Raw genomic sequence first — 57,671 nt, forward strand, 5'->3', positions numbered from 1 at the left:
TNTTNTTGGTTTATATGGACATTGTTACGGATGTTTAATTTCTTATGTCTGGTGTAAATCGAACTTTATATTCTCTAGGTGGTGTTCCTCCCATTAAATGCTTTACAAAATAATCCCATCGCCTGCGCATTATGTAACTAGCATCTTTTCCATATCCATGCCTTGCGTTTGGAATTAAAAGAAAGTCAAAATCTTTATTGGCCTTTATCAATGCATCTACCACCAAATAAGTATTGTAAGGTGGTACATTATCGTCCATCCCTCCATGGATTAACCATAATTTTCCTTTTAAATTCTTTGCATATTCCTGATTTGCTTGTACTTGGTAATTAGATACTCCATTGTTATCGTATGTTTCTAAACCAATATAACGTTCTCCCCAATCATCTTCGTAATTTCTATTGTCATGATTTCCTGATTCAGAAATTGCTACCTTAAAAAAATCTGGATAATGAAACATAGCTGCTGTACTTGCATAACCACCGCCTGAATGGCCCCAAATTCCTACTCGATCTAAATCCATAAACGGATATTGTTTCTGTAATTGCTGCAAACCGTATACCTGATCGGGCAGGGTATTCTCTCCCATATTTCCGTAGCATGCATCATGAAAAGATTTGGATCGTCCTGGGTTACAACTTCCTTCTAATTGTACTACAGCAAACCCTAATTCTGCCAACGCTTGGCAATCTCTCGTTCCTATTCTAAAATCCCAAGAAGAAACGCTTCCTCCTTGCGGTCCTGGGTAAATGTAAACTACAACAGGTAATTTTGTATTGGTATTTTTAGAAAACTGGCTCGGCAAAAATAACAAACCATACAAATCCCAATTTCCATTAGCCGATTTTACAGTAAAAGGATTAGGAGCCACCCAACCAGAAGCTTTTAATCTTGTAATATCTGTCTTTTCTAGTATTGTAAGTAAACTTCCTTCTAGATTTTTTACTTGATGAACAGGAGGTTCTGTTACTTGAGAATATGAGTCTATAAAAAACTTTTTATTAGGAGAAAATCGAATGCTATGATTTCCATATTCTGGCGTTAACATTGTTAAATCACTTCCGTCAAAACGGACTTTATACAAGTAGGTATAGTAAGGATTGCCTTTTTGTTTATGATGGCTAGCTGTAAAATAAATAATTCTTTTAGTTTTATCTACTTTTAAGACTTGTTTTACAACAAACTTACCCGATGTAATTTGATTTTTTAATTTTCCTGTAGTCGCATCATGCAAGTACAAATGCCCCCAATCACTTTTTTGAGAGTACCAAATAAACTCTTTAGTAGCATCTAAATACTTCCAATTTACGGCTCCTCTACCCGATTCGTATTGCGTTGGAACTACTTCTTTGTACAATTCTTTAACGTTTCCTGTTTTTGCATCAGCTATTCTTAAATAAGCTTTTTTATGATCTCTTGTTGTAGACACAAACACTAAAGATTTACTGTCTGTACTCCACTCTACGTCATCAAAACCTCCTTCGCAAGAAATATCATCACACAAAGTCCCCCTTCTTGCATCTGGAGCTAACTCTAGGAACACTACATCTGGTTGTTTTTTTAGATGAACAACAACTCTTTCAATTCTAATAATGTCTTTATCACTGGGTAACGGATATTTCCACGCTTCTAATTCTGGAGCCCCAACTTGAGTTTTAACCAAATACATATCACTTACATGTCTCTGATCTTGTTTAAACGTAGCTATTTTTTTTGAATCTGGAGACCAACTAAGAATAGGACGATCTGTATGCTTCCACCCAGCATTGTCTGTAGCGTATCCATAATTTTTTATTCCGTCTGTAGTTAGTTGAGTTTCTTTTTGTGTTGCCAACTCTCTTATCCATAAGTTCCAATCTTTAACAAAAGCAACATACTTTTCATTGGGTGATAGAATTTCTGTATAGCTATCTCCTTTACTTTTGGTGTCAATCTGTCCCTTTGTAACCAAATCTTGTTGGTTTTTAGTAACTAAAAACTGATTGGTTTCAGGATTGTACAATTTAAATTCTTTGTTAGATTTTGTTAAGTTTCTATACCAAATTCTACCATCAGGCAACCATTGTGGATAAATATCATTATCTAACAATTTACTGGTATTAGGGTACAACATACTCACAGCTCTGTCATAATCCTCAGATGTTATTTGTTTTTTTTCTTGTGCTTGTGTACAAAAAACAAGCATTAAAACACTTATAAAAATACATCTCGCTCTTTTATTAAAGGAGTTAGCCATTCTTTTATTTTATCTTTTTATTCTTTGTAATCTTAGCAAAACTACGGTATTTATTAAGCATTTTTTTTGCTTTTTATCATTTCTAAAACAATGATTAAACCATTGTAAAGCACCATTAAAAGGTTAGTATTTCTTTGTAGTTTCCTTTTTCAAACCAAACCGCAGGCAATCCTCCTCTTAAAAAAATAGTATCTCCTTGTACGCGCAACCAACTCCCCTCTCTTAATCCTAAGACAGGAATGTTTTCTATTGCTTGAAACTCTTTAATTCTAGTAGCTCTGGTTTCTCCTTTATGCGTACTATTTTTGTCCGGAGCAATGTAATGTGCATTAAAGTTAAAAGGTACCCAGCCTAATGTTTTGTAACTAGGAGGTAAAACAATAGGCATATCGTTGGTTGTTTGCATGGTTAGGCCTGCTATGTTGGTTCCTGCACTAGTTCCTAAATAAGGAACACCGCTTTCTACTTTAAATGTTAAAATATCCCAAAGATCCTGTTCATACATTTTACTCACTAACAAAAAAGTATTCCCTCCTCCTATAAAAATTCCTTGTGCATTGGCTATTGCTTTTTTACGATCATCAAACTCGTGAATTCCTTTGACTTTAATTCGCAATGCATCAAATGCTTTTTGTACCTGAATAGTATAATTATCATAAGAAATCCCTCCTGGTTGAGCATAAGGGACAAATAAAACTTCGGTTACATTTTTGTATAGTTTTTCTAAGGTTGGTAATAAATATTCTAAATATCCTGTTCCGTATACAGAACCTGAACTTGCTAATACTAAATTTTTCATCATGCTAAATTTCTATTTTTCAAGTTAAAAAATTGACTTGTTTTTTTCTAAATAATTGAACAAAAAAAACACCTTTACCAAAGGCAAAAGTGTTTTTTTTATCTATTCTTAAATTTATTCAATCAACAATTCGTCTAACTCCCAAGTTCCGCTAGAAGCTTCTACAACTGGTTGTAATCCTACTTGCATAATGCGTTCTTTAATAGCTTTAAAAGCTGATAATTCTAACTCGTACGTTTTAAACTCTTGATCATTTGCACTTATTGGTATTTCTAACCACTGCTGATCGGTCCACGATACAGGAGTTGTATCTGTCCAAAAGTTGCCTTTTTTATCTCGACTATAAATTGCAATTTTTAAAGTGGTGGCCGAAGTATTGTTTTTTAGTTTGATGCGAATTGTAGTACACAAATCTGAAGCTGTATACAACCAAGGAGCACTGGTTATTAAGGCGTTTTTTGCATGAATGTTTCCATAAATTTTTCCATTAGTAAATTGTACATCGGTACCTTTTAGGCCTTTCCACCCCATGGTACTGTTGATAAATTTAAAAGGTCTACCTGGGGCAGGATACATACGGTCTGACTTAGGAATCAGAATACTTGCATCATCGTTAAAATATACAGGTTTTAGACTAGCCCCTCTGTAAAACGCACTAATATCGTGGTTTTCTTGCAACACGTACTTTTGTCCATGCCAATCAAAAAAACTAGTGTGTCCTCCACTTAAAAAAGCTCCTTTAAACTCATAAGGACCGTACAAGTTTTTGGCCATTGCATAGCGACTACCAAATACCAAATAATACCAATCATTTCTTTTAAACAAGGTAGGTTTGTCTTCAGACAAAAACTTTTTTCCATCTTTAAAAATCTGTATCGCTTTGGGTTTGCTGCTTAACGATTTCATGTCTTTAGCCAAAGTAGCCATGTAATAGGTACCCGATCCAAAACAAATAGTATAAACGTTGTTTTCTATATAGATTTCAGGATCGTACGGATGCTCTGGCACAATGTCTTTGGGCAATAAAGGCTTGCCTAACAAGTCTTTGTAAGGACCTGTAATTTGATTAGCTACCATCACACCTGTATCAATATTTCGGTTAGAAAAAAACCAATAATACTTACCATCTCTTTCGGTAATATCACCTGCCCAACAATTAGGTTGATTGCCAATGTAGGTATCGCTAGGCAAAATATTACGATGAAAATTCCATGTTTTTAAATCGGTTGAAGACCAAATCTCCCATCGATCCATACGAAAAGATCCTTTGCCATCCCAAGATTCATCATGACCACAAATAGCAAACACCGTATCGTTCTGTACCCATACATGCGGATCTGCCATTCCATGTTCTGGAATAATTACATCTACAGAAATGGCATCTGGGTTTGTGAATTGATTTTGCTCAATTGCTTCTTTAGAATTTTGTGCTACCATCCCAAAGGACAATAGAGAACTAATGACACTAACTTTAAGGTTCATTTTTTTATTTTTTTTTTGATTTTAATCCTTTAACTATAAGTATCGCATCGGCTTGATTACGATAAGGTCTCCAATCCCAAAAACCATATTTATGCTCAAAAATTACTGGTTTTTCTGATGTATAAACTCCTGTTTGCGTGTTAAACCATTGCCAGGTGGCTTGGCTATAGTCAAATTCTTTATCTAACTGTCTTTTTACATCGGCATGATGTACCTCTTTGGGAACATACAACAAAACTTGCCCTTCTTTATAATTAGTTAAGTTGTAAGATCGGGTGTTATACCCCATCACAGGTTCAAAATTTTCAAATTTGTAAGTCTTAAAAAAATCACTTAAGTATTTAAAGTAATCAAAATGAGGTTTCACAAAGCTATCGTCTTGTTCAAAAGGATTGTGAATTATAGCAGTCCAAGCAGTTCCTTGCCAATAATAGGTAGTGTAAGTTCCACCAAACAAACACAAGTAGTTACGTCTTAGACAAGCTTCTGCATTGGAATATCCTCCCGGAAACACTTCGTAAGGCGAGGCTTCGTAACCACCATGCTCTATGTTAAATATTGGTTTATTTGGAAATGCTTTGTAGGCTTTTTGCATATCGTCGTGAATTTGAAATCTCCAATTTTGAATTGAAATAAAATCGACTTCCTCTTGATGATTTTTACAAAAACCAAAATCATGTACAGACAACAAGCGTTGATAACTGTCTAACTCCCTCGTTTTTTTTATGCAAGCTTCTAGATGAGCTATGATATTTATATTCTGCTCTCGTGCAATTTTATTGGCCGCTTCTTTAGATACATCCCAAATAATATTAGGAAAAGCCTGATATCTTTTAATTACATGTTCGTAATACATCTTGTCTGCTTCTGAACCTGCCTTGGGCCAAGCAACTCGCTTATTCCATACATAAATCATTAAATGAGATACCAGCTCACGATCGTGCATAGCAGAAATTACGCGATCAAAATGTTTAAAAAATTCTACATTCAGCGTGCTGTAATCTGGTTTTAAGTTAGATCCCTTAAAAGGAAAGATATCTTCTCTTGCTCCATAATTATGTTGTGGATTTTCCTGCAGACGTTCGTCGGTTACCCAATCTAAATCTAACCCATAGGCATACACGTTCATTACAACTTGATTGAAACCATTTTTTGCTATCAAGTCTAGCAAATGATTTGTTTTTTTTAATTCTTTTTGAGCATAATCTAAAGCAAAAAGCCAATCGCACTCAAAAGCCAAATTAAAATAGGCACTCCCGTCTTGGTAATAAAAATGCCTTGGATCTTTTGGATTTGTAACAATACCTCCATGTCTGTTTGTTTTGGTATTCTTAACTACATCAATTGTACCTTTGTGACCACTTACTCCTTCTAGATCTCCCAAAATTTGATAGTGTTGTTGTCCAACATCCGAGCTAGAATAACGAAACACCCACTGCTTAGCCCCGTTATAAAACAAAGGGATTTTTTTGGTTTTCTTTTTGTGAGTTACCAAAGCAAAAATATCTTTTAAAAAAGGTTTGTCTACTACGTGTTTGGCCGTAAAAACAACATCGTTTACTTCCCATTGCTGCGTTGTAAAATTTGTTGTTTGTGTAGACTGTTTCCAGACCTTTATTTGAGTAAATCCCTGAGGTGCTAACAATAAAAAGAGTACTGTAAAAAATTTTATTAATAAGTTCATATAGTATTTTGGGTTTGATATTATAAAGATTTGATATAGGTATAATAAACGCCATACTGCTTATCTCCTTCTATAAAATCATTGGTCAGCAAAGTTTTTCCTGGCTCTAGATATACTTTAAAATCCACCGATTCATCGTTTGGTTCAATTGCTTTTTCAAACATTTGATTTGCAATACTAATGCGTACATGGGTGGGTTGAATTGTTTTGTATTCAAACATTTTTTTAGGGTTTTCAGAAGGTATGCCCTGTATTCTACCTGTACATTCTTTGGGCCAACGACGACAAGAAATCTGGTACCAGCCTGCTTTTTCTACTCTAATTGTGTGTTTGTTATTAGTGTTTTTCATTCCCGCTGCTACTTGTTCTGGTTTCCAAATTCCCCCATCTTCTCCTATTGCATGTTGTATGGTCAATTTTATTTCTTTTTGTTCTTGGCTTCCTATAGTATTATAAGGCAATTCTTGATAAGCCTTATTTTTTTTGTTTGGTAGATGAACTTCTGGTTTTGACTCAAAAGTTCCGCTACCAACTCAGGATGCATTTTGGCTACGTTTTTTCTTTGCTTGGGATCTGTTTTAACATTATACAACTGATGACCATCTATCAAACGCCAATCTCCTTTTAATATACAGGTTTGCGCAACATCTGCTGGAGGTCTCCAATCTTGATTGTGATGAATATAAGCTGTTTTGCGTTCCCATTTTTTATTTTCTCCTGTTAAGGCAGACGAAAAGTCTTCTCCATCCAAAGGCATATTTTCAGGAATCTTTAAGTCACATAAATTAGCTAGAGTAGGAATCAAATCAACATGAGCTGCCAAAGCATTTACATCTCTTCCTCCTTCAATTTTTCCATTGGGCCAACGTATAAAAAACGGCACACGGTGTCCTCCTTCTAACTTGCTCCCTTTAATTCCCCTGTATCCTTTATTGTACCCCAGTTTTCCATCATGGGTATAACCATAACGGGTTCCGTTGTCACTCATGTAAATCAAAATGGTGTTTTCTAGCAAATATTTATCTCCTAAAAATTGATAAAACTTTCCAAAATTCTCATCAATGTTAGCAATCATTCCATACAAATTGGCTTTTGGAATTTGTTTGCCCTCTAAATGCTTGTATGGAGCTGCATATTTTTCGGCTACAATCAACGGATCGTGAGGTGCATTGGTGGGCAAGTACACAAAAAATGGTTTTTCTTTATTTTGGTCAATAAATTTCATAGTCTCATCAAACCAAACGTCTGTACAATAGCCGTCAAATTGCTTTGGTTTATTATTAACATAATACACATCGTTAAAGTAACTATTTCCCCAATAGTCTGATAATTCTCCTACCCCTCCTGCTAAGTGATGAATGGCTGTTTCAAAACCACTGTCGGTTGGACGTGTTGGATAATTGTCTCCCAAATGCCATTTACCAAACATAGCGGTCTTATAGCCGTTTTGTTGAAAAACATCGGCCATGGTTTGTGCATCTCCACTAAGAGCATCTCTCCCCTTAAAGGTAGCCCAAGCACCATTGTTTATGGGATATTGTCCCGTCATAATTGCAGCTCTTGTCGGTGTGCAAAGTGGGGTAACGTGAAAGTCCGTCATACGCACCGCTTTGGTGTAAAAAGCATCTATATTAGGTGTTTTTAACCAAGGATTTCCGTGACACCCTAAATCTCCAATTCCCTGATCGTCGGTTAAAATTAAAATAACATTTGGTTGTTTGTTTTGTGCTGTATACGATAAACTTGTTAACAAACAACTCAGAAAGATCCATTGTAAATGATTAAACTTCATACTAAACTGTTTTAAAACACTATGTTGATTTTTTTGTTGTTTTTGGTAGTTGCTTCCAAGTTATACAAACTGGTTTGATGAGCTCCCTCTCCAATTTCAACAGTGTAATGGCCTGGATGTAGTACTTTCGGTTGATACTGATTTCCTCGTATTCGCAAAGAAGAAATAACCTCTTTGGTATATTGGTTTTTCACCGTTACTACCTGATTTTCTTTTGCAATGCTAAGTATAGGTAGCTCATATCCTTGGGCAATTCTAAAGTTATCCGTTTGTTCAAAAGTTACAGGCCAACCATGATAAGGTTTTGCATCGGGAGCAAACATATCTACATTTCTCGGCCAACACTCATAAGTTATTTGTCTCTTATTTTTGTGAAAGCGGATGATACCGTATCCTGATGCTCTTCCATTTAACAAATTTTCCTTTTCTGTGTTGTCTTTATGTGTGGGATTGGCAATGGCCAACACCGTCATTTTATTATGAAAAGCATCCAAATACTCACCTGTATAATCTGGCATTCCCTTAACATGGTTTTTTCCAGGAACATCGGGTTTCCACCAACGCATCCAAAAATTTGAAGCAGCAGGAACTGCAAAAGAATAGCCAGCATTGTTCCAATCTTCTATTCCATGGTGCAAAACAGAGCCCAAATGTTGATCTCCAGCAATCATACATGAAAAACTTTTTCTAATAACAGACAAAGCTTTGTTCCTACCTGCTTGGGGCCAGCCATTGGAATCTACACTATAACGTTGCTTTTTTGCCAAAGTGGGCGAATGGGTTGTAACATTGGCAAAAATGGTTTGGGATAAAACTGCTTTCATTTCTGCATCTTTCCAATCGGTAGTCCAAGCCTCTAAAAAATCCAGTTGTCGCTCTCCCAACAAAGTAGCTCCGGCTACATCCATAGCATGTGTATCTGTATAACGTTGTTTGGACAAAACACTTTTAGGTCCCGATTTGAATTTTCGATCTTCTAGAATAGCAAAACTCATCCCTCCCCATTTGTAATCGGTATAATAAACACCAATGCCTTGTGCAATAGGAGTAGGATCGTAAGGATCGGGCAAATGACTGGTTTGTGCTCTTTCTACTTCTTTAATATAATTTACTGGCATATAATAGCCTCCATAATTTCCGTCTCTATTTTTGGTTGGAATTCCTCCGTTGCCCCAAAGATTTCCTTGCCCAACATCATGGTCATCTGGTATAACTATGGTTGGGGTGTTTCTTATAATTTCTCCAAAAACTTCTCCGAATTTAAGCCAATATCCATAGTGATCGCTGTGATCGTAAGATTGATCACCTGAAAAAAACAACACATCAGGTTGTAATTTTTTTAAATTGTTGATGATATCATCCGCAGGTCCTTGTCCACCATGACGTTTGTAAATAGACCAACACGAAAAAGCAGCCATCAGTATCTCATCTTTATCCTTGGGATTTTTTCTTACAATACCTTTATAAAATTTGTTTTTTTTATACACCACACGGTATTCTTTTTCTTTTGTATCGTCCCAATTTTCGATTCTAAAATGTGCTGTATATCCTGGATATTGTATGCGACTTTGCTGTACTGTTTCCCATTGTCCGTTATTTTTTATTTGTAGAGTTGCTTCAAAAGGATCGTAGCTTCTAACAGGATAAAATTGAGCGGTTAATTTTAATGTTTGCTCGTGTACGGTATACAGAGCAAAACAAATTTTGTTTTTTTCAAGCTCTTTATCAATCTCAGTTGGACTTTGTGCATGTCCTAAAGAGAAAAATATTAAACTTAAAATAAGTACATACATCATGCAAAAATTTACTTTGTAGCGGACAACTTTTTGTAAAAAATTCATATTTACCTTTATTTTATATTACAATTAAGACTCTTATTTAATACTTTTCATTTAAAACGATTTTAAATTTACAAGTTTGTTTTTACTAACGAACATCGTCAAACCATTTGTGGCACAATTAATTGATTTTTGACGTCGTTTGGTGCTAAAACTTCAAAAAAATCAATTCCATTGATCAACTAGATTTTAACTGAACCATACAAAAAACCTCTTTCACACTACATGAAAGAGGTTTATTTGTTTTTGATATTTTATATCTATAATTCTTTAATTGTTATGTTTTTATATTGAGCTACTCCTCCTTTTTTCCATCTTCCTCCTGGATGAATCTGCAAACCAATCATTCCTTTTCCTTGGGTTATTTTTTGTACTTTTTTTTGATTCCATTTTTCGCCAGCTCCTTTCCATTCTCCATCTTTATACATTAACTGCCTTCCTTGATAGGTCGTTCCATCCAACTCCATAATTTTCACTCCATTTATCCAAGTTGTTAGAATAGGTTGGTTGCCTACACAACGAATTTTTATATGGTTCCATGAATCTTGCTTCCACAATTTATTCCATTCTGCAGCTTTTACAGAGTGGTTTAACCTATCTCTTTGCTTACCATCATATATATCTTTAGCAATCACTTTACCGTTTTCTTTATACAGCCTAATAGGTCTAGATATATACCCCCCAGCTCCCTGAGAAAACAAATAACCTATACAACCCTCTTTTAAAAAATCATTTAAAATTTGTAAGCCTCGTCCTTTTTCATCGGTACGTAAGAAAATTCCTGAATCGCACCCCCAATCACTTTTAAAATCTAACTCCAATTCAAAATCGGCATACTCCTTATCGGACAAAATCAAAGCTCCTTTTTTGTTTTTCATTTGCTTACATGTAATTGCTTGTTCTTGTACATAAAAATTATCTTCTAAGGAAACATAGGTCTGTTCAGGAGAATTTTTCATTAAATGCCACCCCTCTAATGTTTTTCCATTAAAAATGTTTTTTTGGGCATAAGAAAAAGAACATATACACAGCAATAGTGCTAAAATTTGTTTTTTTAATGAATCAGTCATGGCCTGTATTTTTATTATTCGGATTGTTTTTAGTAGTTCTGGTAAGGCAAAATAATATTTTCCTATCGGATAACTTGCTTTTAGCTTCTTTTATTCTAAATCTAATTACTGATTTAGAACCATAAATTGGTTATTTAGTATTTTACATTTCATGCATAAGATTGTGTTCCTCTAAAACCACTCCCACCACTCTTTCTTTGTTTTGTAAACTTCACTATTTTTAAACTCAAAAAGTTGTTTGTTTTTATGAAAATATCACCAAAAGCCAAAAGAAACCTTTCTAAAATTATTCCATTTTCGGTAATATGGCTGTTGATGGGTTGGGTGATTATTATTACCGAAGTAGGACTAACACGTAACCAAAATCTAAACCCTGAAACCGATATTTCTTTTACCATACCGGTGCTTATTTTTGCGAACATAGCCAATATTATAGTTGGGTTTATTGTAGGAACTTTAGAAGTAGTTTATTTTGATAAATTATTCAACAACTACTCATTTCACCTTAAGTTTCTTTTCAAATTTGTCATCTACTTTTCTTTATTTCTGTTTGTTATTATTTTCTTTTATCCTGTTGCTTTTTTATTAGAAACAGGAATTTCGATTACTAAAATTTATGTGTGGCAAAAATTAGGACGATTTTTAACAAGCATCTCCTTTTTAACCACCCTGTTTCAGCTTTCTGTTTCGCTTAGCTTAAGCCTTATCTATTCTGCCATTAGTGAAAACCTTGGACATCATGTATTTTTAAACTTATTTACAGGCAAATACCATCAGCCTAAAGTTGAGAAAAGAATTTTTATGTTTTTAGACATGAAATCATCAACCTCCATTGCAGAAATATTAGGACATCTTACTTACTTTAATCTTTTACAAAAGTATTACGACTTTATGTCTGATGCTATCATAAACTCTTACGGAGAGGTTTATCAGTACATAGGTGATGAAATTGTTATTTCTTGGCCTCTTGATAAAGGAATCGAAAACTCTAATTGCCTTCGTTGTTTTTTTAATATCAAAGACACGTTTGAAAAGCAAAATAAACAATTGAAAAAACAATTTGGTCTTAGGGTTGACTTTAAAGCTGCAATGCACGTTGGTGAAGTTGCTATAGGAAAAATAGGTGCTTTAAAAAAAGAAATTGTTTTTTCGGGAGATGTACTAAATACCACAGCAAGAATTCAAAGTCTTTGCTCTCCGTTTAATTCCGATTTATTGATATCTTCCGAATTGTTTGATCTGCTTAACACAAATACTTATTGCATTAAAAGCAAAGGCAAAATATCTTTAAAAGGACGAAATAAAAAAGAAGAAATTCTAGAAATATCCCGTCGTTAAAATTTGTATTTAAGGATGTCCAAACACCTGTTTATGAGAAGTATCAAAACACGATGCAGGCAAACTAGCGGTATTAAACAAACATCCATCTATATAGCTTTTCCACCCATAACGTACGCCTACAGGATTTTGAACCTCATCACTCCAAACCTGTAACACAGAACCTTTGTTGATTATTTTAGCTTGGGCAGAATGGTATTTTCCTTCAGCATCTAAAACCTCAAAATGATTCAATGGTTTTCCCATACTAGTTAAACCAAGAGGTGCATAATCAAAAGTGAGCAACGCTTTTCCATGCTCTACTTTCATAGATTGGTACACTGGTCCTGAATAATCTATCCCCTCTATTCCATAATCTTTTGCTAAAGCCCACAAAGCCAGACGATGTCCTACAGGCAATTTTTGTGGAGGATGAATTCGTGATTGGTATCCGATGTCATTGATAACTGCCATTCCGGTATTATTCAAAGTCATCATGGTTTGTAGCTGTGCTTCTTGTACGCCTACCCAGCCTTTGATATTTTTACCAAACGGAGCAATTTGTACAAAATAAAAAGGAAAATCACCTTGTTGCCATTGGGTACGCCAACTTTTAATCATAGCAGGAAATAAACTTGCATATTGCTTAGGATTCCAACGATTTCCTTCTCCTTGATACCAAATAACCCCTTTGATTGTATAGGGAATTAAAGGATGTACCATACCGTTATACAAAACACTAGCTCTTTTGGTTGTTAAATCTTTCTCAAAATCTTTTTGAAATTCTGGAAACTGCCTAATAACAGTCTCTTTGGGTGTCCAAGCTTGTGCAGGTGTTCCACCTACATTTGTAGAAATCAGCCCGATAGGCACTCCCAAAACCTGATGCAATCTTTGCCCAAAAGCATATCCTACAGCACTAAATTCTGCTGTAGTTTTTGAGTTTGCTTCTTGCCATGTTCCTGTTATGGAATCTACTGGCAAAAAGCTAGGATTTCTTTTTACGGTTAGCAAGCGAATCTGAGTATTCTTACTATTTACAATCGTTTCCAAACTTCCCTCTATATGTTGTCCTGCCCCTCCTTTTAAAGGCATAGCCATGTTGGATTGACCAGAACAAATCCATACTTCGCCTAACAGGATGTTTTTTAGAATTCTGGTAGTCGTCCCATCTATTTTTACAAAAAAAGGACCTCCTGCATGACTTGTTTTTAAAGTAGTTTTCCAACAACCATTGGCTTGAGTTACCGTTATCGCCTCTGCCCCCCAACTACCAGATACTGTTATTTTTGTATTAGGGGTGTCTGTTCCCCAAATACTTACACTTGTATTTCTTTGCAATACCATGTGATCTTGAAAAATACTTGCCAATTTAGTTTGTGCATTGGCAACAAATACAGACAGTAACAAGATTGATATAATGAATAATTTTTTCTTTTTAATAGGTTTCATTTATTGATTGATTGTTTGTTTGTTTTTACAAATTTAGCCACCTCTACCATAGGAGCAACCCATATTTTATTTTTATTGATTGCTAAAAAATCTACTAACTTATCATGTTCAGCCATTTCTACATTTAAAGAACTTCCTCCACCTACACCATGAAACAGAAACACCAAAAGTTTATTTTTACTCATGGCTTGTTTTACCAACTCAATCATTTCTACTCCAGTGTGCCCTTTCATTCCATAAGCATTTATATTTTCAAGTTCTACCTCTTCTACATATTTCATTGCCCTTTTTACTCCTCTAGCTCCTACAAAATTATTTTTAACATAAGGATAAAACAATGTATCGTTTACTTTTGTTTGTCCACAAGGAAACGCAAAAGTTCGTTCAGATTTACCATCTATTTGATGTAGTAAATTATTGGTAATTTTTATTTCATCAACCACCTTTTGCAAACTGTAGTTATTTAAATCTTTCTCTGGTGGTAACTGTACTTTTCTTTTTTGAATATTGGCACAAGGATGCATTAACGTATGATTTCCCAATTCATGTCCTTTTTTTGCAGCATCTTTCCAGTCGATTTTTCTATTTACAAAAGCTTCTGAACTACCAATAATATAAAAAGTTGCTTTTAAATTGTGTTTGTTTAAGCTTGGAATTACATTTTCTAAATGTTCCTTTAAAGAATCATCATAAGTCAACACAACTGCACATTGTTTCCCATTCCAAAAACTATTACTTTGAGCAGTACAACTACTAAAAATATGTAGAATAGCTAAAAAGAGGAATCTCTTAAATGATTTTTTTAAACCATTCATTTTCTTATTTTTCTGACCAACCTTTTTTAGTTCCTTTTTTATAACCAATTGCCCATCCACTTCCTTTTTGTGAAACCCAAAAGACATCCGTTCTATAAGGATCCGGTTTCAAGTCAACAATTCTATCTTGTTGTCCTAAACCTTTATTAATTTTATTCCAAGATTTTCCTCCATCAAAAGATACATATGCCCCTGGATTGAGCTTTTTTTGTTGTGTTTTAGTTTTAGGTGGTAAAGCTGCAACTACGGTAATGATATTAGCATCTACTGGAGAGACTTCGCATTGCCACACATAAGGCAAATCAAAAATTTGTTTCCAAGTAGTTCCATGATCTGTACTTTTCCAAACCCCAGCACCAGTATCTGTTGCGTTCTCGTTTCCACAAGAAATAAACAAATTCTTAGTATTTCTATCCATAAACACATTGTTTACATTTTGTATTTCTGATGGAATGTTTAGCTTTTCCCATTTGTTTCCTTGGTTAGTTGTTTTGTACAAACCTCCCTTATCATCATTAACCGCTGCATACAATGTATTTGGATTGGTTGTATCAAAAATCACCCTACGTACGCTTGCTTTTTCATGAAATCCATTGTTACACAGCTCCCATGTATAGCCTCCGTCTTGAGATCGATAAAATCCAAAATCTCCTTTGGTTAATTTTTTTGCATACGGACCTGCTACTTGCGTAATGGGTTTGCGTGTAGCACAAAAATACATGTTATTAGGTTGTTCTGGGTCTATGATTAATGAATTTTGGAACACCAGTCGCATGTGTTGTGGTACATCGGCATCAAAGATAGTGGCTATATTTTTCCAAGTTTTTCCACCATCGATAGATTTACGAACCATTCCCCTATTCTCTTGTCTGTATGATAAAAAATAAATGATATCCGGGTTTTTAGGATGCACCGCAATGGTTCCTGGTGAATGAGATCCTCCATGATGGATTTGTCCATCAATTTGTTCTACTGCCACAGCCATCTTATCAGGATAATTGCCCAATGGTGCAGTTTGCCACAGACCGTGCTCTCCACTACATAAAAAATACCTATCCTTTTTTCCTGTTTCTAATAATAAAGTTCTTCCGGGCAAGTTGCTTCCTCCTCTTCCTACCCAGTGGTTCGATCCAGGTTGTGTTTCATCATCATCGATTTGTTGCCAAGAAATACCACCATCTTTTGAGGATAGTACTTGTTGATCCAAACAAATATACACGGTACCATTAGCAGAAATTTCTAAAAATCGATTGCCCCAAACATCTTCTTTACGATCCATTTCTGGTTGCATGTGTGCAAAAGTAGCGTTTACATGTGTAGGATTGTTACGAGATTGCCAATAAGCAGTTCCTTTTTTTTGTTTCCAGTAGCCACCTTCTCTTGCTACAGCCATCCATGTTTTGCCTCCATCATCAGACTTCCATACGCCACCTGGCAAAAAGGATTTGTCATGCTTATTGTTATGCGAAAGGTAAATTTCATTTGGATTTTTTGGATTCACCTGAATTCTATGCCAAACATCTAGTACCTTTTTGGGCAACTCTGGATGTAGCTTTTTAATTTGTGCCACTGGCTTTTGAAACCAAAAAGCCAATGATTTCCAATATTTCCCCTCTAGACCTTTGCTATCTATTTTGCTCATATCTACGGCCAAGTTTCCTGTGCAATTTTGCCATGTTTTACCACCGTCGGTACTTTTATACACTCCTCCTTTAGTTATTACAGAGGTTCCAGCAGCTTCAAAAGCAGTTTGTTCTACAGTAAACAATATATATTCTTTGGTTTTAGGATTGAAATAAGCATCCAAATCTCTAGGTCGATTTACAGGTAGTCCTTTAGAACTCAACTTCCAAGTACTCCCTCTATTGTCGCTACGAAACATTCCTTTATTGGTTGCTACTACAAGCTGTTTACCATCAAGGGGATTGACAAAAATTCGCCCAACGTCTAAATCATTTTCTTGGGTGATTACAGATTTCTGCCAACTACGACCTCCATTTCTGCTGATGTAAATACCATTGTCTTTAGGCTTTTTTCCCGACTGACCGTTTTGATGTCTCCATGTTTTTTTTACATTCCAAAAATCTCCAGGACCAACATACCAGTTTTTATCATTGGAAGGATCTACTGCAATGTCTGCATAACGTCCTTTAAACTTGTAGATTTCTTCCCAACTTTTCCCCATATCATTGGTTTTATATAGGATACCACTCCCTGTTATGGCCAATCCAAAATCAGGATTTTGATGAGAGAACATAAACTTTCTCACTCTAGCCAAATCCTTACCATCGCCATCTACATCTTTAATGGTATGCCAATTTTTTCCACCATCCCAAGTTCCGTAGGTATTGTACATATCTGGAGACATCATTATTACATTTTCCTGAGTTGGATGGCACCAAAATTCTTCACAATACCCAGACATCCCCGGTCCTACTTGTCTCCAAGTTACTAAATCTGTGGAATTTACGTTTTCAGTATTTAGTTTTTTAAAATATTTTTTATCTAATTGTGCATGGGAATTTATTCCACACAAAATAGCTACAATTAAGCATCCTATTTTATTCATTATATTTTTATTTAAGCTTTTATGATCTTTTATTAACTCCCTACAAAAATTCTAATTCCACCACATTTACAGATAGACATATGGTTTTATTTAAGCTATTTATTGTTAAAACTAAATTTACAATCGTACAACAATGACTTTTGTCTATAAAAAACTCTCTTTAAAATTTTAAAGAGAGTTTTTTCTTGTTTATTTGCTTCTTTTAAATTGATTACATTTTGGTTCAGTTGTTATTTTATTTCTAAAGGAGCTACCTTTCCATACCCTCCTTTTGGAGCATCGTGTGCTGTAGCATGCAAATCATATTTTGGAATTATTTTTTTAAGTTCATCTCTTTGTTTTCTATGGGCTTCAGTTACTTTTGACCAATCACGGATTTCTGGAAAACTAATCAAATCATTGGGGGTCTTGCTTACATCGTACCACTTTCCGTTTCCTCCTTTTAAAACTAAATTTCCTCGAATAATAGTTTTATCCATATGATATCCGTAAATCCACTGTCTGTGTTCTTTTCTATCTGTTGTTAAAAATGGCAACAGACTCTCACCGTTAATTTCATAATCCGACGGAATCTTTACACCAGCAATATCGGCTATAGTAGGCAACACATCAGAAATATTAGCCAACACTTTTTGTTTTCCATGCTTGGTTATGTTCAAAGTTGGTGCATAAATTATAAATGGAACATGTGTTCCTTTTTGCGACACGGGAGAAGACTTTCCATATCCACTAGTAGCATTGTCTGCACAAAAAATGAAAATGGTATTGTTTTCAATTCCTAATTCTTTAAACTTGTTTAGGTATTGCCAAACTTGGTAATCTAGATAATTTACATGGTGATGAATTCCTTGTTCTGTAATAGAATTGTGTGTATCATACACTCCGTTGTCTCCCGTAATGTTGGGTTCTTGTCTAATGTATTTTTTACCATCCCAATGAATTTTAGGTGTTCCTGGCCATTTGTTTTGAGAGTTAGGATAAAAGAAATCAAAAGCATCGTGTCCTAAGTGACTGGTATGATAAATAAAGAAAGGCTTATCTTCTTTGGCTTTTCTTTCCATAAAATCAAATGTAAATTTTAGCTCCACATCAGGACCATATGTATTCAAACCAAATTCTTTTTCTGATGTTTTGTTGTTGGGCCACCACTCCATTTTTTGCTTGCTATCTGGATGATTCATTAACTGTACGTGTGGTTTCCAGTACCATCCCGATTGAACATAGGATTTAAACGGCAACGGTTTTCCTGTATCTGCATTGTATATTTTTTTATCTCCTTTCTTTTTTTCCAATCTAAAATCTGTTGTGTGAATTGCTTTATTGTAAGAGCCTTCTCCTGGTGTAAAACAACCTTCATCAAAAGGAAATCCAGAAATATTCATCTGTGTTTTTCCTGCCCAAAAAGAAGCATACCCTCCTTTTTTTGCCACATGTGCAATGGTATGTGGAGAACTCTCAAACAAATCCCATCCATTTTTCCCTTTCGGATTTTTTCCTTTGTCTTTATTATGCCACCATTTGTGTAAATGTGCATAACGTCCTGTCATCATCATAGCACGACTAGGACCACAAATTGTAGCTGCAAAAGTGGTTTCAATAAAACAACCTTCTTTTGCCAATCGATCTAAATTTGGAGTAAAAGCACGATACGCTTTGTTTGACGAATTGATGTCTTTACCACCACTTTTAATGGGTTTTGACCAAACAGAAGAGCCATAAATAGGCAATTCTCTGGCACTGATATCATCTGCAAAAAGCAAGACAATATTCGGTTTTTTATCAGATTTATTTTGTGCACTGCTACTGCATATCGTCAGTAAAACAAGTACTAGTTTTGCTATCCTGTACATCATATTTTTTTAGTTTGCATTCCACCCTTTTTGATAACCGTTTAAATAAGTAACATACCAACCTGATCCCCAAGCAGCACTCCACAACACATTCTTGTTATATGGATCTGGTTTAACATCGACCATTTTATTAGGCTGCCCCAATCCTTTGTTTATTTTTTTCCATGATTTTGCTCCATCTTGAGAAAGATAAATTCCAGGATTTTTAAACTGACCTTTTACACTTCCTGCTTGTCCCGCCACACTAATAACTATGATATTCTCATCCACTGGTGAACTCTCTACCTGCCATACAAACGGAGCTTTAAAAATTTGTTCCCAACTTTCTCCATTATTTTTACTTCTCCAAACACCCCCTTCATCGTAAGCCCCTGTTCTTCTGCCTGTTGCTATGTACATATACTCATTATTTCTATCTACAAACACATTGTTTACCGATTTTATTTCTGATGGAATTTTCATCTTTTCCCAAAATGTTCCCTTATTGGTTGTTTTGTACAATCCTCCATTGTTATCATTTAAAGCTGCATAGATAATATTTGGATTTTTTGGATCCATTTCTAATCTTCTTACACTTGCTCCTTTATGAAAACCATGATTGCTTAATTCCCAAGTATATCCACCGTCAAAAGAACGATAGAAACCAAGTCCTCCTTTGGTTAATTTTGCAATACCATTCCCTACCTCTGCAATAGGTTTTCTAATGGTACAGAAATACATATTTTTGGGATTTACGGGATCTATCATTAAAGAATATTGTGGCACCAAACCTTTATACGATGGATTGTTAGCTTCCAAAATTGTAGCTATATTTTCCCACGTTTCCCCCCCATCTGTAGACCTTCTTAACTTACCTCTATGCTCTTGTCTCCAAGCCAGTAGATAAATAGTATTAGGATCTTTTGGGTGTACCGCAACGGTAGAAGCCGAATGCAATGCATGGTATCCTTTTACATCCTTTACTTGTCCTTCTACTTGCTCTACAGCAACCGCTTGTTTGTCTGCCCAACCATCCAAATCGGTAGTTTGCCATAAGCCATGCTCTCCACTACACAGCAATCTTCTTTCTTTAATTCCAGTTTCGTGTAACATAAAACGACCTGGTAAATCACTATCTCCTCGTCCAATCCATTTTCCACTTCCTGGTGATGTTTCGTAATCATCTATTTGTTGCCAAGTTTTTCCTCCGTTATTAGAGCGAATTGTTTGCTGATCAACTCCCATAAACACCTCTCCTTTGGCATTGATAGCCAACATACGATTCCCTGATCTGGCAGGTTGATTGTCCATATAATTTTGTAGATGAGCGAAAGCTATATTGGTTCCTACAGGGTTGTTTCTACTTTTCCAATACGCTTTGTCTTTTTCGCTTTTCCAATACATTCCCTGACGAGCACAAACGGTCCATGTTTTACCTCCGTCTTCCGTTTTCATCGCATCACCTGCACCAAAAGATTTATCATGTTTTTTGTTAAACACCAAATAAATTTCATTTTTATTTACAGGATTTACTGCCAAACGATTGAATACTGGCAAGGTAGTAGAAGGTAACTTTTTTAAGGTATTCTTTACTTGTTTTTTTGACATCCCTAACCAGTTTGCAACCGTATTGTAATAACGATCGTGTTCTGGCATAAAACTAATTTTGGTTAGATCTATATATAAATTTCCTGTAATATTTGTCCATGAATTTCCTCCATCAGTACTTTTAAATACCCCTCCTTGAGCACTGGTCGTTGATCCATTAGCTTTGTAAACTGTTTGCTCAACCAAATAGAGCACAAACTCACCTGTTTTTGGATTGTAATAAGAACTTAAGTCTCTTGGTAAATTATTTGGTAAACCTTTGCCTCCTTCGTTCCAACTATCTCCACCATTTGTACTCACAAACAATCCATGACTGGTTGCAATAATCATATGATCTGGATTCTTTGGGTTGATCACAATTCGCCCCACATCTAAATCATCAGAAATATTAGTAGCAATTTTCTTCCAAGATTTTCCGGCATTTTTAGTTTTTAAAATATATCCATAACTGGCTCTAGCCTGTTTTTTTCCGTGAGGATTTTTAGCACTTCTATGATTGCTTTTTACATTCCAAAAATCTCCTGCTCCTACAAACCATATTTGATCATCTTTAGGATGGATGGCAATCTGAGTATGTGCATTGGTATACTTACTACCTTTTCCTTCACGTGGAATTTTATAAACTTCTTCCCAAGTACGCCCTTTATCGTGAGTGGTATAAACACCCCCTGCACGTTCTATAGCCACTCCAAAATCTGGATGTTGTGTAGAAAAATCAATATCTAGTACACGTTCCATATCAGTCCCGTCTCCATCAGCATCTTTTAGAGAATGCCATGATTTTCCATTGTCCCATGTTCCGTAGCTTACGTGCATATCTGGCCCCATAAACATAACATTGCTATCTGTAGGATGACACCAAAACTCCTCGTTATAACCTGCCATTCCAGGACCAAATTGTTTCCATTTTATAGATGGATCTGAGATGACACGTTCACTTTGTATAGTTTTAAAAAACTTCCTATTTTTTTTGCTTAGTTGTGCATAGCAGGTAAATGAGCAAATAGACAACGCAATTGCAAGATATTTTAAATTCATAGTTGAAAATTAAGGGTTAAAAATCCTGTTTTTTTATGCAATAAAAAGCAAGATTTGATTTTTTTTGCAATAGATATGTTTAGTTGAATTGAAACTTACCATCATGAGCTCCTTTGGCAAAAGGTGGATTGTAATGTACATCAGTGCCAATAGCCTTTGTATTTTTACCAAAATTATCACCTCCCCAATTGATTTCTGCTCGTCCATCACCAATTACGATGTCTAATAATTTCTTTTTGAGCTGAGTCACTACTTTTGAATATTTTGGATTGTTTGCTAAGTTGTTTAATTCATGGGGATCATTAATTGCATCATACAAAGACATGTCTAATTCTTCATCAGTAGCATTCATAGCCCAATTCATGTTTACACCTCTTTTAGAATTAGGTCTCGTCTTTAAAGACAAAGCATATTCTTTGGTTCTAATGTAAGCTCTGGGTCCTATGGCATGATGGCTTTCACCAATTACATAATCTCTGGCAGGGATGGAATTATGGGTTACTTTTTGCAAATCCACACCGTCTAGATATGTAAAGTTCTCATTAGATAAATCAACTCCGGCAGCAGCAAGTACCGTAGGAGCGATGTCTACAAACTCCGTAAAATCTTTCACCACTTTTCCAGCTGGAAACTTCTTTTTATCTGAAGAAACCACAATAATTGGATTGTGACTATCAATTTCCCAAGGAGTGTTTTTAGCAATAGCTCCATGATCGTTTAACTTCCATCCATGATCACCACACACATAAACTATTAACCAAGGTTGTTGTTTTTGCTCGCTGTATTTAATGAATTCTCTAGTAGCACGACCAATCAATTCATCTCCATAAGCACAAAAAGCATAGTAATCTCTAACCATATTTTGTTTTTGTTCTTCCGTAAAATCGTCCGAGAAACTCTTTTTGACACGTTTTTGAAAAGCTTTGGCCATTTTTTTGAATTCAAAATCCGTTAAAGTGGGAATTTTATAGTTTTTTTGATGAAAACGATCTCTGTAACTTTTAGGAGGCAGTACAGGCGTGTGTGGAAAATCATAACCTATATGAGCAAAAAGAGGTTTGTTAGTATCAATTCCTTCAAAAGAATTGCTCCCTAATTGAAAAGATTGGTTTTCGTTCTTTAAAAACCTAACAAAAGCTTCTGTATAGTTTCCATCACGAGTTTCTCCGACTGGTTTCGGACTTACACCTGCCAATACACCTTTGCTAAAAGGGGTCTCAAAATCTTTAATATTCTTGTTGTGCTTATACATTAACTGAAAGTTTTGGTATGCCTGTTTAGCCATACCTTTAAACTGTGGATTCTCTTTTTCTAATTTTTCTGATTTGTAATAAACTTTTCCATTAGCATCTTTAAAATACGTAACGTTTTTTAGAGGTGTTTTTAATTTAACCCCATCAATATCCGTAAGCTTAGAAACCTTACCCCATTCTGGCAACATGTCATTATCTAAAGTTTTTGCATCAATATCATTTTGATAGATTTGATAATTAAGAGGTTTTCCGTTTTTTAGGGTTCGAATACGTACTCCCAATTTCCCAACATGAAAAGTTTGATAACCCAATTTAGCCATCTCTTCAGGCAACAAAGGATAGGAATTGCTAGTATTGTTATTAAAATACTCGAACTGATAAATTCCGCTACGAAAAGGGTAACGTCCAGAGTGCATTGAAGCTCTAGAAGGAGCACAACCTTGTGCCTGGCAATACGTATTGATAAACGTGGTTCCTTCTACTGTCAACTTATCCACATTAGGAGATTCAACATACCCCAATTTACTTTCATTTTTTCCTGTTAAAATTTTATTAAAAGACTCTATAGAATCCCATCGTTGATCGTCTGTAAGCACCCATAAAACATTAGGTTGTTGTTGAGCAAGTAAGTTTGCACTACATAAAAGCACAAGTACTATTATTGTTTTTATAGTTTTAATTTTCATTTAAAATAAGTTTTTATAGAATGATTTGTAAGCAACACCAATCTTTGATGGTTTACATTCATCAAAACTCTAATTTTCAATAAAATAAAAAAGAAATCAATGGATTTATCACAGATTTAAATGAGTAAAAAAAACTAGACAAAGACTAGATATTTATTTTTTAAGACCTGAAAAAGCAATTATAGTATCTTTAAAAACCAAAACAAAATCTTGCAAATTTTCTTTTACAAATTCAAAAAGATTAATTTTTTTATGATAAAGCAAAACAAACAACTAATCAAAAACTCATCCCTTTAGTTTTGCAATCATGTTACAAAGTTTGATTTTGAATGTATATAGTTTATTCTTATGTAAAGGATTTAAGACTCTATAAAAAACATTCAAAAATAACATACAGAAGGTAAAATAACTGTTTCTTAAAGAACCTTATATAAAACAGAAAAAACACTGCTAAAAAACCAAAGTTTGGTTCATTTTTTTTAATGTTAACACAATACATTTGACGTTTTACCTTAGTAATTTGTTACATTTCTATAACAATACCATCAAATGTAAAATGAAAGTTAAAAACAGCTCTAAAATCCAAAAAGTATATTTATAATCTAGTTTTATATCTTATAAACTACGATAAAGTAGATTGATAATCTATAAAAAAGAAACTTTACTAAAAGAACAAAAAAACAGTTTTATAGAACAAATTCAAATCAAAAGTATATTAACAAAAACTTGATTTTTTTCAATAAAACCCAACAAAAACTAGCATTCAAAACTATAATTTTCATAAAATCAACATTTAATCCATCAAGTTAGTCATTTGTTTCACTCATAGTTTTATAATCTTAAGAAATTCTTTAGCGAATTATAAACATACTTAAACTATGAGATTTAAATTATTTAAAAACTTAAAAATGAGGGAGGTTTTAATCGTCCTCATTACTGTTTTTAGCTTCAATTTAACACAGGCTCAGACTAAAAAAGTTACAGGTTCTGTAACCAATGAGAATGGAGAGCCGCTTATTGGAGTTAGTGTAAGTGCAAAAAGTACTGGAAAGTTAACAATTACTGACTTTGACGGAAATTTTGTACTTGAAATAAAAAAAGGAGATATCCTAGTAGCAGACTACCTAGGATATGCAAAAGAAGAGGTCTTAGTAAAAGATCAGGTGCGTTTTTCCATACAAATGACTCCAGATACCGATATTTTAGAAGAAGTAGTGGTTGTTGGTTATGGTAAACAAAAACAAAAAGAAGTTACCGGAGCCGTAGCCAATGTAAAAGCTGAGGTTTTAGAAAAAACTACAACTTCTGATGTTGGTTCTGCTTTGCAGGGTCAAATTTCTGGGGTAACTGTTACTTCTAGTTCTGGTGAACCTGGTTCTGAAGCAAACATTTTAATTCGTGGTTTCAGTTCTTTATTAGAAGGTCAAAACAAACCTTTATATGTTGTAGACGGTATTCCTTACGACAACGATCCTGGATTGAGTGTTAGCGAAATTGAAAGCATTGATGTATTAAAAGATGCTGCTTCAGCTTCTATATACGGAACTAGAGGTGCTGGTGGAGTTATCTTAATTACCACCAAACAAGGACAAGTAGGTGATATGCGTATCAACTTTAAAGCAGAATACGGATTGCAAAACATTACTAGTAACACTCCGTTATTAAGTGGTCCTGAGTTTTTGTACACACAAATTAAACTTGCTTCTGACAGAAATGGTAGTAACTACGAGCAGCAATGGAATAGAAGTGCACAAAACCCACAAGATGCATTGAACAATACCAACTTAGAGGAAACCATTCTAAATGATATGGCTCCTATCGAAAACTACAACCTAAGTATTTCTGGTGGTAAAAAAGATTTGGTGTATAGTTTTAATACCAACTACTTTTTACAAGAAGGTATTTTAATGAACACTGACTTTAAAAGGTTAAACATCAGATCTAATGTAAAATATACTTCTGGTAAATTTAAATTAACTTCTGGTTTTACCTTTAGAAAAGATGATCGTTTTAGACCAGCTTGGCGTTTGTTAAACCAAATTTACGAGTACGATCCTAGTAGACCTGCCGTTAATTTATCTAATAACGACTTTGATATCGGTAGTGAAAATGACGATTTAGCCAATCTACAAAACGTAAACAATACTTTACGTACCATTAAGCAAACTTCTACTTCTGATCTTAACTTCACAGCCCTAAACGTTCAAATGGACTACGAGGTAAATAAAGACTTAACCATTACAGCAAGAGGAGGAGGAAATTACACTAACAGTAGAGACGATGCTTACAAACCAGAAGTTACTGTAACAACTAGTTCCGGAGAAACTATTGTTCCTGTAGCTGCTTGGCAACGTTCTTCTATGAAAGTTTCTCACACACAAAGTTCTAAACTAACCTACGAAACTATTTTAAACTACAACAAAGACATTGGAAGACATAAATTTGACTTTGTTTTTGCCAACTCTATCGAAAAATCTGAAAGAAAATCTTTTTTCGCTCAACAATCTTTGAATGGTTTTGGAGATAAAATCACCAATATCAATGCTTATAGAGGATTTCCTGAAGTTGGAACTAATGGAGACGACTTTACGAGAACCTTAATTGGGTACTTAGGTAGAATGCAATACAACTTTGCTGGTAAATATTTATTTAGTGCAAGTGTAAGAAGAGATGGTTCTTCTCAGTTTGAACCAGAAAATGCATGGGGGTGGTTCCCTTCTGTTTCTGCTGGATGGAACTTGTCAGAAGAGTATTTCTGGAGCCCATTAAAACCAGTAATCAAAAGTTTTAAAATTAGAGCCAGTTTAGGTACAACGGGTAACGATCGTTTTAGTCCATATCAAACCGCTGGATACACTCCTAACGGATTTAACGTTGTGTTTGGTGATTCTAACAGCGACAGTTACACAGAGGAGATTGCTTATGGAGCTGCTAGAGTAGCTCACTACAACAAAGATTTAAAATGGGAAACTTCCATAGAAAAAAACTTTGGGGTTGATATGAGTCTATTTAACAATCAATTAAGCTTTACAGCAGATTATTATATTTCTGACAAAGAAGATTTACTATACCCTGTTTTAGTTCAACCTTCTTCTGGTATTGGAACTAGTTTTGGTAATAGATCTGTAATGATGAACGTAGGTAACATGACTAACAAAGGTTTGGAATTTGCTTTGAAATTTAGAAGCAGAAAAGGGAAATTAAAATGGAACACCTCTGCTACTTTTTCTACCAACGATAATGAAATTACGAAAACACACGAAAGCAACCCATTCCAATACTTAAATGGAGGTTATGTAGGTAGAAATAGTAATGATATTGTTACTGTGATTACAGAAGGTTACGAAGCTGGTGCATTCTTCTTACTAAAACAAGACGGAATTATCAACACACAAGAAGAATTGGATGAGTATATGACAGACAAAGTAGGCCCTAACGGAGAGCCTATCAAAGGTGTTACCTCAATTGATGGTTTTGCTCCAAGATTAGGAGACTCTAAATTTAGAGATACCAACAATGATGGAATGATTAATGATGATGACAAAGTATACTCAGGTAGTGGTACTCCTGACTTTGAAGCAGGATGGAACTTTAGTGCCAACTACAAGCAATTTGACTTTTCTATGCAATGGTATGGATCTTTTGGTTCTGATATTATTAACGGTAACAGAGCTTACGCTTATCAATCAGGAAAACACAGAGATTTGTTCTACGGATGGTCAGAGTTAAACACACAAACTAGCGTACCTCAATACAGAGGAACTAACAACGTAAACAACAACGCTACTTACTCTTACAGAAGTATTAGTGACTATTTCTTAGAAGACGGAAGCTTTGTTAGATTAAGAAATATTGCCTTAGGATACACCGTTCCTAAAAAAGCTACTCAGAAAATTGGAGTAAATAGATTGCGTTTTTACATCCAAGCTCAAAACGCTTTAACGCTTACCAAGTACACAGGATTTGATCCTGAAGTAGGTAATAACGGACTAAGTACTAGAGGTCTTGATGCAGGTACATACCCTATGTCGGCTCAGTATAAACTTGGTTTACAATTACAATTTTAATTTATAAAAGACAATACAATGAAAAAAAATAAATTTTACATAGGATTACTGACAGTTGTTTCAGTATTTTCATTGGGTTCGTGTAGTGAAGATTTTTTAGATGTAGAAAATCCTAATCAGGTTGAAAGTTCTCTATATGTAGAAAATAATGACGATTTAGAAACTGTTTTAAACGCAGCCTACAGCTCTTATACCAAAAGTGATGGAATTGCAACACAAATGGAATACGAACGTAGTGATATGGTTTACCCAGGAGGAATTAGACCTTACACACCTGGTAACGAACCTTTTTACACCCAAACATTTAACAACTCTAACCGTAGTATTGCCGACAAATGGGCTGTATTATACGAGGGGGTTTTTAGAGCCAACCAAGTCATGGCTGAGTACGACAAAATTAAAGGTACTTATGCAACAGAAATTGATTCTCTTAACGGAGCTTTAATGTACGCACAAGCAAGGGCTCTAAGAGGATATTTTTACTTTAATATCTCTAATAGTTTTAATGAAGGAGAAGTGCCTATTTTTGATGAACCTTCTGAAAACCCAGAAGATACAAGAAAAGACAATGCTAGCAAACAAGAAGTATTGAACTTTTACAGAGCCGATTTGGCTTACGGAATGCAACACCTTCCTCTTACTTGGCGTTCTGGTCAAGTGTTAAACAGAGGAGGTGCAGTTACTGGAACCACCGGAAACCCCTCTGATATTGTTATTAATGGTACTGGGGAATTGGGTAGAATTAGTGCTGGTGCCTGCGAAGCTTTGTTAGGAAAAAGTTATTTGTATCAATATGACTTTAAAAACCCCGACATGAGTTTAATTACGCAAGCTAAAAAACACTTCGAAAGATTGTTACCTGATGTAGGAGAAGATGGTGGATACGGATATCAATTAACCGACCATGTAGGAGATAACTTTACTTCTCAAAACGAATACAATTCTGAATCTATTCTAGAAGTAAATTACTCTGTAGATTTAGCTCAAGACCGTTCAGGAGAAGAGGCTTTGCACAACGATTTGTCATTAAAATTAGGTGCTGGTCTTTACAACCCTGCCATGTCTCCAGCTTCTTGGTTGGTAATTCAATACAAAAGAGATTCTATCGACATAAAAAGATCGATGAATCAACTAGGTGCAAACCCAGATTACGACAATACCCTACCAGAAGACAAGTATAAAAACCCTAGTCTAGATTATAGAAAATATTCACACAGAATGTCTCACTCTATCGCTTACATAGATGATGACGACACTAAATTTTATGATGGTGATATAACTGAGTTAGTAACACACCCAAGAGCCTTAAAACAACAAGCAAACTGCTTTATGTGGAAAAAACTAACCAACTGGGACATTACCTCTAGCGAAACTGGTTTAACTACAGATGGTCGTTCGGGAGTAAACATGCGATTGATTCGTTTGGCAGACATCTACTTAATGTACGCTGAATGTTTGTTAGAAGAAGGAAACATTGCAGAAGCTCGTAGAAACATTAATAAAATTAGATATCGTTCTGGAGTTGTTCTTTTGGGGCCAAGTATAGGTTCGGAAGAGTTTAGCAATGCAACCTTTACTACTGATAATGGTGCCATTGCCTTAGATATAAATGGAAATGGCGTTGAAGGAGGATTAGCTAAAGATGCCAACGGAAACTATACAGATATCTACGAAGAAATTTCTTATGACAGTTATGAAGTATTAAGATACCATTTACGTCATGTAGAAAGACCTTTGGAATTGGCTATAGAAGGAAATGCACTAAGAACTATAGACTTGAGAAGATGGGGAATTACCAAACAACGTTTTATTGAGATAGCCGATAGAGAATACGCTATTGGAGGATACATTGCTTTAAACCCAGCAGACCCAACTAAAACAGTCAATAGATGGAGCATTCAAATCTTTCCTTTATACGAACCAACCATCAATGCTAGCTTAGGAGGTTTCCAAGACATTTACCATGTATATGATGAAAAATACGAAAGTCAAAGTCCAGCAGATCCTGCTACAGAAAACGACAACGTACTTAACCTAAATGCAACTACCGTAAAACTAGCTGGTGCAGCAGTAAGTAGAAAAGATGAAAATTTAGCTTCTAGACGTTTAACCGCAACCTACTTTAAAGATTGTGTAGAGGCTAGTCAAAATTACGATGAAAGTAAAGCGTATTTACCAATTCCTATTACAGAATTAAACGCTAATTCTAAATAATTTAAAAACGAAATCATGAAAAAAATACATATTTTATTAAGTTTTATCTTCTTAGGGCTATTAGTTAGCTGCCAAGAAGATGAATATGAAGCTCCCAGCTCGCACTCGACTTTGGCGTGGAGAACTTCATTAATTTCAGATTCAGACGACCCACTGTTGGCCAACACCATTAAGGGGAATTATATTTCTTACTCCGACCATTCTGCTGGTGCTATAGAGCATTATTGGTACATTAATAAAGGAGATCGTTTTTTAAAAGCTCCACTACCAGAAAACAAGTTTAATGATGATTCTAGAGCAGCAATTGCTAGAGCTGCAAGGTCTGAAAACGATACGGTTTCTACAGACAAAGCTATTGCTGTTGCATTTTACAACACACCTGTTAGTAGTGTAAGACTGTACAATGTTTACAAAGATTCTGTTAGTTTTGAGAGTGTAAATGGAGGAACCATTAGCTCTGAATACGATGAAGAATCTGGAAAATGGATTGTAGACAAAACTTTTCAAGTAAATGTATTTGATACTATTATTCCCGGATTAAGAATTCTAGACAATGGTGTAGAAATTACCAAATACAGTGAAGGTGATGAACAAACTAATGATTCTGGAGAAGAACAAATAATTACATTAGATGCAGGAAACGTAATTTCTTTTGAAGATATTTCTAATGTATTTGCTTCAAGACCTCATTACAGAAAATGGTTTTTAATTGATAACGTAACGGGAGATACCGTAAGAAAAATTGAAAACGAGACTTTTGGAAACGCTTATATACAACCTGTTACTCACGATATTATGTTTACCACCGTTGGAGAGTTTAAAACAGGAATAGAACTAAAAAGAATTGCTGATTCTGAAAAAAATATTTTTACAGGAGACAATGCAAACCTAATTCTTCCTGCCATTGTAAAAGTAGGACAAGGTACCAACTTAAGCTTGATTGGTAATTTGACAGAAACTATTGATGAAGAAATTGAATTGACCTTTAACGGAGATTTAGATGCTCCTACAGCAGACCTTAAAAATCACTTTACTGTAAACGTAAATGGCTCTCCTTTAGCAGTTGCTGAAACTCGTTTAAAAGATGGTTTTAAAAATGTATTGCAATTGATTATGTCAGACAAAATTTATCAAAATGATGTTGTAACTGTAGCCTATGACGGTGCAGGAAACTTAACCTCACCTGCACACAGTACCGAGGCTGAAGTAATTGCCGAAACCACTGTAGAAATGTTTGATAAAGAATACATTCCTGAAAACGTAGCCAATATGGACTTATTTGGACCTTGGTGGAGAAATGCTGCTCATGTAGAATTATCTTCAGAACAATTTATAAGAGGAACTCAAAGTTTAAAAATTGCAATAGAACCAGGAGAACCATCAGCCGAAGGTGGATATACATTTACTTCTAACAAACCTGAGTTACTAGCAGGTAGAACTTACACCGTTAAATATAAAATCTATATCGATACGCAAAACGGATTGCCTAAACCATCGGAAACACCTACAGGAGACGATCCATCATCTCTATTAGACTTCCAACTATTCTTGTTAAATGACTGGGGATACTCTGCAACACAAGTAGTGCAAGGTACACCAGAAACCGATCTAGAAACTGACAAATGGATTACCATAGAAAGACAATATACTAGAGGACCTAGAACCATAGAAAAACTTTGGTTTAGAGCAAGAGCTGTAAGTAAAAATAGTAAAGCTGTTATCTATGTAGATGATATTTCTATAAAAGAATACGATATAAGACCTTAAAAATCTTATGTTTAGTATATTTAGTTTACATTACGAACGCCTAGGTCCCCAACCTAGGCGTTTTAATTTATAAATTCTTTTAGTATAAGTATTTATAACTCTTTTATTATTGATTTTTTTTTAAAGAAGCATCTTAAATTTTTCTGTAAAACAAACAATCCCTAAACTAAAGAAAACTCATTCCAAGTATAGTTGACATAAAAAAACAGAAGCAACACTAGCCACCTCTGTTTTATATCCGCTTATTTGTAAATTATTTTATGGCGTTACTATTGTATTGGTATCATCAATTACTATTTTACCATTAGCCAATGCATTGCTTAAATTAGCCCCATTATAACTTCCTGCATTATCAACAAAAATCACCTCAGCTCCCGTGTTCGATTTTTTTGCTTGAACAGAAATACCATTATTAGCATTAAAAACATTGTTGCCTTCAAACTTTAAGTATCCTTTTAAATAAGTTGCTATCACTGCTTGATCATCACTAGTTACCATAGTATTATTCTTTATCAAAACATTGCCAGAACCTTTTAATTTTTTTTCCTCTTCTGTAAAAGTCCTCCCTTGGCCGTGCCCTACTTTACCTGTAGCAAAAATTAAAATCCCATAGTTATTAGGGCTTTCGATAGAGTTATTTACAATCCTTATATTTTTACTTTCATCTTCTATGTGTATTGGTTGAGAATAAGAAGCTGTTCCTCCTTTAAACATATTACCAAAAACGTAAACGTTACGGGTATTTGCAATTGCTAAGTTGAAACTCTTAGTTAAATAGAAATCATTGTTAGTCACGCGGATATTTGCATGTTTTACCAAATTCACCCCTAAACCATAAGTTGGATCTGTTTCTCCTAGCAATGCTCCATCAAAAGATATTTGATGACTACCGTTATAGAACCTATTGTTATTTACAATAAAACCATCCAAAGTAGGACAATCTCGTGCCACCAAACCAAACCAATTATTAAAAAAACAATTTTCTATAACAACATCTTTAAAGCTTCCTTCAAAAAATACACCTCTAGTTGTTTCTGTGGTAACTGCTTGCTTAAAGGCACAGTCCTTAATGCTTATATCTGTAAACAACTCTAAACGATCAGCAATCTGTCCATTGTTATTGATGTCTCCTAAAAACATACATCTGTATGCTATACCATTGTTGATATAAAATTGAATATTATCAATAGAGATATGATCTGAATTCACTACAATCATAGAATTAAAAATATGATTTCTATTGTTATAAGTCCCTGTACGAGTTAATTTGTATTTTCCATTTCCCCTAGCCTCTCCTCTTAAATTTACATTACTCCCATCTAAAACAATTGCTTTATCTGCTGATGTAAAATTAACGTCTACATCTAACAATATTTCAGTACTTGCATTTGCTTGTGCAAGAGCATTTTTCAATTTTAAATAATTTGTGCTTCCAACTTGATTAGAAACTCTAATGGTTTGAGTAATTGCTGTTTTTTTAGAATCTCCTAAATCTAGAGATAAATTTTTGTCGTTTTTCAGCTCTTGATCCTCATCGACGATATTCTTACTACAAGAAATAGCAGATAATGTTAAAACTACCAATGCCAATTTAAAAAAAGTTCTTTTTTTCATTATTAAAAGTTTTTTGATTCTCTTCGAAAGTATCAACACTGTAAAAATGAAAGAAAAACATATGATTCCATATAAAACACAAATGATTATTTAGCAAACAAAACCCAAACAAAACAAGTTATTTACAACTTTACTATGCTTTTTAAAAACATAACACAAAAAAAACAGAATAAATTTATTATTCTGTTTTTATCTTTAATATTAAATATGACTTATCCCTCTAACATCCTAAGGGATCAAAAAATGAACTAATTCACCATCCCTTCTAAGTCTAAAATAAAGGTGTATTCACGAGCAACCTCTTTTAAAGCATCAAATCTACCTGAAGCACCTCCATGTCCTGCTTCCATATTGGTATGCAAAAACAACTGATTGTTATCTGTTTTTAAATCTCTTAATTTAGCAACGTATTTAGCTGGTTCCCAATACTGCACTTGCGAATCGTGCAAACCAGTAGTCACCAACATATTGGGATATTCCTTTGCCTCTATATTATCGTAAGGTGAATAACTCTTTATATAGTTGTAATAAACTTTATCATTTGGGTTCCCCCATTCGTCATACTCTCCTGTTGTTAATGGTATGCTATCATCTAACATTGTAGTTAGCACATCTACAAAAGGAACTGCTGATATAATCCCATTAAACAGTTCAGGATTCATGTTGGCAATAGCCCCCATTAGCAAACCTCCTGCAGATCCTCCCATTGCATACAAGTGTTTTGCAGAAGTCATTTGATGGTTGATAAGATACTGAGCACAATCTATAAAATCTGTAAAAGTATTCTTTTTACGTAATAACTTCCCATCATCGTACCAAGCTCTTCCCAAATACTCTGATCCTCTGATATGAGCCAGCGCAAATACAAAACCACGATCTAATAAACTCAATCGGGTAGTGCTAAAACTGTCATCTACAGTATGTCCGTAAGATCCATACGCATACATTAGGACTGGTGTTTCCTTGTTTATAATAGTATCTTTTCGGTGTACAATAGACAAGGCGACTTTTTTTCCATCTCTTGCAGTTACCCAAATTCTTTTGCTAGTATAGTTTTTTTTATCAAACTTACCCCCTAGCACTTCTTGTTCTTTTTTTACGATTTCTTCTTGGGTATTCATGTTAAAGTCTATCACAGAACTTGGAGTTGTCATAGAATTGTAACCGTAACGTAACCATTCTGTATCGTACTCTGGATTGCTAAACACGTAACAAGAATATGTTTCTTCGCTAAAAGGCAAGTAATAATCCTGGGTTCTATCCCATCTAATTACTCTTATTTTACTCAATCCAGAAGCTCGTTCTTCCAACACTAAAAAATCTTTAAAAATAGAAACATCCTCTAGCAACACATCCTCTCTATGCTCAATTACATCTTGCCAATGTTCTTTAGAGGTTGCGTTTTCAGAAGTTTTCATCAACTTAAAATTGGTGGCATTGTCCTTATTTGTTAGTATATAAAAAGAATCTCCATAATGCATAATACTATACTCCAACTCTTTTTCTCGTTCTTGAAACAGGGTAAATGTACCCGTTGGGTTGTTGGCATCTAAAAACTGATACTCTGTTTGCAAGGTACTATAAGATCCTATGACCAAATATTTTTTTGATTTGGTAATACCCACATACACATTGTATGTTTCATCTTGTTCATGGTACACCAACACATCCTGATAAGTAGGTGTTCCCAAGCTATGCCTATATACTTTATCGCTACGCAACGTTACATGGTCTTTTTTGTTGTAAAACAATGTTTTGTGGTCGTTTGCCCAAGTAGCAGACCCAGTGGTAAATTCTACCGTGTCTTTAAGAATTTCTCCTGTTTCTAGGTTTTTAAAGCGTAGCGTGTATTGTCTTCTTCCTACCTCGTCTGTTCCATACACCAATAACTGATTGTTTGCAGAAACAGACATTCCTCCTACATCAAAATACTCATGTCCTTCTGCCAAAACATTTACATCTAACAGTATTTCTTCTTCGGCTTCTAAAGTTTCTTTTTTTCTTGTGTAGATGGGGTATTGTTTTCCTACATCGTAACGAGTAATGTAATAGTAACCATTTTTAAAAAACGGTACCGAACTATCGTCTTCTTTAATTCTGCTTTTCATTTCTTGAAATAAATCTTCTTGAAAAGCATTGGTGTGTTTGGTTTGTTCTTCGTAAAAGTTATTTTCTTGACTTAAATAACCAAAAACTTCTTGGGTTTTTTCCGAAGGAATCTCTGCATTTTTTTCAGCATCAGACAAACGCATCCAATAATAAGGGTCTATTCTTTGGTCATTGTGCTTGGTTAACGTTTTAGCAATCTTTTTTGCTACAGGAACTTGTATCACCTTCATGTCTCTTTCTTTTATTAAATAAGTGTGTAAAAATATAAAATCCACTTGGGATGAGCGTGCATAACATTAAAAATTAAACATTTACAAAGAATCTGTAAATCAACTAATTAACAAAGTATTTTTTTTCAGCACTTTTTTTTAAAATTAGTTTTGCAGTTCAAAAAAAAAATTATTTTTGTCACCATATAGAATTGCAAAAATGTTATTGTTTTTATGTTTCGCTTGTGTTTGTACGAAGATGATTAGCAGATACAACATGGCAGGATGTCGTAACGAAATAAAAAATGTGTCTTCAAGATTTTTCTTTTTTGTGTACCTCCTTTTCAAAACTATTTGTTTTGAAAACATTCGCTTGTTTAAGGTTATTAGAGTGTAGTAAGATTATGTTGTTAGAAAAATCAATCATAAAAACATATTTTATCACCCTTTAAAACCGATTATAAATAAGAATGCGCAATAAGTATATCGATTTAATTAACCAAACTTTTGATTTTCCCCAAGAGGAATTTGACGTAAACGCACAAGGAGAATTGTCTTTTCATGGACTAGATCTTTCCGAATTGTTAGAAACACACGGAACTCCTTTAAAAATAACCTATTTGCCAAAAATTTCTGAAAATATTCAGAAGACAAAGGCTTGGTTTCAAAATGCTTTTGAAAAGTACAATTATCAAGGTCAGTATTTTTATTCTTACTGTACCAAAAGTTCTCACTTTAAGCACGTACTAGACGAAGCTTTGGAAAACAACATCCATATAGAAACCTCTTCTGCTTTTGATATTAACATTGTAAATGCCTTGCTAGAGAGCAAAAAAATAAACAAAGATACCTTTGTAATTTGCAATGGGTTTAAAAGAGAACAATACATTAACAACATAAGTGACTTGATTAATAACAAGCACAAAAACTGTATTCCTATTATAGACAACTACGAGGAATTGTCTTTGCTAGAAGAACAAATAGACGAAGATTTTCAGGTAGGAATTAGAATTGCATCTGAAGAAGAACCTAAGTTTGAGTTTTATACCTCTCGTTTGGGAATTGGTTATAAAAACATTGTGCCTTTTTACAAAAGACAAATAGAGCATAACCCTAAGGTAAAGCTTAAAATGTTGCATTTTTTTATCAATACAGGAATAAAAGACAATGCTTATTATTGGAACGAATTGCACAAGTGTCTTAAGGTATATACTTCTTTAAAAAAAATTTGCCCAGAACTTGACTCTCTGAACATTGGTGGAGGATTTCCTATTAAAACCTCTTTAGGATTTGAATACGATTACGAATACATGATAGACGAAATTGTATATCAAATACACACCGTATGTAATGATGCCAAGGTAGAAGTGCCCCATATTTTTACAGAATTCGGAAGTTTTACTGTAGGAGAAAGTGGTGCCAATTTTTACAAAGTATTATACCAAAAGCAACAAAACGATCGCGAGTTGTGGAACATGATTGATTCTTCTTTTATTACCACACTACCAGATACATGGGCTATAAACAAACGTTTTATCTTACTACCTATCAACCGATGGAACGATAATTACGAACGTGTTTTGCTAGGAGGTTTAACTTGTGATAGTGATGATTATTACAACTCCGAACAACACTCTAACGCTGTGTATTTGCCTGTATATCATTCAGAAAAACCTTTATACATTGGTTTTTTTAATACAGGAGCATACCAAGAATCTATTGGAGGATTGGGAGGTTTGCAACACTGTTTAATTCCCCAACCCAAACAATTAATTATACAAAAAGATAAAGAAGGTAAACTAACAACAACCGTGTTTAGAGAAAAACAAACACATCAAGAATTTTTAAAAATATTAGGTTATGAAAACTAATTATGCAGGAATCGCTAACGAGTATGCAAAAAAAGAAACTGCAAAAATTGTTCTAATCCCCGTTACTTATAATGGAACAACTACCTGGCAAACACAGGTAGACCAAGGTCCCGATGCTTTTTTAGAAGCATCGGAATACATGGAATTGTACGACATAGAAACGGATTCTGAAGCATATAAAAATGGTGTTTATATTTCAGAAAAAATTACAGAAAGTAGCAGTCCTCAAGCTGTAGTAGATCAGGTTTACGACCGTATTAAATCTTACTTAAACACCAACAAGTTTGTAACCGTTGTTGCAGGAGAACGCAGTACATCTATAGGTACTATTAAAGCTTTTAACGATCACTTTGAGAACTTAACCGTTCTTCAGTTCGATGCACATGCACACCTGAACAAATCGGTTAATGGAGAAAAAGTAAACAATGCCTGTGCAATGTATCACGCAAGTCAGGCTACCAATTTGGTACAGGTAGGAATTAGAAGTATGGCTCATATAGAAAAAACGGTTATTGATGATGACAAAGTTTTTTATGCCAACGATCTTGCCACAGACGACTATTGGATGGAGAATGCTTTAGAGATTATGTCGGACAATGTGTTTATTTCTTTTGATTTAGACAGTTTAGACCCTTCTATTATGCCTTCTGTTGCCAACCCAGAACAAGGTGGTTTGTTTTGGTTTGAGACTTTAGAATTTTTATATAAAGTTTTTAACGAAAAGAACGTAGTTGGTTTCGATTTGGTTGGTTTGTGCCCCAACCCATACAACAAAGCACCTAATGCATTAGCTGCAAGATTGTATTATAAAATGTTAAGTTATAAATTTGAAATGGAAGGTGAAGATGATGAATTAGGAATTAGTGAATCTGATTTTGCTTCTAAAGAAAATAAATTTGGGAAATTTCATGACGATTTGGATGCTTAATCCAACAATAGTTATGACTTAAAAAAATATCAAAGAGAATGAAAAGAATTATAATTGATCACACCAAGGTTACAGACGAAATTTTAAACATTATTATGGAGGAATACCCTGATGGTTACACCGATAGAGATGTTTTAAAATTTAAAAATCATAAGGGTGAAATGGTAGAAGCCTTAGAGATTAAACTAAACGACGATATCTATTTGGTAAAAGTAGGAACTAAGTTAGACAAAGCCATTGTAGAATTTAATGAAGATGACGACAATGACGATAACGAACCTAGTGATGATATAGAGGTGGATGACGACAACCTATTGGACGAAGAAGACGAAAAATAATATAACAAAACCTAGCTCATTGAGCTAGGTTTTGTTTTTTATAATAATAAAAAGCAGTATTAGTGTACTAAAACTTGGTTTCTAACTTAACGTAGTCTCTAAACTCCTTTTGTCTATTTATGTCTTTAAAAGCCCCTCCAAACTCTGCGGTTACAGTAGAACTTTCAATGTCTTTTACTCCTCTAGAGTTTACACACAAATGCTTGGCATCAATAATACAAGCAACGTCATCTGTACCCAAAGCTTCTTGTAACGCTTTTACAATTTGTCTTGTTAAACGTTCTTGTACTTGAGGCCTTTTAGCGTAATAATCTACAATCCTATTCATCTTAGACAATCCAACTACAGTACCTTTAGAAATATAAGCAACATGAGCTCTACCAACTATAGGCAAAAAGTGATGCTCGCATGTAGAATAAACAACAATGTTTTTTTCTACCAACATTTCTCCGTACTGGTAATTGTTTTGAAAAGTAGACAAATTAGGTTTTGTTTCTGGTAACAAACCTCCAAAAAGCTCTTTTACATATGCTTTGGCAACTCTTTTAGGAGTTCCTTTTAAGCTATCATCTTCCAAATCTAAACCTAACGTTTCCATTATCTCTTTAACGTTGTGCTGTATTTTGGCTATTTTTTCGTCTACAGATAACTCAAATGCATCTTCGCGCATAGGTGTGCGAGTTACATCTCCTATATGGTTATCTCCTATTTCATCTATTTCGTCGTAGTTCATTATGTCAATTTCTTGGGACATATTTATAAAATTATAAGCTGCAAATTTACTAATTTATTATCACTTTAGATAATTCTTTCAACTCACAAGACTGTTGTTCTCCTGATTCCATGTTCTTTAGGGTAAATATCCCTTGTTCCATTTCTTGTTCTCCTACCAATACCACAAACGGAATGGCTCGTTTGTTTGCATACATCATCTGTTTTTTCATCTTGGCAGCACTTGGGTACAATTCTGCTTTTATACCTGATGCTCTTAATTGTTTGATAGCTTTGGTCGCATACAAAGCTTCATCATTACCAAAATTGATAAATAAAACATCTGGCCTCGGCAAAGCTACTTTTTCAAACAAGTGAAGCTCTTCTAGTACCAAATAAATTCTATCCAATCCAAAAGAAATTCCTACTCCACTCATATCTTTTAAACCAAAGATTCCCGTTAAATCATCGTAACGACCTCCACCTCCAATGGATCCCATTTTTACACCTTCTGGAGCAGCTACTTCAAAAATTGCTCCTGTGTAGTAGTTCAATCCTCTTGCCAAAGTTACATCCAAAGTAAGGTTGGCTGATTGCAATCCTAGCGTTTCTATGTTATCTATAATGAATCTTAATTCTTCTACTCCTTTGCTTCCTTCCTCAGAACTTGCTAGCATGTTGGCTAATTGAGTTAGTTTTTCTTGGTTGCTTCCTGTAAAACTAAACAAAGGTGCTACTTTTTCTATGGCCTCTTCAGAAATACCTTTGGTTATCATTTCCTTAGTAACCCCTTCTTTGCCTATTTTATCTAATTTATCTAAGGCTACAGTAAAATCAATCAATTTATCGCTAGCACCTATTATTTCTGCTATTCCTGATAAGATTTTACGATTGTTCATTTTTACAGTTACTCCTTTTAGGCCTAATTTGGTAAAAACGGTATCGTACAATTGTACAAAATCTATTTCTTGCCATAAAGAATCGCTCCCTACAACGTCGGCATCGCATTGATAAAATTCTCTAAATCTTCCTTTTTGTGGTCGATCGGCTCTCCATACAGGCTGAATTTGATATCTCTTAAACGGAAATTCAATTTCATTTTGATGTTGTACCACATAACGAGCAAAAGGCACTGTTAAATCATAACGCAAGGCTTTTTCGGAAATAGAAGTCGTTAATTTTTGGCTGTCTTTTGCCTCTAATGCTTGTGCATTTGCTTTACTTAAATAATCTCCTGAATTTAGGATTTTAAATATCAAACGATCTCCTTCTTCTCCGTACTTTCCCATTAAGGTTTGTAGGTTTTCAAAAGAGGGAGTTTCTATAGGTTGAAATCCAAATGTTTGGAATACATTTTTTATGGTAGAGAATATATAATCTCTTTTTGCTACTTCTACAGGAGAAAAATCTCTTGTTCCCTTAGGAACACTCGGTTTTTGTGCCATATGCTTGCCCTATTTTTTTGGAAGCACAAATATACGGAAAGTGTTTAAGTAATTGGCTATTTGCCGTTAAGCTATTTGCTTTTCCTAAATTCTAACCTTTTTCTTAAAAGATACTTTAGAATTCCTTAGAAAAACATCATCTGATACTAATTATTACACCTACTGTGTGCCTGTTGTTAGTGATATTAGACAAGTTAAAATTGTTTTTTGTAGAAAAATGTATTAGAGTTTATAAAAAATGTAACAAATCTGACAAAAAACGGCCACCCAATAGGCAGCCGTTGATTTTGTTTTCTTAAGATCCACACATTTCACAATCGTCTGGATTTTCTTTAGATTGTAACATCATGGCTTTAAACTCTTCAGTACTCATTGGTTTGTCTTCTTGTTTTTTATCGTTAGACAAAGTAAATTTAATCGCATTTACAGCCGATTTAGTCCTTAAATAATACATTCCTGTTTTTAATCCTGATTTCCATGCATAAAAGTGCATTGAAGTCAACTTAGAATAGTTAGGACTTTCCATAAACAAGTTTAACGACTGAGATTGGTCTATAAAATATCCTCTTTGACGAGACATATCAATAATGTCTTTCATACTTAACTCCCAAACCGTTTTGTACAATTCTTTTAAGTCTGCTGGAATTCCCTCGATGTGTTGAATAGAACCATTAGCTCTCATCAACTCCTCTTTTAGGTCGTTATTCCACAAGCCTAATTCTACCAAGTCTTCTAACAAGTGTTTGTTTACCACAATAAATTCTCCAGACAAAACTCTACGTGTATAAATATTAGAAGTGTAAGGTTCAAAAGCTTCGTTATTTCCTAATATTTGAGAAGTTGATGCGGTTGGCATTGGTGCCACCAATAAAGAGTTACGCACTCCGTTTTTCTTAACTTGTTCTCTTAATGTTGCCCAATCCCAACGTCCACTTAATTCTTCATCTTTTACCCCCCATAAGTTGAACTGGAACTCTCCTTGAGACATTGGAGAGCCTTCAAAGGTTGAATACGCTCCTTTTTTGGATGCTATTTCCATAGAAGATTCAACCGCAGCAAAATACAAAGTTTCAAAAATATCTTTGTTCAATGCTTTGGCTTCATCAGAAGTAAAAGGCAAACGTAACATGATAAAAGCATCGGCTAACCCTTGAATTCCTAATCCTACCGGACGATGTCTCATGTTTGAATTTTCTGCTTCTTTTACAGGGTAATAATTTCTATCGATAACCGTATCTAAGTTGCGAGTTACTTTTTTAACTACTTTGTATAGCTTATCGTGATTAAAGTATTTTTCTCCTTTGTTATTGGTTTCTACAAACATAGGGATGGCAATAGAAGCCAAGTTACATACAGCTACTTCATCCTTAGCAGTGTACTCCATAATCTCGGTACACAAGTTAGAAGAACGAATAACTCCTAAGTTTTTTTGGTTTGATTTACGGTTGGCTGCATCTTTATACAACATGTATGGATTTCCAGTTTCTATTTGTGCTTCTAAAACTTTTTCCCACAACTCACGTGCTTTGATGGTTTTGCGACCTTTTCCTTGTGCTTCGTATTGGGTATATAAAGCCTCAAACTCTTCTCCATAAGTATCGTATAGTCCTGGACATTCGTTAGGACACATCAAAGTCCAATCTCCGTTTTCTTCTACGCGTTTCATAAACAAGTCCGAAATCCATAATGCTAAAAATAAATCTCTAGCTCGTTTTTCTTCTGCTCCTGTGTTTTTTCTTAAGTCTAAGAAATCAAAAATATCAGCATGCCAAGGTTCTATATAAATAGCAAAAGATCCTTTACGTTTTCCTCCTCCTTGATCTACGTAACGAGCCGTATCGTTGTACACCTTAAGCATTGGAATAATTCCGTTAGAGGTTCCGTTGGTTCCTCTTATGTACGATCCTGTTGCACGAATGTTGTGTATAGACAACCCAATTCCTCCTGCTGATTGAGAAATTTTTGCAGTTTGTTTTAACGTATCGTAAATTCCGTCAATACTATCATCTTGCATTTGTAATAAAAAACAAGAAGACATTTGTGGTTTTGGAGTTCCTGAGTTAAACAATGTAGGCGTAGCATGTGTAAAGAATTTTTTACTCATTAAGTTGTACGTTTCTATAGCCTCTTCTATATCGTTTAAATGGATCCCTACCGCAACACGCATTAACATATGCTGTGGACGTTCTGCTATCTTTCCATTTATTTTTAGCAAGTACGAACGCTCTAATGTTTTAAAACCAAAAAAGTCGTAGTTAAAATCTCTATCATATACAATGGCAGAATCTAGCAAAGCAGCGTTGTCTTGAATCACCTTGTATACTTCATCAGACAACAAAGGAGATTCTAAACCTGTACGTGGATTTACATACCCGTACAACTCACTCATTGTTTTAGAGAATGATTTTTTTGTGTTTTTATGTAAGTTAGATACTGAAATCCTTGCTGCTAATTTTGCGTAATCAGGATGTGCTGTAGTCATGGTTGCTGCAATTTCTGCAGCTAAATTGTCTAATTCTGATGTTGTTACACCATCGTACAACCCTTCAATAACCCTCATGGCAACTTTTACAGGATCTACTATTGGATTCAATCCATAACAAATTTTTCTAATTCTAGCCGTGATTTTATCAAACATCACCGACTCTTTGTGTCCATCTCTTTTTATTACGTACATAAGCCTAAGGTTTTATTGTTTAAAAGGGTGTAGCATCCTAACGACCTTGGTTTTCCAAGTCGTCACAAAAACTACAAGTTTGTTCTTTGTTGTTTTTATTTAGAAATCAGCATCGAAACTAATTTCTCCTGTACCTCCAGATTTTACTCCTGCTTTTTGATAATCGGATACTCTTTTCTCGAAAAAGTTAGTTTTTCCTTCTAACGAAATCATATCCATAAAGTCAAATGGGTTGGTTGAATTGTATACTTTATCACAACCAAACTCTACCAACAATCTATCGGTTACAAATTCTAGATATTGGGTCATTAATTTGGCATTCATTCCAATTAAGCTTACCGGTAAAGATTCTGTAATAAATACTTTTTCTATATCTAATGCATTGGTAATAATTTCGGTAATACGTTCTTTAGGTACTTTGTTTATAATATGGTTGTTGTGCAGATGTACAGCAAAATCACAATGCAATCCTTCGTCACGAGAAATCAACTCGTTAGAGAAAGTCAATCCTGGTAACAATCCACGTTTTTTCATCCAGAAAATAGCACAGAAACTTCCTGAGAAGAAAATTCCTTCTACAGCTGCAAATGCAATTAATCGCTCTGCAAAAGATTCGGATTCTATCCATTTTAAAGCCCAATCTGCTTTTAATTTAATTGCAGGAAAGTGCTCTATCGCTTTGAATAATTTATTTTTTTCTTCTTCGTTTTTAACATAGGTATCAATCAATAAAGAATATACTTCTGAGTGAATATTCTCCATCATAATTTGAAAACCGTAAAAGAATTTAGCTTCAGCGTATTGTACCTCTGTCACAAAATTTTCTGCTAAGTTTTCGTTTACGATTCCATCAGAAGCAGCAAAAAACGCTAAAATATGTTTGATAAAGTAACGTTCGTCATCATTCAATTTATTTTCCCAATCGCTAATATCTTGGTGTAGGTCAATCTCTTCAGCTGTCCAAATACTTGCTTCTTGTTTTTTATACCATTCCCAAATATCTTGATGTTTGATAGGAAATATAACAAATCTATTTGGATCCTCTTGTAAAATTGGTTCAACTTGAGACATATTTTAGTTCTATTTTTTTGTTAAAGGGATTTTTTGAGATAACAAAGATTGTAAAAATTTATGTTGAATGAAAGAACTACTTTTCCACAAAAACTAAAAGTTCTCAACAATTACAATTGCAAACAATTTTCATAACAAAAAACAAAATATTAATTATCAACTACTTATATTTATAACAATTCTAAACAAAAAACAAAAACACCCTTTACAAAAGGGTGTTTACAAGTTCTACATGCTGTTTTACTTTTTTAAAAGTCTGTTTTTCCTTTTTGCTTTTTCCACTCTTCGGCAACTTTCTCTAATTCCATATACCAATTTTCTCCAAACTTTAAAATCAGTGCATTTTTCAGAAATTTGTACACAGGAACTTGTAATTCTTTTCCTAAACTACAGGCATCATCACAAATATCCCAATGATGGTAATTGACCGAAGAAAATTCTGAATAATCTTGAACTCTTACTGGATATAAGTGACAAGAAATTGGTTTTTTCCAATCAATCAACCCTTGATTATATGCTTGTTCTATTCCACAAGAAGTAACTCCTTTCTCATCAAATGTTACAAAAGCACATTCTTTGTGATTAACCAAAGTTGTTTCGTGTTCTCCAAAAGGAGAAGTTGTATAAGTTCCTTGTTCTTCAATAGCTTGAATTCCTTCGGGTCTAAGCAAATGTTTTATTTTTGGATAAACTTCTTTCAACGTATCAATTTCTTCATCCAACACGGGAGCTCCAGCATCTCCAGCTACACAACACTCTCCTTTACAAGCAGAAATATTACAAACAAATTCATTTTCTAATATTTCTTCTGATACTAATGTTTTACCTATTTGAAACATACTTTTTTTAGATAAAAAAAGAGCCCAAAAAAGGCTCTTTATATATTTTACAATGGATAAATTTATTTTTTATTTACCTCTTTTATGTATTTTTCTAGAGCCATTGTCATAGAAGGTGTTTCTGGCGATGGTGCAGAAATATCTACTTTTAAACCGGCTTCGGTAGCAGCTTGTACAGTAGAGTTTCCGTAGGCTGCAATTCTTGTATTATTTTGTTCAAATTCAGGAAAGTTTTTAAACAATGATTGAATTCCTGAAGGACTAAAAAACACTAATACGTCGTAAAAAACGTCTTTTAAATCTGACAAATCGCTAGTTACGGTTCGGTACAAATTAACTCTTGTCCACTCTAAGTTCAAAGTATCCAAAGAACTTGGGATTAAATCTTTTAACTTGTCTGAAGAAGGTAACAAAAACTTCTCTGTCTTGTGTTTTTTGATAACTTCACACAATTCTGGAAATGTTCTTTTACCTACATAAATTTTACGTTTTCTGTACACCACATACTTTTGCAAATAGTAAGCAACGGCTTCTGACTGACAAAAATACTTTAGTTCGTTAGGAACTTTGTATCTCATTTCTTCTGCAATCCTGAAGAAATGATCTACCGCATTTCTACTGGTAAGAATAATTGCTGAAAACTTACTCAAATCCACTTTTTGGTTACGTACTTCTCTTACCGTTAAACCTTCTACATGAATGAAAGACCTAAAGTCTACTTTCACTTTTTGTTTTTCTGATAAGATTGTAAATGGGGATTGTTGATCGCTTTTAGGCTCTGGTTGTGAAACTAATATTGTTTTTACTTTCATCTTTTTCTTACACTAAATAATGTTTGTACAAGTATACAAACGGGACTAATTCTAGGGTGCAAAGATACAAAATAATATAATACAATTTACTTGAGATTAAGTTTTTGTTATTTACCAATAAAAGAACAGCACGTAACACATAGAAAATCAACAAACAAGAACTTGTAGCTATAAAAGCTACTGGTAGGATTTGCAAGTGTAAATAAGCGAAACTCATAAAAAAGAGACTGATCAAAAGCAACGATGTAAAATAGCTAGATTCTAACACAAATAATTGCTTGTATTTTGTTGTTTTTGATCTAAATTGATTGATAACCTCAGACAGCAAATATTTTACAAGTAAATACACAAAAGATACCAAAAGTGCTTTGCAATAGCAAGTAAAAAACTCATGATAAATTTGCTCTCTATCAAACAAAAAAAGCAACAACAATAGGTTTAACGTAGAGATGTTTACACCATACCACAAAAAATTATACACAGTAATATGGGGTGTTGTATCAATGGGGTATCTGTAGAAATACTTGTTCGAAAAAAAAACCATTAGCAACAATTTTGTTCTTTTTAAGTCAATTTTACTCATCAAAAAAAGAAACAGCAACGGGATCATTAATACAAAACCTATTTTGTTGTAATACGTTACTTCTAAAACCTGTACCACTCTTTATAACTTTTCTAAATTCGGAACAAAACTTGCTGTAAAAGTAGGAATAAAAAAACGTAAATTTGGCAAAATTAATTCCCAGTATGAGTCGATCTTTGATTATTGTTCCTACGTTAAATGAGGTTGAAAATGTAAATGCAATTGTAGAAGCTGTATTTGATATAGATTCTGATTATCATATTTTAATTGTAGACGATAATTCTACTGATGGAACAATAAAAACCGTAAAGCAACTGCAATTACAATATCCAAATCTTTTTTTAGAAGTTCGCACCCAAGATAGGGGTTTAGGAAAAGCTTATATTCATGGCTTTCTTTGGGCTTTAGAACGTAACTACGATTATATTTTAGAAATGGATGCAGATTTCTCTCACAATCCAAAGGATTTACCTAGATTAATTAATACTTGTAAAAACGGAGCTGATGTTGCCGTAGGATCAAGATACATCAACAACAAAATCAATGTAATTAACTGGGATTTTACTCGTTTGATGCTTTCTTATTTTGCTTCTAAATATGTAAAAATAGTTACCAAAATTCCTGTATACGACACTACAGCTGGTTTTATTTGTTATCGAAAAGAAGTACTAAAAACAATAGATTTAAAACACATCCGCTTTACAGGATACGCTTTTCAGATAGAAATGAAATTCAAAGCTTGGCTTCATAAGTTTCAGATTAAAGAAGTATCTATTATTTTTACAGACAGAGCCAAGGGAACTTCAAAAATGGACAGCTCAATTATACATGAAGCAATTTTTGGAGTTATTAAAATGAAATTAAAAGGACTGAAAACCAACTAAAACTATGGGACATACTCTTATTAAAAATGCCAACATTGTTAACGAAGGCACCACCTTTACTGGTGATGTATTGATAGAAAACGACCTTATTAAAAGCATTGCAAACCACATTGATGCTCCAGAAGGTTGTCTAACAATAGATGCTACAGGTAAATATTTGCTTCCTGGTGCTATTGATGATCAGGTACATTTTAGAGAACCAGGATTAACACACAAAGCAAATATTGCTACCGAAAGTAAAGCTGCTGCTGCGGGTGGAATTACAACATTTATAGAAATGCCTAATACAATTCCCCAAGCTACAACTCAAGAATTGCTAGAAGAAAAATTTACCATAGCTGCCAAAGACTCTTATGTAAATTACTCTTTTATGTTTGGAGGCACCAATGACAACTTAGAAGAATTATTAAAAACAGACCCCAAAAAAGTGGCTGGAATTAAATTATTCTTAGGTTCATCAACAGGAAATATGCTGGTTGACAATCCTGAGGTTCTAGAAAAAATATTCGCATCAACCAACATGGTCATCTCTACGCATTGTGAAGATGAACAAACCATAAAAAACAATTTACAAGCTGCTTTGGACACTTACGGAGAAGCCATTCCTATTGACCAACACCCAATTATTAGAAGTGATAAAGCTTGTTACTTATCCTCATCAAAAGCTATTGAATTGGCTAAAAAAACAGGTGCCAGACTACATGTTTTTCACTTGTCTACAGCAATGGAAATGGAATTGTTTAGAAACGACATTCCTCTTAAAGACAAAAAAATTACAGCCGAAGTATGTGTGCATCACTTAAGCTTTGATAGCAGTATGTATGCCGATAAAAAAACATTTATCAAATGGAATCCTGCCGTAAAAACTAAAGATGATCAAAATGCATTATGGGAAGCTCTTTTAGATGACAGAATTGATGTGATTGCTACCGATCACGCTCCTCATACACTAGAAGAAAAACTAAACAGCTACACAAAAGCTCCTAGTGGTGGTCCGCTAGTACAGCACGCTTTGCCTGCTATGTTAAATTTTGTTGACGAAGGTAAAATAAGCATCGAAAAGGTGGTAGAAAAAATGTGTCACAATCCTGCTATTTTGTTCGAAATTGAAAAACGAGGATACATTAAAGAAAATTATTATGCTGACTTGGTACTTGTAGATCCTACTCAAAAATGGACAGTAAATAAAGACAATATTTTGTACAAATGTGGTTGGAGTCCTTTTGAAGGAACTGAATTTAGCAACACTATAACACATACTTTTGTAAATGGTAATTTAATTTACAACAATGGTACGTTTGATGATGTAACCAAAGGTAAACGCATTACATTTAATCGATAACAATTAATGAAACATACTTCCAACCTTTTAGCTTTGCTTTGCTTTGTAATGATGGCCTGTAACAGCAATACCATACTAAAAAAACCAAAGAATTTAATTCCTAAAGAAAAAATGGCAACCATTTTAGCCGACACATACATTGCAAAAACGGCTAGGAATTCTAAAAATCTAAATGGTGATAGAAGTATTAACTACTTGAGTTATATTTATCAAAATCACCAAACGGATTCTACTACTTTTCATAATAGTTTGGCTTACTACAGTGCTAACGTAAGCGAACACGAAGAAATTCTAAAAAAAGTAGAAGCTAGGTTAAGTTTTCAGATTGACAGCATTAGAGATCTTATCAACAAAGACACTTTACCTGCTTCTCCTAAAAGCAATCATTTTAATGAAACAGGTAGTGATTTTGAAAGACTTGAAACTCTTGAATAAAAAATTATAAAAAGCGACTTTGTTGCTAATTACAAAGTCGTTTTTTTCTGTTTTAATGCATAAATCCCCAATAAAATCCATCCTGTTAAAAGCAACAAGCCCCCTAAAGGTGTTACAAACCAAATAAACTTAGCAGGAACCATACCCAAAGTCAATAAATAGATAGAACCCGAAAATGCTACTATCCCCACAAACAAGATTGTAGCAATTCTTTTCTTTTGTGCCTCGCTTACAAAAGGAAGAGCTACAACCAAGAGCACTAAAAGTGTATGCAATAATTGATAACGAACCCCTGTGTTAAAACTTTGCAAAGCAGCAGTGTCTAAAATTTTTTTAAGTTCGTGAGCACCAAAAGCTCCCAAGCCCACAGACAATGCTCCGCTAAATGCAGCTATGATTACATATTTTTTCATCTTTTACATTTTTAAATAAAAGGCTTGAGTCAATTTAATATAAGCCTCTGTATATTGATGCCTTTCTTTTTCTATAACTAACTCGTTTTGCAAACACTCTTCTTCCGTTTTTGCAAAACACAAAAGACTTCTTTTAAGTGCAGATGTTTCTCTCCCCTTTACCCTTGTTATTTTTATAGGATACAAACCAACTTTCTTCGCTAAGTTTACAAATTCTTGTTCTTCTTTAAACGGAATTACAAAAGTACAACAACCGTGATCCGACAACAAATGGACACTTTTTTGCAGTAGCAATTCAAAAGACAAACAACTTACATGTCGTGCTAAGCTTCTTTTGTTTTCTGTTTTTACAGTATCTGTATAATATGGAGGATTAGAGACAATCAAATCAAAAGAATGTCCAAACACTTGATTATCAAAAGAATTATGAATTAACTGCAATCTATTAGCCCATGGGGAATTGCTAAAATTCTGATGAGCCTCTTGACTTGCCTCTTTATCTATTTCTATAGCAGTAATATGGGCTTTCGCAAATCTTTGAGCCAACATAAGAGCAATCAACCCTGTTCCTGTACCAACATCCAAAATTTTTTTAGCTTCTCTTATAGGGGTCCACGCACCAAGCAGTACACCATCTGTACCTACTTTCATCGCAGATTTTTCTTGTTGGATAGTAAATTGTTTAAAACGAAACATTGTGCAAAAGTAAGAATGTTTCGGTATAAAATTGCTTAAGACAAGTACATATCTATCAACCCAGGAGGTGTTTCTAGAATTACCTTTTTCTCTTTTCGATCTATTTTTTTGATAAAGTCATCGACCATAGGAATCAAAATCTCCACATCGTCTTTAAGAATTTCAAAAAGAGGTTGAGCAGTTGTATCATTTACTCCCTTTATTACACCAAATGTTCCGTAGTTTATATCTTCTACAGTAAAATTGATGATTTCATGAAAGTAAAATTGATTTCCTTTTAACTTCGGTAAAAAAGCTAAAGGCAAGTAAATTCCAGAATTCATAATAGCATCTGCATCTTGTTCGGTATCTATAGTTTCAAAACGCACACGCAGTTGATTGCCTTTTTGCAACAAACTTTCGGTAATAAAAAAAGGAATCAAGTCTTTGCCGTGTTCAACAAAAACTGATTCCATATTTTCATAAAGTTCGGGCTCATCGGTATCTAGTTTGATAACCACTTGCCCTTTAAAGCTGTATTTTCTTACGATTTTGCCTAAATAAAAACAATCTTCTTTACGCATATAAATCGTAATTTTTAATTACTCAGCAGCCTCCTCTTTTACTTCTTCTTCAGATGCATTTTCTGCATTAGTAGCTTCTTCCGCAGCTTTAGCCTCTGCTAACAATGCTTCTTCAGCTTCTTTTGCAGCAGCAATACGAGCTTCGTTAACTGCTTTTTCTGCTTCTAATTGTTTTGCTTTTGCTGCAGCTTGTTCAGAACTTAATCCGTCTTTTTTAGCTTGAATAGCAGCTTCTTTTTCTGCTAACCATGCTTGGAATTTTTCTTCTGCTTGCTCTTCTGTCAAAGCTCCTTTTTTAACCCCACCTTGTAAGTGTTTTTTTAACAAAACACCTTTAGTAGACAAGATTGTTTTTGCAGTATCTGTAGGTTGTGCACCGTTGTTTAACCATTCTACAGAAGCATCTACGTTTAGATCGATAATTGCTGGGTTATGGTTTGGATTGTAAGTTCCTAATTTTTCTAAGAATTTACCATCTCTTTTTGCACGTGAATCTGCAGCTACTACATAATAAAATGGTTTCCCTTTTTTACCGTGTCTTTGTAATCTAATTTTTACTGGCATAATTATAAATTTTGTAGGTTCCCGACCTACGTTATCAATTTTGAGTTTGCAAATATACAATTATTCTCTTGTATTTTGCTATGTTCTAAAAAATTATTTTTCTGTATTTAATTCTTTTTCTGACAAGGGCTTACCTACAAAAATCAATTTAAAATTTTTACCAATTTTTAAATTTTGATTCGCTGCAGCAATAACATGCATCTCACCATCCTCATCGGCAACAAACAAAGGTATTCTATCAGGATCTTGATTTAACTGTTTATTTTTTTGATCAAAATCTTCTTGAGAGTTTATTTTAATCTCGTTTATTTCGGGGTACTCTCGTATCAAATCACTAAAGCGAATAAAGTCATCATTAAGTGACAAAAAGTTATGTCCTTCATCTCGCTTACCTTCCCTTAGTTCTGATTCTGATACAAAACGGTAAGACGACGTAGCATCTACTCTTTTATGAAAACTCTGAATAGCATGCGTATTTACTTTTTTGCTTCCTGTTAAGGCCAAGATATAACCAATATCACTGTATTCAAAGTTATCTTCTACTTGATCTAAAAACACATCTACAACCTCTGCGTTCAATCCCATTTTTTGAGCAAGTTCAACTTTATCTGCATTGTTATCTATTAGTAATACCGACCTGTTTTTATCTTCCAAATATTTTGCTATGATTCTGGCCACTTCAGATGCTCCTACAATTAAGATTCCTTTAGAAGATCTCATGTGTACTCCTAATAATTTTGCCACAATTCTGGCTGTTGTAGCATTTAACAATACTGTACCTAGCACAATTACAAAAACAAGGGGTGTAATGTATTCTGCTCCTTCTTTTCCTAAGGCCACCAATCTTAACCCAAACAAAGAAGCAATTCCTGCTGCTACAATTCCTCTAGGTCCTACCCAACTGATAAATATTTTTTCAGTAAACTTAAGACTAGACTTACTGGTGCTTAAAAAAACTCCTAATGGACGAATGATTAAAATAATAATCCCAAACAAAGCTAAGGTTTGCCAATTGTTAATCAGATCAAAGTCTTGCACATTCATATTGGCAGAAAGCAAAATAAATAGAATGGATATTAGGAGCACACTAAGCGACTCTTTAAAGTCTAAAATTTCTTTTAAGTGTGGCATGTCTATATTTCCTAAAACCATTCCCATAACTACTACAGATAACAAACCTGATTCGTGTGCAAACGAGTCTGACAAAACAAAGACACCTAAAACATAAGCTAACGTAAAAACATTTAGCAAATACATGGGCACCAATTTTTTCTTAAGTACCAAATTAAAAGCATGGGCAAAAGTAAATCCAAAGGTAAAACCAAAAAGTACAATTTTACCAAACTCTAATAAAGCTGTTTGGGTATAATCGCTGGTGTTTTCAATACTGATAAACTCAAAAACCAAAACGGCTACCAAAGCCCCTATGGGATCTATTAAAATACCTTCCCATTTTAACACTGCTGACACGTCTCTTTTTAGGCGGATATTTCTTAGAATTGGTGCAATTACCGTAGGTCCTGTAACTATAATTAAGGACGAGAATAAAAAAGAGATAGACCAACTGAGTTGAAATAAGTAATGTACTGCAATTCCTGCTCCGAAAAAAGTAATTACCGTTCCTAAAGTAATTAGCTTTAAAATAGCTGGTGCTACGTTCAGTACTTCTTTTCTCTTTAAAGTCAATCCTCCTTCAAATAGAATAATACTAATAGCCAAAGAAACAAAGTAAAACAAACTTTCTCCAGCAAACAGTCCGTGCGAACCATTCCACACAGGTTCAATCCACTTGCTACCATCGTTGGTTAAAAAAGTAGAAACAGGCCCTACTGCAATTCCCACCAAAATTAATGGTAAAATGGCTGGAATTTTAAATTTCCATGCAATCCACTGCGCTAAAATCCCTAAAATAATAATCCCTGCTAATTCGACCATATTGCCTGTTTTAATAAAGTAGTAAAATATAAATTTTAATTGAAATAGCTAAAAAAAAGAGGTGTCTTAAATCTAATTAAAACACCTCTTTCTTGATCTTTTGTTTTGGGTTTAAAACCAACTTGTTATCAATTTATACAAATCATTTCCATTAGCAAAAGCCAATAAGGATAACAACAACACAAAACCTGTAATTTGTGCATATTCTAAAAATTTGTCTCCAGGTTTTCTTCCTGTAACCATTTCGTACAAGGTAAATACTACATGTCCTCCGTCTAATGCTGGAATTGGAAGCAGGTTCATAAACCCTAACATAATTGATAAGAAAGCTGTGTTGGACCAAAATATTTTCCAGTCCCAAACAGGTCTAAATATTTTTGCTATAGAAATAAAACCTCCCATGCTAGTAGCTCCTTTTTTCGTAAACACATATTTAAACTGAGACATATAGTCTTTTAATGTCCAATAAGCGGCTGCAGTTCCTTTGGATATACTTTCTGAGATTCCGTACGTTTTTTCTTGTACTTTGTATATCTCTTCAGGGTTGTAAGCTGGGGAAACTCCAATTTTATTATCTTCAGGAGTAATACTTAAATCTACCAAACTACCATTTCTATTTACGGTTACTTTGATAGGTTGATTGTCTGCTTCTCTAATTTTTGAGGTAAAATCGGACCAATACGGAGTAGGCTCGTTATTTACAGTAACGATTTTGTCATGTTTTAACATTCCTGATTTTAATGCAGGAGTGTTTTCTAAAACCGAATCAATAACTGCAGGAAAAATAGGTGTAAATGGTTCTAAAATATTTTGTTTCCACATTTGTTTTCCAATATCTTCAGGTACATGTAACATTTCTTGGGTTCCGTCTGCGTGTAGTACTTCAATTGTTTTTACATCTCTTAAAAACAAGTACTTATTTATTTTGGTTACATTTTCTAGGGGCTTTCCGTCTACACTTAAAAAAGTATCTCCATCTCTAAAACCAAATTGCTTAAAGGTGTCTGCTACTGCGTATCCGTTTTTTACATCTTTAGGAGCCACTACCTCTTCTCCCCAAACACCAAAAATCATGATATAAATAAGCAAACCTAGAATAAAGTTTACAATTACTCCACCTAACATAATAATTAAACGTTGCCATGCAGGTTTAAATCTAAATTCCCAAGGTTGTGGTTCTTTCTTCATCTGCTCGGTATCCATACTCTCATCAATCATTCCTGCAATTTTTACGTAACCTCCCAAAGGAATCCAACCTATACCATATACGGTTTCTCCTACTTTTTTCTTGAATAATGAAAACTTATAATCAAAAAACAAATAAAACTTTTCGACTTTTGTTTTAAATAATTTTGCAGGAATAAAGTGTCCTAATTCGTGCAGTACAATCAGCAGCGAAAGACTTAATAAGAACTGTCCTGCTATAATTAAATTTCCCATGTATTTTTAGTAATTCTTTTTTTGGTCGAACAAATGTACAATTTTAATTATGTGTACTCGTTTGTTTTGGTAAAGTTTCTAAAAATGCTTTGTAACTTTGACAAAATTTTAGTTTGATGAAATCTCATTTCTTTTCCAAATCCAAATACACTTTTATTGCCATGGCAGCTTTGTCCGTGGTAATTATTTCTTATTTATATTATTTGAACTATCAGGCAAAATCTTTGCCAATATATAACCCTGTAGATATCAACCCAAGGTTGGTAGACGAAAGTTTACTAAACAAATCTAAAAACCACACCATTGGTTCTTTTAAGTTAACCGATCAGGACGGAAAAACTATAACAGAGGCAGATTTTAAGGACAAAATTTACATTGCCGATTTTTTCTTTACCCGATGCGGAACAATTTGTCCTATAATGACTGACAACATGACTATTTTACAAGCTCACTTTAAAAATAACAATCACGTAAAATTCCTTTCACATTCTGTTACTCCCGTTATGGATAGTGTTCCTGTTCTAAAAAGTTATGCCCAAGCTCATGGAGCGATTTCGGGAAAATGGCATTTGACTACAGGACCCAAAAAAGAAATTTACAATTTGGCTAGAAAAAACTACTTTGCTGTGTTAGATGAAGGTGATGGAGGTGCACAGGATTTTATACACACCGAACAATTTGTTTTGGTAGATGCTAAAAAAAGAATTCGTGGTTTTTACGACGGCACCGATTCTGAAGAAATTAAAAAAGTGATAAAAGACATAGAACTTTTATTAGCAGAAAAATAATTCACCCTCTTGCCACTAAAGCAACAAGAGGGATTTCTATGAAAAAGTTGAGATTAAAAATCTCGATGACAAATTACAACAAAAATCTATAAGCTACAACACTCATTTTATTTACCCTCCCATTCTTTATAAAACTGATCTAAGAACAAGGTCATAAACTCATGTCTTTGTACAGCTATGGCTTTTCCAGTTGTTGTGTTCATTTTATCTTTTAGCAACAATAGTTTTTCATAAAAGTGATTTAGCGTAGGTGACGTAGCGTTTTTGTATTCTTCTTTGGTCATGTTTAAATTAGGCTGAATTTCAGGATTGTAAAGCCCTCTATTTTTAAAACCTCCGTAATTAAAAGCCCTCGCAATTCCAATAGCTCCTATAGCATCTAACCGGTCTGCATCTTGAACAACATCTAATTCTACAGACTTAAAATTCTGTTTTTCTTTTCCTCCTTTAAAAGAAATATTTTTTATTATTTGCACTACATGGGTTATCACTGCTGCATCAAACTCTAATTTTTGTAAAAATTCTTCAGCTACTTTAGGCCCAACAGTCTCGTCTCCGTTGTGAAATTTAGAATCTGCAATATCATGCAACAAAGCTCCCAAAGCCACTATTAACGGATCACAAGTTTCTTCTTTGGCAATGGTCATACTGGTTTTGTATACGCGTTCTATATGAAACCAATCATGTCCTCCTTCTGCATTCTTTAATTGATCTTTTACAAACTGAATGGTTTTTTCTATTTTTTGTTGATTACTTTCTAAAATCATAAATTGTATTTGGGGTTACACTTATATCTAAGGGAACATCATACGCAGAAACATCTAAAATTTCTTGATGAGCTTCAAAAAATGAGAGACCAATTTTTAGTGTAGTCGTAGCACATTGACTTAAAAATCGATCGTAGAAACCTTTTCCGTAGCCTACCCTATTTCCTTTTGTATCGAAGGCTAACAATGGTACAAACACAACCTCTATTTGATTTTCCGGAACTTTAAGTCCGTTTGTAGGCTCTGGTATGCCATAGGAATTTACTTGCAGTTTGGTGTTTTCTGTTAATAAATAATGAGACAGCATTCCTGCATCAAAATTGGTTTTAGACACAACTACTTCTTTACTTCTAGCAAATAAAATATGCAAAATCTGCTCTGTATCAATCTCTTTCTGATGAGCGATACTTAAAAACAAGTGATAATATACACAGTCCCATATATCTAGTTTTAACAGTTGATTTGCAATTTGCATACTTTTATCAACCACTTGTTCTGAAGTTAAGCTGACTCTTTGGTTTTTATAAAAATTTCTCAGTTCTTTTTTGGTCATTCTAAATAGTTTGAAAGACAAAATTAACAATTAATATTGGCTAAAAATCATTAATTTCACAGCATGATTTTAGTTACTGGAGGAACTGGTTTGGTAGGAGCCCATTTGTTGTATCATTTGTGTAAAAAGCACAAAAACATTATTGCTATTTACAGAAGTAAAGCTTCTCAGAAAAACACACATCATGTATTTCAGCTATACGGAGACACTAAGAATTATAAGCATATTGTTTGGAAAAAAGCAGACATTATCGATATCCCCTCATTAACACCAGTTTTTAAAGACGTTACCAAAGTATATCATGCTGCTGCCATGGTTTCTTTTCATCCAAAAGATGCTGGTGCTATGAGAAAAGTAAACATAGAAGGAACTGCCAATGTTGTTAACCTATGCTTAGAATTTAACATCTCTAAACTTTGCTTTGTGAGTTCTATTGCAACTTTATCTAAAAAACCAGGAGTTCAATGGATGGATGAAACGTCTGACTGGAATCCGGAAGAAGATCATAGTGATTACAGCATTAGCAAATACGGAGCAGAAATGGAGGTTTGGAGAGGGGCTCAGGAAG

At 34.2% G+C, this 57,671-nt stretch carries 43 protein-coding genes (1 of these 43 running past the window's edge); 12 read left to right on the forward strand and 31 right to left on the reverse strand.

Going from position 1 to position 57,671, the window contains the following annotated elements:
• Positions 1–34: 34 nt before the first annotated feature.
• The 8 genes from FS85_RS0104730 to FS85_RS0104765 all read right to left on the reverse strand — a co-directional run bounded on the left by FS85_RS0104730 (position 35) and on the right by FS85_RS0104765 (position 10,901).
• The gene (locus FS85_RS0104730) at positions 35–2,185 is read right to left on the reverse strand and encodes a S9 family peptidase (RefSeq protein WP_139062154.1); all 2,151 of its coding nucleotides are present in this window, start codon (positions 2,183–2,185) and stop codon (positions 35–37) included.
• Between the two features lie 166 nt (positions 2,186–2,351).
• Positions 2,352–3,035 carry a dipeptidase PepE gene (gene pepE, locus FS85_RS0104735; RefSeq protein WP_010134935.1) on the reverse strand — a complete coding sequence of 228 codons (684 nt, stop codon included), beginning with the start codon at positions 3,033–3,035 and terminating at the stop codon, positions 2,352–2,354.
• Positions 3,036–3,149: 114 nt separating this feature from the next.
• Positions 3,150–4,517, reverse strand: a complete 1,368-nt coding sequence (locus tag FS85_RS16070) for a family 43 glycosylhydrolase (RefSeq protein ID WP_010134936.1) — start codon at positions 4,515–4,517, stop codon at positions 3,150–3,152.
• Between the two features lie 4 nt (positions 4,518–4,521).
• Complete coding sequence (locus FS85_RS0104745) at positions 4,522–6,201, reverse strand: apiosidase-like domain-containing protein (RefSeq protein WP_010134937.1); 1,680 nt, start codon at positions 6,199–6,201, stop codon at positions 4,522–4,524.
• Between the two features lie 20 nt (positions 6,202–6,221).
• Positions 6,222–6,662 carry a hypothetical protein gene (locus FS85_RS16850; RefSeq protein WP_033194577.1) on the reverse strand — a complete coding sequence of 147 codons (441 nt, stop codon included), beginning with the start codon at positions 6,660–6,662 and terminating at the stop codon, positions 6,222–6,224.
• The gene (locus FS85_RS15135) at positions 6,644–7,993 is read right to left on the reverse strand and encodes an arylsulfatase (protein ID WP_237706941.1); all 1,350 of its coding nucleotides are present in this window, start codon (positions 7,991–7,993) and stop codon (positions 6,644–6,646) included. The genes FS85_RS16850 and FS85_RS15135 overlap by 19 nt, the downstream gene beginning before the upstream one ends.
• A gap of 11 nt (positions 7,994–8,004) precedes the next feature.
• A complete protein-coding gene (locus FS85_RS0104755) occupies positions 8,005–9,834 on the reverse strand; it encodes a metallophosphoesterase family protein (protein WP_010134938.1) in 1,830 nt (609 codons plus the stop codon).
• 257 nt (positions 9,835–10,091) lie between these two features.
• Positions 10,092–10,901, reverse strand: a complete 810-nt coding sequence (locus tag FS85_RS0104765) for a 3-keto-disaccharide hydrolase (RefSeq protein WP_010134939.1) — start codon at positions 10,899–10,901, stop codon at positions 10,092–10,094.
• 246 nt (positions 10,902–11,147) lie between these two features.
• On the opposite strand from FS85_RS0104765, the gene FS85_RS0104770 reads away from it, so the two are divergent.
• Positions 11,148–12,239 carry an adenylate/guanylate cyclase domain-containing protein gene (locus FS85_RS0104770; RefSeq protein ID WP_010134940.1) on the forward strand — a complete coding sequence of 364 codons (1,092 nt, stop codon included), beginning with the start codon at positions 11,148–11,150 and terminating at the stop codon, positions 12,237–12,239.
• 9 nt (positions 12,240–12,248) lie between these two features.
• Here the strand turns inward: FS85_RS0104770 and FS85_RS0104775 are convergent, their stop codons facing one another.
• The 6 genes from FS85_RS0104775 to FS85_RS0104800 form a co-directional block, all read right to left on the reverse strand.
• Positions 12,249–13,670 (reverse strand): sialate O-acetylesterase, encoded by a 1,422-nt coding sequence (locus FS85_RS0104775; RefSeq protein ID WP_010134941.1) that lies wholly within the window; start codon positions 13,668–13,670, stop codon positions 12,249–12,251.
• Complete coding sequence (locus FS85_RS0104780; RefSeq protein WP_033194585.1) at positions 13,667–14,485, reverse strand: polysaccharide deacetylase family protein; 819 nt, start codon at positions 14,483–14,485, stop codon at positions 13,667–13,669. The genes FS85_RS0104775 and FS85_RS0104780 overlap by 4 nt, the downstream gene beginning before the upstream one ends.
• A gap of 4 nt (positions 14,486–14,489) precedes the next feature.
• On the reverse strand, positions 14,490–17,054 hold the full coding sequence (locus FS85_RS0104785) for a VPS10 domain-containing protein (protein ID WP_010134943.1): 2,565 nt from the start codon (positions 17,052–17,054) through the stop codon (positions 14,490–14,492).
• Between the two features lie 230 nt (positions 17,055–17,284).
• On the reverse strand, positions 17,285–18,907 hold the full coding sequence (locus FS85_RS15140; protein ID WP_237706942.1) for a sulfatase-like hydrolase/transferase: 1,623 nt from the start codon (positions 18,905–18,907) through the stop codon (positions 17,285–17,287).
• 6 nt (positions 18,908–18,913) lie between these two features.
• Positions 18,914–21,529: a WD40/YVTN/BNR-like repeat-containing protein gene (locus FS85_RS0104795; protein ID WP_010134945.1), complete on the reverse strand. Its 2,616-nt coding sequence runs from the start codon at positions 21,527–21,529 to the stop codon at positions 18,914–18,916.
• A gap of 79 nt (positions 21,530–21,608) precedes the next feature.
• A complete protein-coding gene (locus FS85_RS0104800; protein WP_010134946.1) occupies positions 21,609–23,468 on the reverse strand; it encodes a sulfatase-like hydrolase/transferase in 1,860 nt (619 codons plus the stop codon).
• An 878-nt stretch (positions 23,469–24,346) separates the two neighbouring features.
• Between FS85_RS0104800 and FS85_RS0104815 the strand changes: the two genes are divergently transcribed.
• From FS85_RS0104815 to FS85_RS0104825, 3 genes are read left to right on the forward strand one after another with little or no spacing between them, the layout of a single operon-like run.
• Entirely contained in the window at positions 24,347–27,535 is a 3,189-nt protein-coding gene (locus FS85_RS0104815) for a SusC/RagA family TonB-linked outer membrane protein (protein WP_010134947.1), read from the forward strand.
• 18 nt (positions 27,536–27,553) lie between these two features.
• On the forward strand, positions 27,554–29,749 hold the full coding sequence (locus FS85_RS0104820) for a RagB/SusD family nutrient uptake outer membrane protein (RefSeq protein ID WP_010134949.1): 2,196 nt from the start codon (positions 27,554–27,556) through the stop codon (positions 29,747–29,749).
• A gap of 15 nt (positions 29,750–29,764) precedes the next feature.
• The gene (locus tag FS85_RS0104825; protein WP_010134951.1) at positions 29,765–31,516 is read left to right on the forward strand and encodes a hypothetical protein; all 1,752 of its coding nucleotides are present in this window, start codon (positions 29,765–29,767) and stop codon (positions 31,514–31,516) included.
• Positions 31,517–31,774: 258 nt separating this feature from the next.
• Here the strand turns inward: FS85_RS0104825 and FS85_RS0104830 are convergent, their stop codons facing one another.
• Together FS85_RS0104830 and FS85_RS0104835 are read right to left on the reverse strand one after the other, a co-directional pair.
• Positions 31,775–33,130, reverse strand: a complete 1,356-nt coding sequence (locus FS85_RS0104830) for a right-handed parallel beta-helix repeat-containing protein (RefSeq protein WP_010134952.1) — start codon at positions 33,128–33,130, stop codon at positions 31,775–31,777.
• Positions 33,131–33,378: 248 nt separating this feature from the next.
• Complete coding sequence (locus FS85_RS0104835; protein ID WP_010134953.1) at positions 33,379–35,469, reverse strand: S9 family peptidase; 2,091 nt, start codon at positions 35,467–35,469, stop codon at positions 33,379–33,381.
• A 449-nt stretch (positions 35,470–35,918) separates the two neighbouring features.
• Here FS85_RS0104835 and FS85_RS0104845 point away from each other — a divergent pair, with 449 nt between their 5' ends.
• Genes FS85_RS0104845 through FS85_RS0104855 form a run of 3 tightly spaced genes read left to right on the forward strand, consistent with a single transcriptional unit; the run spans position 35,919 to position 38,585 of the window.
• Positions 35,919–37,319: a type III PLP-dependent enzyme domain-containing protein gene (locus FS85_RS0104845; RefSeq protein ID WP_010134955.1), complete on the forward strand. Its 1,401-nt coding sequence runs from the start codon at positions 35,919–35,921 to the stop codon at positions 37,317–37,319.
• Positions 37,309–38,247, forward strand: a complete 939-nt coding sequence (locus tag FS85_RS0104850; RefSeq protein ID WP_010134956.1) for an arginase family protein — start codon at positions 37,309–37,311, stop codon at positions 38,245–38,247. Before FS85_RS0104845 ends, FS85_RS0104850 begins: the two co-directional genes overlap by 11 nt.
• A gap of 38 nt (positions 38,248–38,285) precedes the next feature.
• Entirely contained in the window at positions 38,286–38,585 is a 300-nt protein-coding gene (locus tag FS85_RS0104855) for a hypothetical protein (protein WP_010134957.1), read from the forward strand.
• 67 nt (positions 38,586–38,652) lie between these two features.
• Here the strand turns inward: FS85_RS0104855 and folE are convergent, their stop codons facing one another.
• The 7 genes from folE to FS85_RS17015 form a co-directional block, all read right to left on the reverse strand.
• Entirely contained in the window at positions 38,653–39,318 is a 666-nt protein-coding gene (gene folE / locus FS85_RS0104860; protein ID WP_010134958.1) for a GTP cyclohydrolase I FolE, read from the reverse strand.
• 49 nt (positions 39,319–39,367) lie between these two features.
• Positions 39,368–40,741 (reverse strand): histidine--tRNA ligase, encoded by a 1,374-nt coding sequence (hisS, locus tag FS85_RS0104865; protein ID WP_010134959.1) that lies wholly within the window; start codon positions 40,739–40,741, stop codon positions 39,368–39,370.
• Positions 40,742–41,036: 295 nt separating this feature from the next.
• Positions 41,037–43,418: a ribonucleoside-diphosphate reductase subunit alpha gene (locus FS85_RS0104870; RefSeq protein WP_010134960.1), complete on the reverse strand. Its 2,382-nt coding sequence runs from the start codon at positions 43,416–43,418 to the stop codon at positions 41,037–41,039.
• 99 nt (positions 43,419–43,517) lie between these two features.
• Positions 43,518–44,489 carry a ribonucleotide-diphosphate reductase subunit beta gene (locus tag FS85_RS0104875; RefSeq protein ID WP_010134961.1) on the reverse strand — a complete coding sequence of 324 codons (972 nt, stop codon included), beginning with the start codon at positions 44,487–44,489 and terminating at the stop codon, positions 43,518–43,520.
• 248 nt (positions 44,490–44,737) lie between these two features.
• On the reverse strand, positions 44,738–45,328 hold the full coding sequence (locus FS85_RS0104880; protein ID WP_010134963.1) for a DUF3109 family protein: 591 nt from the start codon (positions 45,326–45,328) through the stop codon (positions 44,738–44,740).
• A 62-nt stretch (positions 45,329–45,390) separates the two neighbouring features.
• Positions 45,391–46,140 carry a uroporphyrinogen-III synthase gene (locus tag FS85_RS0104885; RefSeq protein WP_010134964.1) on the reverse strand — a complete coding sequence of 250 codons (750 nt, stop codon included), beginning with the start codon at positions 46,138–46,140 and terminating at the stop codon, positions 45,391–45,393.
• A gap of 7 nt (positions 46,141–46,147) precedes the next feature.
• On the reverse strand, positions 46,148–46,750 hold the full coding sequence (locus FS85_RS17015) for a DUF4271 domain-containing protein (RefSeq protein WP_394329947.1): 603 nt from the start codon (positions 46,748–46,750) through the stop codon (positions 46,148–46,150).
• A gap of 137 nt (positions 46,751–46,887) precedes the next feature.
• Between FS85_RS17015 and FS85_RS0104895 the strand changes: the two genes are divergently transcribed.
• Genes FS85_RS0104895 through FS85_RS0104905 form a run of 3 tightly spaced genes read left to right on the forward strand, consistent with a single transcriptional unit; the run spans position 46,888 to position 49,384 of the window.
• Positions 46,888–47,607 (forward strand): polyprenol monophosphomannose synthase, encoded by a 720-nt coding sequence (locus FS85_RS0104895; RefSeq protein ID WP_010134966.1) that lies wholly within the window; start codon positions 46,888–46,890, stop codon positions 47,605–47,607.
• Between the two features lie 4 nt (positions 47,608–47,611).
• A complete protein-coding gene (locus FS85_RS0104900) occupies positions 47,612–48,949 on the forward strand; it encodes a dihydroorotase (RefSeq protein ID WP_010134967.1) in 1,338 nt (445 codons plus the stop codon).
• Between the two features lie 6 nt (positions 48,950–48,955).
• Entirely contained in the window at positions 48,956–49,384 is a 429-nt protein-coding gene (locus FS85_RS0104905; protein ID WP_010134968.1) for a DUF4296 domain-containing protein, read from the forward strand.
• A 29-nt stretch (positions 49,385–49,413) separates the two neighbouring features.
• Here FS85_RS0104905 and FS85_RS0104910 read toward each other — a convergent pair whose 3' ends face one another.
• The 6 genes from FS85_RS0104910 to rseP all read right to left on the reverse strand — a co-directional run bounded on the left by FS85_RS0104910 (position 49,414) and on the right by rseP (position 54,995).
• Positions 49,414–49,797, reverse strand: coding sequence for a DUF423 domain-containing protein (locus FS85_RS0104910; RefSeq protein WP_010134969.1), 384 nt, complete (start codon positions 49,795–49,797; stop codon positions 49,414–49,416).
• Between the two features lie 3 nt (positions 49,798–49,800).
• Positions 49,801–50,493, reverse strand: coding sequence for a tRNA1(Val) (adenine(37)-N6)-methyltransferase (locus FS85_RS0104915; protein ID WP_010134971.1), 693 nt, complete (start codon positions 50,491–50,493; stop codon positions 49,801–49,803).
• Positions 50,494–50,528: 35 nt separating this feature from the next.
• A complete protein-coding gene (gene rimM / locus FS85_RS0104920) occupies positions 50,529–51,056 on the reverse strand; it encodes a ribosome maturation factor RimM (protein WP_010134972.1) in 528 nt (175 codons plus the stop codon).
• A gap of 18 nt (positions 51,057–51,074) precedes the next feature.
• The gene (locus tag FS85_RS0104925; protein ID WP_010134973.1) at positions 51,075–51,620 is read right to left on the reverse strand and encodes a 30S ribosomal protein S16; all 546 of its coding nucleotides are present in this window, start codon (positions 51,618–51,620) and stop codon (positions 51,075–51,077) included.
• Between the two features lie 93 nt (positions 51,621–51,713).
• Complete coding sequence (locus FS85_RS0104930) at positions 51,714–53,555, reverse strand: cation:proton antiporter (protein WP_010134974.1); 1,842 nt, start codon at positions 53,553–53,555, stop codon at positions 51,714–51,716.
• Positions 53,556–53,666: 111 nt separating this feature from the next.
• Positions 53,667–54,995: an RIP metalloprotease RseP gene (rseP, locus tag FS85_RS0104935; RefSeq protein WP_010134975.1), complete on the reverse strand. Its 1,329-nt coding sequence runs from the start codon at positions 54,993–54,995 to the stop codon at positions 53,667–53,669.
• Positions 54,996–55,111: 116 nt separating this feature from the next.
• On the opposite strand from rseP, the gene FS85_RS0104940 reads away from it, so the two are divergent.
• Positions 55,112–55,783, forward strand: coding sequence for an SCO family protein (locus FS85_RS0104940; RefSeq protein ID WP_010134976.1), 672 nt, complete (start codon positions 55,112–55,114; stop codon positions 55,781–55,783).
• Positions 55,784–55,890: 107 nt separating this feature from the next.
• Here the strand turns inward: FS85_RS0104940 and FS85_RS0104945 are convergent, their stop codons facing one another.
• Both FS85_RS0104945 and FS85_RS0104950 read right to left on the reverse strand, forming a co-directional pair.
• Positions 55,891–56,550 (reverse strand): HD domain-containing protein, encoded by a 660-nt coding sequence (locus FS85_RS0104945; RefSeq protein WP_010134977.1) that lies wholly within the window; start codon positions 56,548–56,550, stop codon positions 55,891–55,893.
• Positions 56,534–57,103, reverse strand: coding sequence for a 5-formyltetrahydrofolate cyclo-ligase (locus FS85_RS0104950; protein ID WP_010134978.1), 570 nt, complete (start codon positions 57,101–57,103; stop codon positions 56,534–56,536). The genes FS85_RS0104945 and FS85_RS0104950 overlap by 17 nt, the downstream gene beginning before the upstream one ends.
• A gap of 63 nt (positions 57,104–57,166) precedes the next feature.
• Between FS85_RS0104950 and FS85_RS0104955 the strand changes: the two genes are divergently transcribed.
• Positions 57,167–57,671: the 5' portion of an NAD-dependent epimerase/dehydratase family protein gene (locus FS85_RS0104955; protein ID WP_010134979.1), read on the forward strand. It continues 509 nt past the right edge of the window; 505 of the gene's 1,014 nt are visible here — the first part of the coding sequence; the start codon lies at positions 57,167–57,169; its stop codon lies off the right edge, out of view.

Source organism: Ochrovirga pacifica (genome assembly GCF_000220525.1).
GTDB lineage: Bacteria > Bacteroidota > Bacteroidia > Flavobacteriales > Flavobacteriaceae > Ochrovirga > Ochrovirga pacifica.

Coding starts and splice junctions, on each gene's coding strand:
- FS85_RS0104730 (WP_139062154.1), bottom strand. CDS start 2,185: ATGCTTGTTTTTTGTACACAAGCACAAGAAAAAAAACAAATAACATCT.
- pepE (WP_010134935.1), bottom strand. CDS start 3,035: ATGAAAAATTTAGTATTAGCAAGTTCAGGTTCTGTATACGGAACAGGA.
- FS85_RS16070 (WP_010134936.1), bottom strand. CDS start 4,517: ATGAACCTTAAAGTTAGTGTCATTAGTTCTCTATTGTCCTTTGGGATG.
- FS85_RS0104745 (WP_010134937.1), bottom strand. CDS start 6,201: ATGAACTTATTAATAAAATTTTTTACAGTACTCTTTTTATTGTTAGCA.
- FS85_RS15135 (WP_237706941.1), bottom strand. CDS start 7,993: ATGAAGTTTAATCATTTACAATGGATCTTTCTGAGTTGTTTGTTAACA.
- FS85_RS0104755 (WP_010134938.1), bottom strand. CDS start 9,834: ATGAATTTTTTACAAAAAGTTGTCCGCTACAAAGTAAATTTTTGCATG.
- FS85_RS0104765 (WP_010134939.1), bottom strand. CDS start 10,901: ATGACTGATTCATTAAAAAAACAAATTTTAGCACTATTGCTGTGTATA.
- FS85_RS0104770 (WP_010134940.1), top strand. CDS start 11,148: ATGAAAATATCACCAAAAGCCAAAAGAAACCTTTCTAAAATTATTCCA.
- FS85_RS0104775 (WP_010134941.1), bottom strand. CDS start 13,670: ATGAAACCTATTAAAAAGAAAAAATTATTCATTATATCAATCTTGTTA.
- FS85_RS0104780 (WP_033194585.1), bottom strand. CDS start 14,485: ATGAATGGTTTAAAAAAATCATTTAAGAGATTCCTCTTTTTAGCTATT.
- FS85_RS0104785 (WP_010134943.1), bottom strand. CDS start 17,054: ATGAATAAAATAGGATGCTTAATTGTAGCTATTTTGTGTGGAATAAAT.
- FS85_RS15140 (WP_237706942.1), bottom strand. CDS start 18,907: ATGATGTACAGGATAGCAAAACTAGTACTTGTTTTACTGACGATATGC.
- FS85_RS0104795 (WP_010134945.1), bottom strand. CDS start 21,529: ATGAATTTAAAATATCTTGCAATTGCGTTGTCTATTTGCTCATTTACC.
- FS85_RS0104800 (WP_010134946.1), bottom strand. CDS start 23,468: ATGAAAATTAAAACTATAAAAACAATAATAGTACTTGTGCTTTTATGT.
- FS85_RS0104815 (WP_010134947.1), top strand. CDS start 24,347: ATGAGATTTAAATTATTTAAAAACTTAAAAATGAGGGAGGTTTTAATC.
- FS85_RS0104820 (WP_010134949.1), top strand. CDS start 27,554: ATGAAAAAAAATAAATTTTACATAGGATTACTGACAGTTGTTTCAGTA.
- FS85_RS0104825 (WP_010134951.1), top strand. CDS start 29,765: ATGAAAAAAATACATATTTTATTAAGTTTTATCTTCTTAGGGCTATTA.
- FS85_RS0104830 (WP_010134952.1), bottom strand. CDS start 33,130: ATGAAAAAAAGAACTTTTTTTAAATTGGCATTGGTAGTTTTAACATTA.
- FS85_RS0104835 (WP_010134953.1), bottom strand. CDS start 35,469: ATGAAGGTGATACAAGTTCCTGTAGCAAAAAAGATTGCTAAAACGTTA.
- FS85_RS0104845 (WP_010134955.1), top strand. CDS start 35,919: ATGCGCAATAAGTATATCGATTTAATTAACCAAACTTTTGATTTTCCC.
- FS85_RS0104850 (WP_010134956.1), top strand. CDS start 37,309: ATGAAAACTAATTATGCAGGAATCGCTAACGAGTATGCAAAAAAAGAA.
- FS85_RS0104855 (WP_010134957.1), top strand. CDS start 38,286: ATGAAAAGAATTATAATTGATCACACCAAGGTTACAGACGAAATTTTA.
- folE (WP_010134958.1), bottom strand. CDS start 39,318: ATGAACTACGACGAAATAGATGAAATAGGAGATAACCATATAGGAGAT.
- hisS (WP_010134959.1), bottom strand. CDS start 40,741: ATGGCACAAAAACCGAGTGTTCCTAAGGGAACAAGAGATTTTTCTCCT.
- FS85_RS0104870 (WP_010134960.1), bottom strand. CDS start 43,418: ATGTACGTAATAAAAAGAGATGGACACAAAGAGTCGGTGATGTTTGAT.
- FS85_RS0104875 (WP_010134961.1), bottom strand. CDS start 44,489: ATGTCTCAAGTTGAACCAATTTTACAAGAGGATCCAAATAGATTTGTT.
- FS85_RS0104880 (WP_010134963.1), bottom strand. CDS start 45,328: ATGTTTCAAATAGGTAAAACATTAGTATCAGAAGAAATATTAGAAAAT.
- FS85_RS0104885 (WP_010134964.1), bottom strand. CDS start 46,140: ATGAAAGTAAAAACAATATTAGTTTCACAACCAGAGCCTAAAAGCGAT.
- FS85_RS17015 (WP_394329947.1), bottom strand. CDS start 46,750: ATGATCCCGTTGCTGTTTCTTTTTTTGATGAGTAAAATTGACTTAAAA.
- FS85_RS0104895 (WP_010134966.1), top strand. CDS start 46,888: ATGAGTCGATCTTTGATTATTGTTCCTACGTTAAATGAGGTTGAAAAT.
- FS85_RS0104900 (WP_010134967.1), top strand. CDS start 47,612: ATGGGACATACTCTTATTAAAAATGCCAACATTGTTAACGAAGGCACC.
- FS85_RS0104905 (WP_010134968.1), top strand. CDS start 48,956: ATGAAACATACTTCCAACCTTTTAGCTTTGCTTTGCTTTGTAATGATG.
- FS85_RS0104910 (WP_010134969.1), bottom strand. CDS start 49,797: ATGAAAAAATATGTAATCATAGCTGCATTTAGCGGAGCATTGTCTGTG.
- FS85_RS0104915 (WP_010134971.1), bottom strand. CDS start 50,493: ATGTTTCGTTTTAAACAATTTACTATCCAACAAGAAAAATCTGCGATG.
- rimM (WP_010134972.1), bottom strand. CDS start 51,056: ATGCGTAAAGAAGATTGTTTTTATTTAGGCAAAATCGTAAGAAAATAC.
- FS85_RS0104925 (WP_010134973.1), bottom strand. CDS start 51,620: ATGCCAGTAAAAATTAGATTACAAAGACACGGTAAAAAAGGGAAACCA.
- FS85_RS0104930 (WP_010134974.1), bottom strand. CDS start 53,555: ATGGTCGAATTAGCAGGGATTATTATTTTAGGGATTTTAGCGCAGTGG.
- rseP (WP_010134975.1), bottom strand. CDS start 54,995: ATGGGAAATTTAATTATAGCAGGACAGTTCTTATTAAGTCTTTCGCTG.
- FS85_RS0104940 (WP_010134976.1), top strand. CDS start 55,112: ATGAAATCTCATTTCTTTTCCAAATCCAAATACACTTTTATTGCCATG.
- FS85_RS0104945 (WP_010134977.1), bottom strand. CDS start 56,550: ATGATTTTAGAAAGTAATCAACAAAAAATAGAAAAAACCATTCAGTTT.
- FS85_RS0104950 (WP_010134978.1), bottom strand. CDS start 57,103: ATGACCAAAAAAGAACTGAGAAATTTTTATAAAAACCAAAGAGTCAGC.